Annotated in this window: 61 protein-coding genes and 3 pseudogenes (1 of these 64 running past the window's edge); 31 read left to right on the top strand and 33 right to left on the bottom strand. The window is 61.8% G+C overall.

All coding sequences use genetic code 11. From position 1 onward, the window contains the following. Positions 1–814, top strand: partial view of a TrbI/VirB10 family protein gene (locus LB552_RS15675; RefSeq protein ID WP_224607955.1) — the 3' portion only. The gene continues 323 nt to the left of window position 1, outside the view; the window shows 814 of its 1137 coding nt (coding positions 324–1137); the start codon falls outside the window, past its left edge; its stop codon occupies positions 812–814. A gap of 1 nt (position 815) precedes the next feature. After that, positions 816–1037 carry a DUF2274 domain-containing protein gene (locus LB552_RS15670; protein ID WP_224607953.1) on the top strand — a complete coding sequence of 74 codons (222 nt, stop codon included), beginning with the start codon at positions 816–818 and terminating at the stop codon, positions 1035–1037. Between the two features lie 80 nt (positions 1038–1117). Here the strand turns inward: LB552_RS15670 and LB552_RS29870 are convergent, their stop codons facing one another. Further along, a complete protein-coding gene (locus LB552_RS29870; protein WP_224607951.1) occupies positions 1118–1309 on the bottom strand; it encodes a transposase in 192 nt (63 codons plus the stop codon). Positions 1310–1591: 282 nt separating this feature from the next. Here LB552_RS29870 and LB552_RS15660 point away from each other — a divergent pair, with 282 nt between their 5' ends. Then, a complete protein-coding gene (locus tag LB552_RS15660) occupies positions 1592–4261 on the top strand; it encodes an EAL domain-containing protein (protein WP_224607948.1) in 2670 nt (889 codons plus the stop codon). A 166-nt stretch (positions 4262–4427) separates the two neighbouring features. Here LB552_RS15660 and LB552_RS15655 read toward each other — a convergent pair. Beyond that, positions 4428–4535 (bottom strand): annotated as a pseudogene (locus tag LB552_RS15655) (response regulator); the annotation flags it as partial. Positions 4536–4551: 16 nt separating this feature from the next. After that, positions 4552–4830 (bottom strand): hypothetical protein, encoded by a 279-nt coding sequence (locus LB552_RS15650; RefSeq protein ID WP_224608211.1) that lies wholly within the window; start codon positions 4828–4830, stop codon positions 4552–4554. 319 nt (positions 4831–5149) lie between these two features. Here LB552_RS15650 and LB552_RS29780 point away from each other — a divergent pair, with 319 nt between their 5' ends. Further along, a complete protein-coding gene (locus tag LB552_RS29780) occupies positions 5150–5257 on the top strand; it encodes an RES domain-containing protein (RefSeq protein ID WP_318012049.1) in 108 nt (35 codons plus the stop codon). A gap of 180 nt (positions 5258–5437) precedes the next feature. Here the strand turns inward: LB552_RS29780 and LB552_RS29775 are convergent, their stop codons facing one another. Further along, complete coding sequence (locus LB552_RS29775; protein ID WP_318012044.1) at positions 5438–5863, bottom strand: hypothetical protein; 426 nt, start codon at positions 5861–5863, stop codon at positions 5438–5440. Between the two features lie 193 nt (positions 5864–6056). Between LB552_RS29775 and LB552_RS15640 the strand changes: the two genes are divergently transcribed. Beyond that, a complete protein-coding gene (locus LB552_RS15640) occupies positions 6057–6248 on the top strand; it encodes a DUF6494 family protein (RefSeq protein ID WP_140541140.1) in 192 nt (63 codons plus the stop codon). A gap of 301 nt (positions 6249–6549) precedes the next feature. Here the strand turns inward: LB552_RS15640 and LB552_RS15635 are convergent, their stop codons facing one another. The 3 genes from LB552_RS15635 to LB552_RS15625 all read right to left on the bottom strand — a co-directional run bounded on the left by LB552_RS15635 (position 6550) and on the right by LB552_RS15625 (position 10394). After that, on the bottom strand, positions 6550–6726 hold the full coding sequence (locus tag LB552_RS15635; protein WP_224607945.1) for a DUF982 domain-containing protein: 177 nt from the start codon (positions 6724–6726) through the stop codon (positions 6550–6552). Positions 6727–6909: 183 nt separating this feature from the next. Next, positions 6910–9078, bottom strand: a complete 2169-nt coding sequence (locus LB552_RS15630; protein WP_224607942.1) for an amylo-alpha-1,6-glucosidase — start codon at positions 9076–9078, stop codon at positions 6910–6912. A 221-nt stretch (positions 9079–9299) separates the two neighbouring features. Beyond that, positions 9300–10394 carry a glycosyltransferase family 4 protein gene (locus LB552_RS15625; protein WP_224607940.1) on the bottom strand — a complete coding sequence of 365 codons (1095 nt, stop codon included), beginning with the start codon at positions 10392–10394 and terminating at the stop codon, positions 9300–9302. Between the two features lie 199 nt (positions 10395–10593). On the opposite strand from LB552_RS15625, the pseudogene LB552_RS15620 reads away from it, so the two are divergent. Next, positions 10594–10749, top strand: a pseudogene (locus LB552_RS15620) (polyamine ABC transporter ATP-binding protein); the annotation flags it as partial. Between the two features lie 149 nt (positions 10750–10898). Continuing rightward, positions 10899–11168 (top strand): hypothetical protein, encoded by a 270-nt coding sequence (locus LB552_RS15615; protein ID WP_224607937.1) that lies wholly within the window; start codon positions 10899–10901, stop codon positions 11166–11168. A gap of 443 nt (positions 11169–11611) precedes the next feature. Here the strand turns inward: LB552_RS15615 and dgoD are convergent, their stop codons facing one another. Further along, positions 11612–12760: a galactonate dehydratase gene (gene dgoD / locus LB552_RS15610; protein ID WP_224607934.1), complete on the bottom strand. Its 1149-nt coding sequence runs from the start codon at positions 12758–12760 to the stop codon at positions 11612–11614. A 14-nt stretch (positions 12761–12774) separates the two neighbouring features. Next, the gene (locus LB552_RS15605; protein WP_224608188.1) at positions 12775–13464 is read right to left on the bottom strand and encodes a FadR/GntR family transcriptional regulator; all 690 of its coding nucleotides are present in this window, start codon (positions 13462–13464) and stop codon (positions 12775–12777) included. A 271-nt stretch (positions 13465–13735) separates the two neighbouring features. Here LB552_RS15605 and LB552_RS15600 point away from each other — a divergent pair, with 271 nt between their 5' ends. From LB552_RS15600 to LB552_RS15560, 9 genes are all read left to right on the top strand, one after another. Continuing rightward, positions 13736–14728 (top strand): arabinose ABC transporter substrate-binding protein, encoded by a 993-nt coding sequence (locus LB552_RS15600; RefSeq protein ID WP_224607931.1) that lies wholly within the window; start codon positions 13736–13738, stop codon positions 14726–14728. A 72-nt stretch (positions 14729–14800) separates the two neighbouring features. After that, complete coding sequence (araG, locus tag LB552_RS15595; protein ID WP_224607929.1) at positions 14801–16312, top strand: L-arabinose ABC transporter ATP-binding protein AraG; 1512 nt, start codon at positions 14801–14803, stop codon at positions 16310–16312. An 8-nt stretch (positions 16313–16320) separates the two neighbouring features. After that, positions 16321–17271, top strand: a complete 951-nt coding sequence (araH, locus tag LB552_RS15590) for an L-arabinose ABC transporter permease AraH (RefSeq protein ID WP_224532726.1) — start codon at positions 16321–16323, stop codon at positions 17269–17271. Further along, positions 17268–18032 carry an SDR family oxidoreductase gene (locus tag LB552_RS15585; protein WP_224608184.1) on the top strand — a complete coding sequence of 255 codons (765 nt, stop codon included), beginning with the start codon at positions 17268–17270 and terminating at the stop codon, positions 18030–18032. Before araH ends, LB552_RS15585 begins: the two co-directional genes overlap by 4 nt. 26 nt (positions 18033–18058) lie before the next feature. Continuing rightward, positions 18059–19366, top strand: coding sequence for an ABC transporter substrate-binding protein (locus tag LB552_RS15580; protein WP_224607927.1), 1308 nt, complete (start codon positions 18059–18061; stop codon positions 19364–19366). After that, the gene (locus tag LB552_RS15575; protein ID WP_224607924.1) at positions 19366–20295 is read left to right on the top strand and encodes a carbohydrate ABC transporter permease; all 930 of its coding nucleotides are present in this window, start codon (positions 19366–19368) and stop codon (positions 20293–20295) included. The genes LB552_RS15580 and LB552_RS15575 overlap by 1 nt, the downstream gene beginning before the upstream one ends. After that, positions 20295–21149 (top strand): carbohydrate ABC transporter permease, encoded by an 855-nt coding sequence (locus LB552_RS15570; protein WP_224607922.1) that lies wholly within the window; start codon positions 20295–20297, stop codon positions 21147–21149. Before LB552_RS15575 ends, LB552_RS15570 begins: the two co-directional genes overlap by 1 nt. A 2-nt stretch (positions 21150–21151) precedes the next feature. Then, positions 21152–22051, top strand: coding sequence for an aldose 1-epimerase (locus LB552_RS15565; RefSeq protein ID WP_224607920.1), 900 nt, complete (start codon positions 21152–21154; stop codon positions 22049–22051). Continuing rightward, positions 22048–22920: an SMP-30/gluconolactonase/LRE family protein gene (locus LB552_RS15560; RefSeq protein ID WP_224607918.1), complete on the top strand. Its 873-nt coding sequence runs from the start codon at positions 22048–22050 to the stop codon at positions 22918–22920. The genes LB552_RS15565 and LB552_RS15560 overlap by 4 nt, the downstream gene beginning before the upstream one ends. Positions 22921–23628: 708 nt before the next feature. Here the strand turns inward: LB552_RS15560 and LB552_RS15555 are convergent. Continuing rightward, the gene (locus tag LB552_RS15555; protein ID WP_224607915.1) at positions 23629–24297 is read right to left on the bottom strand and encodes a DUF1236 domain-containing protein; all 669 of its coding nucleotides are present in this window, start codon (positions 24295–24297) and stop codon (positions 23629–23631) included. Positions 24298–24619: 322 nt separating this feature from the next. Between LB552_RS15555 and LB552_RS15550 the strand changes: the two genes are divergently transcribed. The 5 genes from LB552_RS15550 (at position 24620) to LB552_RS15530 (ending at position 28022) form a co-directional block, all read left to right on the top strand. Further along, a complete protein-coding gene (locus LB552_RS15550; protein WP_224532281.1) occupies positions 24620–24970 on the top strand; it encodes an antitoxin Xre/MbcA/ParS toxin-binding domain-containing protein in 351 nt (116 codons plus the stop codon). Positions 24971–24981: 11 nt separating this feature from the next. Further along, positions 24982–25476, top strand: a complete 495-nt coding sequence (locus LB552_RS15545; protein ID WP_224608181.1) for an RES family NAD+ phosphorylase — start codon at positions 24982–24984, stop codon at positions 25474–25476. 30 nt (positions 25477–25506) lie between these two features. Then, on the top strand, positions 25507–26058 hold the full coding sequence (locus LB552_RS29865) for a dienelactone hydrolase family protein (RefSeq protein ID WP_224607912.1): 552 nt from the start codon (positions 25507–25509) through the stop codon (positions 26056–26058). 500 nt (positions 26059–26558) lie between these two features. Next, a complete protein-coding gene (locus LB552_RS15535; protein WP_224607908.1) occupies positions 26559–27383 on the top strand; it encodes a Ku protein in 825 nt (274 codons plus the stop codon). 45 nt (positions 27384–27428) lie between these two features. Next, entirely contained in the window at positions 27429–28022 is a 594-nt protein-coding gene (locus LB552_RS15530; RefSeq protein WP_140843250.1) for an SOS response-associated peptidase, read from the top strand. 2 nt (positions 28023–28024) lie between these two features. Here the strand turns inward: LB552_RS15530 and LB552_RS15525 are convergent, their stop codons facing one another. Both LB552_RS15525 and LB552_RS15520 read right to left on the bottom strand, forming a co-directional pair. Next, positions 28025–28405 (bottom strand): hypothetical protein, encoded by a 381-nt coding sequence (locus LB552_RS15525; RefSeq protein WP_224607905.1) that lies wholly within the window; start codon positions 28403–28405, stop codon positions 28025–28027. Beyond that, a complete protein-coding gene (locus LB552_RS15520; RefSeq protein ID WP_224607902.1) occupies positions 28405–28692 on the bottom strand; it encodes a hypothetical protein in 288 nt (95 codons plus the stop codon). Before LB552_RS15520 ends, LB552_RS15525 begins: the two co-directional genes overlap by 1 nt. Positions 28693–28833: 141 nt before the next feature. On the opposite strand from LB552_RS15520, the gene LB552_RS15515 reads away from it, so the two are divergent. Further along, on the top strand, positions 28834–29103 hold the full coding sequence (locus LB552_RS15515) for a hypothetical protein (RefSeq protein ID WP_224607898.1): 270 nt from the start codon (positions 28834–28836) through the stop codon (positions 29101–29103). Between the two features lie 3 nt (positions 29104–29106). On the opposite strand, the gene LB552_RS15510 is transcribed toward LB552_RS15515, so the two are convergent. Both LB552_RS15510 and LB552_RS15505 read right to left on the bottom strand, forming a co-directional pair. Further along, positions 29107–29922 carry a plasmid partitioning protein RepB C-terminal domain-containing protein gene (locus LB552_RS15510; protein ID WP_224607895.1) on the bottom strand — a complete coding sequence of 272 codons (816 nt, stop codon included), beginning with the start codon at positions 29920–29922 and terminating at the stop codon, positions 29107–29109. Continuing rightward, a complete protein-coding gene (locus LB552_RS15505) occupies positions 29919–31481 on the bottom strand; it encodes a recombinase family protein (protein ID WP_224607892.1) in 1563 nt (520 codons plus the stop codon). Before LB552_RS15505 ends, LB552_RS15510 begins: the two co-directional genes overlap by 4 nt. Before the next feature lie 66 nt (positions 31482–31547). On the opposite strand from LB552_RS15505, the gene LB552_RS15500 reads away from it, so the two are divergent. Together LB552_RS15500 and LB552_RS15495 are read left to right on the top strand one after the other, a co-directional pair. Next, positions 31548–31808, top strand: a complete 261-nt coding sequence (locus tag LB552_RS15500; RefSeq protein ID WP_224547784.1) for a type II toxin-antitoxin system HicB family antitoxin — start codon at positions 31548–31550, stop codon at positions 31806–31808. Positions 31809–31991: 183 nt separating this feature from the next. Further along, positions 31992–32309, top strand: a complete 318-nt coding sequence (locus LB552_RS15495) for a YMGG-like glycine zipper-containing protein (RefSeq protein ID WP_095769050.1) — start codon at positions 31992–31994, stop codon at positions 32307–32309. 117 nt (positions 32310–32426) lie between these two features. On the opposite strand, the gene LB552_RS15490 is transcribed toward LB552_RS15495, so the two are convergent. From LB552_RS15490 to LB552_RS15480, 3 genes are all read right to left on the bottom strand, one after another. Next, positions 32427–33599 carry an acyltransferase family protein gene (locus LB552_RS15490; protein ID WP_224607890.1) on the bottom strand — a complete coding sequence of 391 codons (1173 nt, stop codon included), beginning with the start codon at positions 33597–33599 and terminating at the stop codon, positions 32427–32429. Between the two features lie 696 nt (positions 33600–34295). Further along, positions 34296–34577 (bottom strand): hypothetical protein, encoded by a 282-nt coding sequence (locus tag LB552_RS15485; protein ID WP_224607887.1) that lies wholly within the window; start codon positions 34575–34577, stop codon positions 34296–34298. Between the two features lie 400 nt (positions 34578–34977). Beyond that, complete coding sequence (locus LB552_RS15480) at positions 34978–36039, bottom strand: site-specific integrase (protein WP_224607884.1); 1062 nt, start codon at positions 36037–36039, stop codon at positions 34978–34980. A 115-nt stretch (positions 36040–36154) separates the two neighbouring features. On the opposite strand from LB552_RS15480, the gene dusA reads away from it, so the two are divergent. Beyond that, complete coding sequence (gene dusA, locus LB552_RS15475) at positions 36155–37153, top strand: tRNA dihydrouridine(20/20a) synthase DusA (protein WP_224607881.1); 999 nt, start codon at positions 36155–36157, stop codon at positions 37151–37153. A gap of 46 nt (positions 37154–37199) precedes the next feature. Here the strand turns inward: dusA and LB552_RS15470 are convergent, their stop codons facing one another. After that, positions 37200–37904, bottom strand: coding sequence for a TIGR02281 family clan AA aspartic protease (locus LB552_RS15470; protein WP_224607878.1), 705 nt, complete (start codon positions 37902–37904; stop codon positions 37200–37202). A 10-nt stretch (positions 37905–37914) separates the two neighbouring features. Beyond that, entirely contained in the window at positions 37915–38145 is a 231-nt protein-coding gene (locus LB552_RS15465) for a DUF1289 domain-containing protein (RefSeq protein WP_224607876.1), read from the bottom strand. A gap of 164 nt (positions 38146–38309) precedes the next feature. Between LB552_RS15465 and LB552_RS15460 the strand changes: the two genes are divergently transcribed. Next, on the top strand, positions 38310–39305 hold the full coding sequence (locus tag LB552_RS15460) for a nicotinate-nucleotide--dimethylbenzimidazole phosphoribosyltransferase (protein WP_263481642.1): 996 nt from the start codon (positions 38310–38312) through the stop codon (positions 39303–39305). 11 nt (positions 39306–39316) lie between these two features. On the opposite strand, the gene LB552_RS15455 is transcribed toward LB552_RS15460, so the two are convergent. Further along, positions 39317–40840 (bottom strand): sensor histidine kinase, encoded by a 1524-nt coding sequence (locus LB552_RS15455; RefSeq protein WP_224547767.1) that lies wholly within the window; start codon positions 40838–40840, stop codon positions 39317–39319. A gap of 76 nt (positions 40841–40916) precedes the next feature. Between LB552_RS15455 and LB552_RS15450 the strand changes: the two genes are divergently transcribed. The 4 genes from LB552_RS15450 (at position 40917) to LB552_RS15435 (ending at position 43444) form a co-directional block, all read left to right on the top strand. Further along, on the top strand, positions 40917–41540 hold the full coding sequence (locus tag LB552_RS15450) for a thermonuclease family protein (RefSeq protein WP_224607873.1): 624 nt from the start codon (positions 40917–40919) through the stop codon (positions 41538–41540). Positions 41541–41587: 47 nt separating this feature from the next. Further along, positions 41588–42199, top strand: a complete 612-nt coding sequence (locus tag LB552_RS15445; RefSeq protein WP_224607870.1) for a glutathione S-transferase — start codon at positions 41588–41590, stop codon at positions 42197–42199. A 10-nt stretch (positions 42200–42209) separates the two neighbouring features. After that, on the top strand, positions 42210–42845 hold the full coding sequence (locus tag LB552_RS15440) for a uracil-DNA glycosylase family protein (protein WP_224607866.1): 636 nt from the start codon (positions 42210–42212) through the stop codon (positions 42843–42845). 107 nt (positions 42846–42952) lie between these two features. Further along, positions 42953–43444 (top strand): Lrp/AsnC family transcriptional regulator, encoded by a 492-nt coding sequence (locus LB552_RS15435; protein ID WP_006205209.1) that lies wholly within the window; start codon positions 42953–42955, stop codon positions 43442–43444. A gap of 22 nt (positions 43445–43466) precedes the next feature. Here LB552_RS15435 and LB552_RS15430 read toward each other — a convergent pair whose 3' ends face one another. The 13 genes and pseudogenes from LB552_RS15430 to moaA form a co-directional block, all read right to left on the bottom strand. Beyond that, positions 43467–44039 (bottom strand): DUF3299 domain-containing protein, encoded by a 573-nt coding sequence (locus LB552_RS15430; RefSeq protein ID WP_224607863.1) that lies wholly within the window; start codon positions 44037–44039, stop codon positions 43467–43469. Between the two features lie 64 nt (positions 44040–44103). Next, positions 44104–44682, bottom strand: a complete 579-nt coding sequence (locus LB552_RS15425; RefSeq protein ID WP_224607861.1) for a GNAT family N-acetyltransferase — start codon at positions 44680–44682, stop codon at positions 44104–44106. Further along, positions 44642–45347: pseudogene (locus LB552_RS15420) on the bottom strand (DNA alkylation repair protein). Before LB552_RS15420 ends, LB552_RS15425 begins: the two are co-directional and overlap by 41 nt. 6 nt (positions 45348–45353) lie before the next feature. Then, complete coding sequence (locus tag LB552_RS15415) at positions 45354–46223, bottom strand: NAD(P)-dependent oxidoreductase (RefSeq protein WP_224607858.1); 870 nt, start codon at positions 46221–46223, stop codon at positions 45354–45356. 114 nt (positions 46224–46337) lie between these two features. Then, positions 46338–47162: an ABC transporter permease gene (locus tag LB552_RS15410; protein ID WP_224607855.1), complete on the bottom strand. Its 825-nt coding sequence runs from the start codon at positions 47160–47162 to the stop codon at positions 46338–46340. Beyond that, a complete protein-coding gene (locus tag LB552_RS15405) occupies positions 47159–47875 on the bottom strand; it encodes an ABC transporter permease (protein ID WP_224607852.1) in 717 nt (238 codons plus the stop codon). The genes LB552_RS15410 and LB552_RS15405 overlap by 4 nt, the downstream gene beginning before the upstream one ends. 78 nt (positions 47876–47953) lie before the next feature. Beyond that, positions 47954–48739 (bottom strand): ABC transporter substrate-binding protein, encoded by a 786-nt coding sequence (locus tag LB552_RS15400; RefSeq protein ID WP_095765397.1) that lies wholly within the window; start codon positions 48737–48739, stop codon positions 47954–47956. Between the two features lie 152 nt (positions 48740–48891). Beyond that, on the bottom strand, positions 48892–49407 hold the full coding sequence (gene mobB / locus LB552_RS15395; protein ID WP_224607849.1) for a molybdopterin-guanine dinucleotide biosynthesis protein B: 516 nt from the start codon (positions 49405–49407) through the stop codon (positions 48892–48894). After that, entirely contained in the window at positions 49404–50036 is a 633-nt protein-coding gene (gene mobA, locus LB552_RS15390) for a molybdenum cofactor guanylyltransferase MobA (protein WP_224607846.1), read from the bottom strand. Before mobA ends, mobB begins: the two co-directional genes overlap by 4 nt. Positions 50037–50041: 5 nt before the next feature. After that, complete coding sequence (locus tag LB552_RS15385; protein ID WP_224607843.1) at positions 50042–50962, bottom strand: DMT family transporter; 921 nt, start codon at positions 50960–50962, stop codon at positions 50042–50044. A 122-nt stretch (positions 50963–51084) separates the two neighbouring features. Then, positions 51085–51441, bottom strand: coding sequence for a hypothetical protein (locus LB552_RS15380; protein ID WP_140628062.1), 357 nt, complete (start codon positions 51439–51441; stop codon positions 51085–51087). 114 nt (positions 51442–51555) lie between these two features. Further along, positions 51556–52050, bottom strand: a complete 495-nt coding sequence (locus LB552_RS15375) for a hypothetical protein (RefSeq protein WP_224607840.1) — start codon at positions 52048–52050, stop codon at positions 51556–51558. Positions 52051–52105: 55 nt separating this feature from the next. Continuing rightward, positions 52106–53101, bottom strand: a complete 996-nt coding sequence (gene moaA / locus LB552_RS15370) for a GTP 3',8-cyclase MoaA (protein ID WP_224607837.1) — start codon at positions 53099–53101, stop codon at positions 52106–52108. A 376-nt stretch (positions 53102–53477) separates the two neighbouring features. On the opposite strand from moaA, the gene LB552_RS15365 reads away from it, so the two are divergent. Beyond that, a complete protein-coding gene (locus LB552_RS15365) occupies positions 53478–53831 on the top strand; it encodes a gamma-butyrobetaine hydroxylase-like domain-containing protein (protein ID WP_095765404.1) in 354 nt (117 codons plus the stop codon). Positions 53832–53880: the final 49 nt, after the last annotated feature.

The raw sequence follows: 53880 nt of genomic DNA, 5'->3' as shown, positions 1-53880 counted from the left end.
CTCAATCGCAAGCCCCGCGATTGACGAAGCCGAGCAGCGCCGGCGAGCCGATGAGGAAGCGGCCAGAACCTCGCGCGTCTTCTTCCAGGCAGCGCAAGGAGATCCCAGGCCCGCCGAAGCGTCCGCTCCTGCTGTTAACGACTTTGCCGGTCAGTACGGTCAGCCAAATGCGCAGGATCGCCAGCTTTCCTTCCTGTCCGCCGCCGCTGACCGGCGGACCGTGGCCCCCGATCACATCACGCCTCCCGCCTCACCCTATGTGCTTCAAGCCGGTGCCGTGATCCCGGCCGCGCTCATTACGGGTATCCGGTCGGACCTTCCCGGGCAGATCAGCGCTCAGGTGACCGAAAATGTCTATGACACTCCCACCGGCCGCTCGCTGCTCATCCCGCAAGGTACTCGTATCATTGGACAGTACGATAGCGGAATTGGTTCCGGGCAGCGCCGCGTGCTGCTTGTCTGGAACAGGCTGATCTTTCCCGACGGACGCTCCATCGTGCTGGAGCGGCAGCCTGGCACCGACGCTCAGGGCTATGCCGGCCTGGAGGATGCCGTCGACTATCACTGGGGCGAATTGTTCAAGGCTGCGGCGTTGTCGACCATTCTGAGCGTTGGCGCGCAGGCCGGTTCTTCTGACCAAGACAGCGATATCGTGCGTGCTGTGCGAAGCGGCGCTTCCGATAGCGCCAGCCAGATAGGCCAGCAGGTCGTTCAGCGGCAACTCGCTATCGCGCCGACGCTCACGATCCGGCCGGGGTTTCCCGTTCGCGTCTTCGTCACCCGCGACCTCGCCCTTGAACCATACGGAGGTTGACATGGCCAAGTTGAAACTCGCAGCGATCGCCGACGACAAGCCAGTGAAGATTACGCTGGAACTGCCGGCGCCCCTGCATCGCGAATTGGTGAAATACGCAGAGATCCTCGGGCGCGAGACCGGGCGGCCATCTGCCGATCCATCGCGCTTGATTGCGCCGATGCTTGAACGGTTCATCGCAACGGACCGCGGCTTTGCGAAAGCGAAGAAGGAGCAGGCTTAGAAGATCAGCAGGCGGCGGTGCCGCCCAACCGCGGCTGTTCTGGGGTTTCCCAGATGATCGCAACTCGGCTGCACCGCCGCTCAGACCCTGTCCCGCCAGTGATACAGCAACTTGTGTGCCCGCCACCCCAGCTCTCTGGTCAGGGCCGCCACATTCTCTCCCGCCAGCATTCGCTCAGCGGCTGCCAGCTTCACCTCCCGGCTAAATCTCCGTCTTGCATCAGTCCCTCTCTCGGGACTTCCCCTTATCCTTGTTCCAATTTTGGGGTGCACTCCAACAGACAATTATCCCATTGGCTGAGGACTGCGGCGATTCGACTTTGCTCAGACTTTTCGGTTTCAGGTTCTTTTCGCTTCCTATCCACCAGTAAAAGACTTGTTCAAAGTTGGTAATTACATGGAGTGCCGTTAGTCGTCACGTCAGGCTCCGGCTGGCGATCGGCTTCGCCGAGGACGTTCACAGACAATTAGTAGATCACAACTAACTTGTGCGGGATTTTTGCTCGCACGCGGCCAATTGTATTTGCAGCGCAGGCCGAAGCGGAGGAACTCTGTTTGGCCCCGAAATCACCCAGTCGCATTGCCGAGCCGGCGGACGAATCGGGCCTGGTTGTGCTGGCGAAACTGGCAGTCGTCTCATACGAGAACCTGGAGAGCGAGCTTCGGGCCACGAACGCGACGCTCCAAGCACAGACACGGTGTTTCGAGGCGGCGCTCGACAACATCTCGCAAGGCATTTGTTTCTTCGACGCCGACGAGCGGCTGATCATGTGCAACCGCCGCTACGCGGAAATCTATCGTGTCGCGCCCGAGAAACTGCATGCCGGCGCAATGCTCAGCGAAATCGTCGAGCTGAGGCTCGCTGCAGGAACATCGCCAATGACCGGCGAGGACTATCTCGCTTTCGTGCGCTCGATCAATGCGGGCAGCCGTTCGAAAACCTGGACTGCCGGCCTCAAGGACGGCCGCACGATCCGGGTCTGCCATCAGCCGATGCCCGACGGCGGATGGGTGGCGACACATGAAGATCTCACGGAACTCGCCGCCAGCCGCATGGTCGCCAATGAGCGCGTTTCACTGCAGGCGCTGATCGACTGGGTTCCCGACTATCTGTGGGTCAAGGATACCGAAAGCCGTTTCGTCGTGGTTAACCGGGCGCTTGCCGCGGACAGTGGCCGGCAGACGGGTGAAATGATCGGCCTGACCGATTTCGACCTGCATGCTCCAGAGCTCGCCCGGCAGTTTCGCGCCTGCGAGCTGGACCTCTTGCGCCGTGGCCAGCCGATGGTCGACGAGGAAGAATTCGTTGTCGATGCCGCCGGCGCTGGCAAGTGGCTGTCCTCGACCAAAGTGCCGTTGCGCAACGACCAGAATGAGATCTTCGGCCTGGTCGGCATCGCCCGCGACATCACACAGCGCAAGCGGGCGGACGATTTGCGAAACGGCCAGGCGAAAATTTTGGAAATGATCGCCGCAAGCGCCCCGCTCGAGGATGTGCTCGACCGACTGATGCGCCTCGTCGAGTCGCAGTTGAATGGCATATTCGGCTCCGTGCTTCTGCTCGACAAGGATAGCAGCCACTTGCGCCATGGCGCGGCGCCGAGCCTGGCAAAGGACTATGCAAGCGCCATTGACGGCGTCCGAATTGGCCCCAACGTGGGGTCTTGCGGCACCGCCGCTTATCGCCGCGAACCCGTCATCGTGACCGATGTGATGAGCGATCCACTCTGGGACGATTATCGCGACATCGCAGCCCCGTACGGCTACCGCTCGTGCTGGTCGACGCCGATCCTGTCGCATACCGGCGCGGTGCTGGGGGTCTTTGCCATGTATTCGATGACAGTGCGCGGGCCGGACGAGAGCGAGACCAGCCTCATCGACTTCACCACCCGTATCGCCGGCATCGCCATCGAGCGCAAGCTTGCCGAAGACCGCATCCACTTCATGGCCAACCATGACACGCTGACCGGGCTTCCCAATCGCGCCCTGCTTGGGGACCGGCTTTCGCAAGCGATCCTGTATGCGCAGCGCTATCACCGTTGGGTGAGCGTGGTGTTCATCGACCTCGACAATTTCAAGCTCGTTAATGACACGCTGGGCCACAATGCCGGAGACATGCTGCTGAAAACCGTTGCCGACCGGATGGTCGAATGCGTGGGGGCGACCGACACCGTCGTGCGGCTCGGCGGCGATGAGTTCGTCGTCGTGCTTTTCGACCAGGACCCGGATGGTGAGCTTGTTGCCGCGACGGTGCAGAAGATCCGTGCGGCGATCGCGGAGCCGGTTCAACTGGGCGAGCATCATCTCAGGACGACAGCCAGCATGGGCGTGGCGAACTACCCCAAGGACGGGGCGAATGCCGATGCGCTGCTGGCCAATGCCGATGTGGCCATGTACCGGGCCAAGGAACTCGGCCGCGACAATTTTCAGTTCTACGCGCCCGAATTCAACGCCAGCAGCCACGAAAAATTCCTGCTGCAGGAGGAGTTGCGCAACGCGTTGTTGCGTGCCGAATTCACGCTCCTGTACCAGCCGCAAGTCGATCTTCGCTCAGGTCGTGTATTCGCGGTCGAGGCGCTGATCCGCTGGAAGCATCCGGCGCTGGGCCTGATCTCGCCGATGAAGTTCATTCCGATGGCCGAGGAGACGGGCTTGATCGTGCCAATCGGCGACTGGGTGCTGCACGAGGCCTGCCGACAGAACAAGGCCTGGCAGGACGCGGGGCTGCCGCCGATGGTGATGTGCGTCAATGTGTCGGCGCGACAATTCAAGGAGAGCAACCTGATCAATGGTGTCGTTGCGGCGCTGGAAAATAGCAGCCTGGAGCCGAAATACCTTGAGCTCGAACTGACCGAGAGTCTGATCATGCAGAATGTCGAGACGGCGGTCGCCACGATGAACGCGCTGCAAAATCTGGGTGTCCAGATCTCGATCGACGATTTCGGAACGGGATATTCGAGCCTGAGCGCGCTCAAGACTTTCCCGGTGGCGCGCCTGAAGATCGACAAGTCATTCATCAACGACCTCGCCACCGATGCGAATGACCAGGCCGTGGCCAGCGCCATGATCTCGCTCGGCCAGAAACTGAACCTCAGAGTCATTGCCGAGGGCGTCGAAACGGACGAGCAGCTAGCGTTCCTGCGCAAGAACAATTGCGATGAAATACAAGGCTATCATTTCAGCAAGCCGGTCGCCGCCGAGGATATCGTCAAATTGCTCAACTGAGGTCGAGACGACCACACACTTCACCAGAAATGAGAGATCACCGCCAGTAACAAAAACGTCTTCGCTCCCGGCCGTGGACTTCCACACGCAAGCTATCTTCTAGCGAGAAAGGTTGCTGCACCTGGCTTCATTCGGTTTTTCAATCTGGCGATATCTGGCCAGCGGATCATGCCGCGATTTGCAGGGCGCGGAAGCGCTCGAGCATTTGCGGCCGGTTGAACGGCTTTAACAGGTCGCCATGGGCACCGGCCCACTTTGCCCGCATGATCGGAGCTTCTTTTGCATGCCCTTTAGGGAAGCGGCAAAGGCGGACTAGCGCACCGTGGCGAGTTGTCACCGTATCGAGCCAGCACGGCCTGAAGCGCTTCGATCGCTTCATCCGGCACCTTGCCATCCGGCAAGACGAAGAATTCATGGCTCTGCCGGCCGATGTAATCGGGCACGATTTGAAACCGGTAGGCAGGGAGCGCTGCGTGGAGATCCTTAGCCAGATCGTCAACAAGCTTGGGGGTGACCGCGCATATGCGAGGAGGCACAACGATCATGCCGGTGGCCGGCTTGGAAGTCATTGGTGCCTGATCCGTCAAAAGATACCGGCGGCCGACGCATACCTGGATTTGGGGTCCGCACATGAAAGCGCCGGCCGCCAGTTTTGGGCGGGGGTGCGTCTCAAATGACGCAAGGGGTAGACTAGGCGCGTTGGCGGCACCTTCAATCAGGTTGCCGCGATATGGTGAACAGGCGGTTACTATCCAGGCCGACCGACTGCGGAGTTCGGCCGCCAATGCTTCGAGCGCTTCCGCATCGTGTGCGTAGTTGGCTGCATCGCCCCGCCATCACCTATTCGGGCTCTATCGCGCTCTCAACCCGGTGTATGCCCGCAAGCCTATGTCGGGATGCGGTGCCGAGCTTTATGGAGGGCGCTTCAATCCCAAAGGCATGCCGGCGCTCTATGCATCGACCGCGGTCGTGACGGCTTTGCGCGAGGCCAACTAAGTGGGTGATCTGCAGCCGACGACACTGGTCGCTCGAGGCCGTCTTCGAGCGGGCGACGCCACTGCTCTTATAGCGTGGGTCTCCATACGCGGCCCTCGCGGACCCGACGTAGCGCGATCAGATGAGAGGCCATGGCGAGGCGCATACGCAGCGATTTGCCCGTGAGCTGGTCGCGCGAGGCTACAATGCCTGCTTGTGCCGAGCTTCGCCAAGGGCGCAGCAATCGGCGACCTGAAACTCATTGTGGGGCGATGGGTGACGCTGCCCCATCAGTCTCGAGCTGATCGACGACGAGCCCGGCTCGGTTGATCTAGCCGGCGGCTGCCGAAATGGCGAGCAAAACGCATCGAGTTCGGCGCGGGATTGGTCAATCTCCGGCCTCGGCGCGGGAGGCTCCCAAACAATCCAAAGGGAATTCCTCGACCCGGGCGCTGGTGCGGCGATGAATGGTTCGGCCGCCTGCCTGAATGCCGGCGCCTCGTAGGGTACCCGCCGAACCCGCCAGCGATCTGCGGCCACCTCCTTCATCGATGCCTTGCCGTTGGTGATGATGGGGCCGTTGGGAAGATGCACTGCGCGACCGTTTCGTGGCAAGGTCTTGCTCATGTCGATTCCAGTGGGATCGTTGAATAAACATCCCGAGCGTTTCTAGATTCCGATCGGTTCCATAGCTTCCACTCGCCGAACCAGGCTCCTTCGGGCTCCGGATCTAGTGCTATGGGGACACACGTCACCGTCCTGCTTCCTTGATGCATTGCCTTCCCTTAAAATCCCTATCGGACAAGAGAGGAGTTCCGCCGTGAGCGAAGATGCCTTCAACATGTCGATCCGTAAGTTCCTGAAGGAAGTCGGCGTCACCTCCCAGCGCAAGATCGAGGAGACGGTGCGCGAAGGGCAAATCGGCGGCAAGAAGTTGAAGGTCCGCATGACTCTGACGGCGGAAGGCACTGGCCTCACCCACGTGGTGGACGGCGAGATCGAACTTCCATGAGAGCGGCGAAGCCGTCCGGACGAACAGACAGCGTTCGCAGCGGCGCGGCCTCCATCAGTCAACCCCGGTTCTATGGGATAGGACGAGGCCGGCCGAGGTCGCACATAGGCGACCCTGACGCGGCGTTTCGCTCCGGCAGGTTTGATCGCAAGCCGCGTCTGACGAGGAGGCCTTTGGCCCTTCACAAGAGGTCTGCGTTGCTGATCTTTGGTCCAGTCATCCACTGCGGTGCTGTAGGCACGTCCTCGATCACGCCAACCTTGCGGGCCCAAGTCATAAAGGCCTTGTGTGCGGCCTCGACTCATTTTCGACCGTCATAAGCCGAGTAGCACGCTTCGCAGGCCGCCGCGTGAAGCAGACCACGTCTCTCCACAGGCCATTCTTCCAAAAACTCAATGGCATCCATTAGGCAGTCGATCTTTTCGATATAGCCATTCTCCCCTACGAAAACCGGCTGCTTGAAAACACCACCGTCCATAGTGACCTCCCGTCAACAACTGACCCCATTGGTCGTTTCCGCAGATGCAACGGCAATATTCGAACACCTGCACCCTCGGCTGGAGACCAAGAGAAAAGATTGGAAGGAGTTCTTTTCGGTTCAAGAGGAGCCGCGAGCCTCACCAGCAGCACCCATCGATGGCAGGCCCTACTGTGCCGGTTGCTAAGAGCGAACGACCAGCGGCACAAGGCCCTCGTGCCGTTCGCCGAGATAGCAGACGACCCGGTCACCGACACGCTGGAAATTGAGGTCGACCTTCGCCTCGCCCACAGCTAAGTGCCGGATGACGATGTTGTCGATGCCTATCGGCAACCGTGGGCGTTCGACATTGATCTCGCGCTTCCAACCATCGATGCGGATCCCCAAGCAGGCCTGCAGCATCATAAACGCGGAACCGGCCGACCATGCCTGCGGCAGACAGGCGACGGGATAGGCAATCGGCGCATCCCCGATCGCCCGCGTAAAGCCGCAGAACAGCTCCGGAAGCCGCATATTGAACCGGACCGCCGCCTCGAACATGCTGCTCATAAGCTTCACGACGCTGGTGCGCTCCTGGTAGCGGGCTAGGCCGGCGGCACAGATCGCCGTGTCATGCGGCCAGATCGAGCCGTTATGATAAGACATCGGATTGAACGGAATCTCATCGTCGGCCAAGGTGCGAACGCCCCAACCGCTGTGCAGATGCCCCGACAGCAACTGCTCGGCGATTGATTTCGCCCGTTCTGCCGAAGGCAGCCCAACATAGAGCAGGTGACCCGCGTTGGAGGCGCGCACCGCGCATTGCCTGCCTTCTCCATCGATTGCCAAAGCGTAGAAATTGCGGTCCGGCATCCAGAACCGGGCCTCCACTGCGCTGCGTATTTTTTCTGCCATGGCGCTCCAGTGCGCCGCCTTGGCGGCGTCTCCGCGCTTGGCTGCCAAGGCAGCCATGCCTTGATAGGCTGCGAAGACGTAGCCTTGCACCTCGACGAGTGCAATCGGACCTCGAGGTATTTTGCCGTCGGCATGGAAAATGGCGTCGGCGCTGTCCTTCCAGCCCTGGTTGAAGAGACCCGTGTCCGCTGCCCTGTTATAGGTCACGAAACCGTCGCTGTTGCGGGCGCCGACTTCCTCCATCCACCCGATTGCTGCGCACAGTGAATCCCACATGCGGTCGACGAACTCGTCATCGCCCGTGCGATCGGCATAGGACCAAGCCAGGTAGACATAGAGTGGAGTGGTGTCGACGCCGCCATAGTAGCGGCCGAACGGCAGCTCGCGCAGCACAGCCATTTCCCCTTTGCGCGTTTCATGCATGATCTTGCCGGGCTCGGCATCGTCGAACAAAGAGGTCTCCGTCGATTGATAGCGGGCAAGGAACGCCAGCACGCCGCGGGCAAGCTCGGGGTTGAGCCAAAGCATTTGTAAGGCGGAAATGACGCCGTCGCGGCCGAAGGCAGTCGAGAACCAGGGAATACCGGCGTACGGATATGGCCCGGTTTCCAGATCGGTGGTCAGCAGGGCGATGTCGGCACGTGTGCGCGTGAGCCAGTCATTGAACACGCGGCCGGAGCTGAAAACAGTGGCGCCTTGCCGACGCTTTGAGCGCATTGCAAATCGCGCTCGCGCCGCGGCGGCGCGGAACCGGTCACTGGACGGGACGTCTTCGTTCTGACCGACTTCCAGGTACAGCGCCTTTCTGCCATGCCTGCCAACTAGGATAAGAAACTCTGCATGATGGGGATGGATCTGGTCGGGCCTCATCGAAAACGCGATGACGGATTGGCGCGCCACATTGTCGAGGCCCTCGTAGCGAAATGTCACGCCTGACTCGCCGACCAAGGCGTCATGTGCACGACCGCGCCGGCTGCGCGTGGTGCCGCGCACCTCGAACATGTCACGGAAATCGGCATCGAAGTCGAACCGGACCGGCAGCAACACCTCACGCGCGGAGTAATTCGTGAAAGTGACACGCTCGTACATGCGGTCATGCCAGATGAATCTGGTCCGCTCGATGTGCACGACCCCAGGCAGCGTCTCACTACCGTCGGGCCCGATGGTGGCCAAATTCGTGAGATTGGCGGTGAATAGGATGTTGTCCTGCGACAGCGAGGCTCCGAGCAGCGACGGCATGCGGCCGCCTACGAACAGCCGAAAACGCGACAGCACTCGCGTATCGTCGCGGAAAAGCCCGTCGCCGCTGCCGCGTATGTCGCCATAGCTGTCCGCGACGACGAAGCAGTCTTCATGCTTCAGCGCAAATTGCCTATGCGGCTCGCGCGGTGCCGATTCATCAAGTGCGGGGAGAGCGACCGCTGGATTAAGCTTGCGTTCTTCGACTTCGATGCTCATCTCATCCCTCCTGTTCAGACGGCCGATGCTGGCGCCATCCCATATGCCTGCGCCCGACCATCTCCTATCAACAGTATCTCGCATCAATGCTGCGATGCCCATGATCTCGAAGAGCGTCATTGAAATCTTGGCGGATATTCGACGAAGCTTCCGCTGCTCGACCTGATCAATGCGGCGGGAACCCGGCGATTCTAATTGCCAACTCGTCTCAAGCGATGCTGTTAAAAAGTGCTGGCTATCCCAGCCGCGTTTTCGGCAAACCCGTTTCGCGAGCCGAGCGGAAATTGCTCGTCGCATGCCGGCAAGCGGTAGATCCTCAGATAGTCGCTGCACATGCGCCCGACGGTGAACCGCTTTTCAAAAGTATTCCGCACTCGTGCGCGATCGAGACTGCCTATCCGCCGCACAGCGTCAACGGCTTCGTCAATGCCTTCCACTATCAGTCCGGATACGCCGTGATCGATGACCTCCGGAACGGCTCCCCGGTTGAAGGCAACCACCGGGGTGCCGCAGGCCATCGCCTCGATCATCACGAGGCCGAACGGCTCCGGCCAATCGATCGGAAACAGCAGCGCTGTCGCATTGCCCAAAAACTCCGCCTTCTCACACTCATCAATCTCGCCAATGAACTTGACATTCGAATGCCGAAGCACCTGAGGTTCGACCCTGTCGCTCCAAAATGACCGGTCTACTGCGTCGATTTTCGCCGCGATCTTCAGCGGCATTCCAGCGCGCGCAGCGATTTCCATCGCGGCTTCCGGCCCCTTTTCGGGTGAGATGCGGCCGAGGAACGCGAGGTATCCAGAGGCTTTCGGCCGGAATGGCAGGATGTCGTTCGGCAGGCCGTGATAGACCGTTCCAAGCCAATTGACCGGCGGCATGGGCCGGCGCTGGTCATCTGAAATCGAGACCAGTGGAATATCGTTGAACATTGCGTATAGCTGCGCCAGGTCCGGGAGGTCGAGCCGGCCATGAAGCGTGGTAACGGTTCGCTGCGCGAACTGTCTAATTATCGGAAAATGGAGAACATCGACGTGGAAATGCAGCACGTCGAATTGGTCCGCTCGCCTGCGGACCTCTTCAAGCATCATGACGTGGTAAGGAATCGGATTCTTTGCTTTCGAATTGAAGCGTAGCGCAACCTCGCAACATGACACGAGTTCGGCCGATGTGCGTGAATCGCCGCTGGCGAACAGCGTCACGTCATGCCCCCTTCGAACCAGCTCTTCCGTTAAATATGAGACAATGCGCTCGGTCCCGCCATAGAGCTTGGGTGGCACGGACTCCATCAGGGGGGCGATCTGGGCAATTTTCATGTGCAGGGCATCCTGGAAAGTCGGCCTTCAACGAACCGGCTCGGCAGCGGTTAGTCCTTCTCCCGATTCGCTGTTATCGCGAACTTTCGAACTGCTAATTTGTTCCCGGTATCAATCACTTCGCCGTGGCATTACACAAATTGGGAAAGGGCGCGCCACATGGTCATAAACTGCCGGATGGGCAAGCCCGGCGCGCTGGCCGACGATCCTTCTGATGGACGAACCGCTGTCGGCTCTGGACAAGAAGCTGCGCGAGGAGATCCAGGCCGAGATCCGACGCATCCATCGCGAAACCGGCGTCACCATCCTTTACGTGACCCATGACCAGGAAGAAGCGCTGCACCTGTCGGACCGCAATCGCTCTCTTCAAGGATGCCGTCGGCCTTTGTCTCGGACTGGACGCGAAACACGCTGGAGCAGGGGGCCATCCACCGCCGCCTGGCGGGATTGGGAGTGGGTATCGTCCTTAACAGGACCGTCACGAATATCGCTTCAGGCGGCGTCGTGACAGCCTGCGTCTATACCGGCGCGAAACAGGAGCTGGCCGCCGATGCCGTCGTCCTGGTCACGTCGCGCAATCAGGACGATGCCGTTTGGCGCGCGCTGAAAGCCCGGGAAAACGAGTGGGCCGGCAACGGCATTCGTTCGATCAAGGTCATTGGCGATGCGGAAGCGCCGGGGCCGATCGCGTGGGCAACCTATGCAGGCCACGCTTTGCCCGTGAACTGGACGAGGCCGATATCGGTGACGCGCTGCCATTTCGACGCGAAGTGACGGCGCTGGCGGTGCAATAGGATAGAAGAGGGGAGTCGCAACTTCCCTTCCACTCTATTCTGCCCGCAAGCGGAGCGCGTATTTCTAGCAGGTATCAGCCAACAGATGCTGCCGACCAACAGGCGGGGGAGCTTCGCGTTGAGGAGCTCGATTGCCTCTTCCGGTGGCGACTTCTTCCGCCGACGTTCGCTTCAGTTAGAACATCGCTTGTAGCGGTACGAAGCGTGACGTGCCTCCGCGCCGTTCTGTTGATCCCGACCCACACTTCCGCGGCGTTGCCCTCGTTCCTCGATCGGCCGATCGAAGGCGACTGGCCATACCTGTGGATCGATCCCACCTAACTGAAGGTGCTCCGGCGCCACGCGCGCGCCGCTCGGGATCCTACTTGCACTTTCCTGCCGCACCGGTCGTCTCGCAAACCGATCCGTCGAATCTGGGCCCGCTTACCACTCGGCGAACGAACCATCCTTGTGGCGCCAGACCGGGTTGCGCCAGCGGTGTCCCTCCCGGGCGCGCTCCTTCACATACTCTTCGTCGATCTCGATGCCGAGGCCGGGGCTATCGGGAATGGCGACATAGCCATCCTGGTAGCGGAATACGTCCTTGTTGGCGGCGTAGTCGAGCAGGTCGTTGCCGGCATTGTAGTGGATGCCCAGGCTCTGCTCCTGGATGAAGCAATTGTAGCTCACGGCATCGAGCTGCAGGCATGCGGCGAGCGCGATCGGCCCGAGCGGACAGTGCGGCGCCACAGCCACGTCATAGGCCTCAGCCATCGCCGCGATCTTGCGGCATTCGGTGATGCCGCCGGCGTGCGAGAGATCCGGCTGGATGATGTCGACGACCGCATCCTCGAACACCGATTTGAAATCCCAGCGGCTGTAGAGCCGTTCGCCAAGCGCGATCGGCGTCGAGCCGAGTGCGGCGATCTCCTTCAGCGCCTCGCGGTTTTCGCTGAGCACCGGCTCTTCGATGAACATCAGCCGATAGGGCTCAAGCTCCTTGACCAGGATGCGCGCCATCGGGCGGTGCACGCGGCCGTGGAAATCGACGGCGATGCCGATATTCGGCCCGACCGCCTCGCGCACCATGGCGACGCGCTCTATAGCCGCGTCTATCTTGTCGTGGCTGTCGACGATCTGCAGTTCCTCGGTGCCGTTCATCTTGAGCGCTAGGAATCCGCGCGCCACCATGTCCCTGGCGCCGGCCGCCACTTCCGCCGGCCGGTCGCCGCCGATCCAGGAATAGACCTTGATCGTTTCGCGCAGCCTGCCGCCGAGCAATTCATGCACCGGCACGCCGAGCGCCTTGCCCTTGATGTCCCACAGCGCCTGGTCGATGCCGGCGATAGCGCTCATCAGGATCGGCCCGCCGCGATAGAAGCCGCCGCGATGCATCACCGTCCAATGATCCTCTATCAAACGCGGATCCTTGCCGATCAGATAATCGGCCAGTTCCCTGACCGCCGCTTCGACCGTCAGCGCCTTGCCTTCGACCACCGGCTCGCCCCAGCCGCTGATGCCGGCATCGGTCTCGATCTTGAGGAACAGCCAGCGCGGCGGAACGATATAGGTGGTCAGAGCGGTGATCTTCATGCGGCCGGCCGGTCTCAGTTGTTTTTCAGTTTCTTGGCGCTGACGAGGTCGCGCGCGGCAAGGTCGAGGATCTTGTTCGCCGCGTTGCGCGCGGCGACGGCGTCGCGCATGCGCAAGGCCTCGACCACTTCGCCATGCGCCGCCGCCGCTTCCCTGCGCCTGACCGGCGAGATCGTTGCGGTGGCTTCCAGCGAAAACAGCAGCGCCGTATCGATCAGCTTGCCGATCTGCCGGAAGATCGGGTTGTGGCTCGCGCCATAGACGATCTGGTGGAAGACGATGTCGGAACGCGAGAACTGCGTCAGGTCCTCGCCGGCGCCTGCCATGCCTTGCCAGGCCACCTCGAGATCGGCGATCTCCTGCAGCGTCGCGCGCGTTGCTGCAAGTTCGGCGACCAGCGGCTCGATGGCGCGGCGGGTTTCCAGGATCGCGTCGAACAGCTTGTCGTCCAGCGCATGCGGCGCATGCCAGGCCAGCACCTGCGGGTCGATGATGTTCCAGTTGTCCTGGTCGCACACCACCGTGCCGACGCGTGGCCGCGACAGCACCAGCCCCTTGGCTGCCAGCACCTTTAGCGCTTCGCGGATGACGGTGCGGCTGACGCCGTATTCGATGCCGAGATCGTTCTCGGTGGGCAGCGACGATCCGGCCGGATAGCGTCCGGAGAAAATGTCGGAGGCGATCGCCTTGGTCACGTCGGGCATGACGCGCGGACGGCGCGCCGTCTCGCGCGTTTGCGTGTCCTCGTCAGCCTTCTTCGGTGTTTCGTTCACCTCAGCCCCTCCTCCAAGGCAGCGAACCCTTCGGTTTACGCGCAATCGGTCCGGCCTTAGCGGATGCGAGTGATTTGCGCCAGCGACTACTTATCGGACTACCTATCTCATTTATCATACCAGATCAATTGACGGGTACGATAAAATTGACTACACACGACCAATCCGGGCTGAGCGCCCGGCCGTTTGCTGGGAGGTAATCATGCGAATTTTGAAAACCGCGCTTGTCGCGGGTGCTCTCGCCGTCTTGTCGGTCACCACGATCGCGTCGGCCTACGCTCAGGACACCAAGATCGGCTTCATAGTCAAGCAGCCGGAGGAGCCCTGGTTCCAGGACGAATGGAAGTTCGCCGACCAGGCCGCCAAGGAGAAGGGTTTCACTCTCGTCAAGATCGGCGCCGAGGACGGCGAGAAGCTGATGTCGGCGATCGACAATCTGGGCGCTCAAGGAGCGCAAGGCTTCGTCGTCTGCACGCCGGATGTGAAGCTCGGCCCCGGCATCGTCGCCAAGGCCGCCGCCAACAATCTCAAGCTGATGACGGTGGACGACCGCCTCGTCGGCGCCGACGGCAAGCCGCTGGAAGACGTCCCGCATATGGGCATTTCCGCCACCAAGATCGGCGAGGCCGTGGGTCAGGCCATCGTCGACGAGATGAAGGCGCGCGGCTGGAAGATGGACGAGGTCGGCGCGATCCGCGTTTCCTACGACCAGCTGCCGACCGCCGTCGACCGTGTCGAGGGCGCGATCTCGGTGCTGAAGACCGCCGGCTTCAAGGCGGAGAACATTTTCGACGCGCCGCAGGCCAAGACCGACACGGAAGCCGCGCTCAATGCCGCGACCGTGGTGCTCAACGCCCATGCCGACATCAAGAAGTGGATTGCCTTCGGCCTCAATGACGAGGCGGTGCTGGGCGCCGTGCGCGCTTCCGAAAGCGTCGGCATTCCGGCGGACGGCATGATCGGGGTCGGCATCGGCGGTGCGGAATCGGCGATCAACGAGTTCAAGAAGCCCGCCGCCACCGGCTTCGTCGGCACTGTGATCATCTCGCCCAAGCGCCACGGCTACGAGACGGCGCTCAACATGTATGACTGGATCGCCAACAACAAGGAGCCGGCGAAGCTGACGCTGACCGCCGGCGCGCTGGCCAAGCGCGACGACTACCAGAAGGTGCGCAAGGACCTCGGCATCGAATAGTCCTCCCCGTACAAACAGGCGGCGGCTTGATGCCGCCGCCTGTTTGGCGTGCCCAAGAAGGATCCAAGCCCCGTGTCCTTTCTCGAATTCTCCAACATCACCAAAACCTATCCGGGCGTCAGGGCTCTGTCCGATGTGTCGTTCGGCGTCGAAAAGGGCGCCGTGCACGGATTGATGGGCGAGAACGGCGCCGGCAAATCCACCCTGATCAAGATCCTGTCCGGCGACCAGCATGCCGATGCCGGCGAGATAAGCATCGACGGCAAGGTCCAGGCCTATGCCTCGACCAGAAATGCCTTCGACAATGGCGTCATCGTCATCCACCAGGAATTGCAGCTGGTGCCCGAGTTGAGCGTCGCCGAGAATCTCAGCCTCGGACGCTTTCCGGCAAGCGCCGGCGTCATCGCCCGCCGCCGCATGCTCGACGATGTCGGCGCCAAGTTGAAATCGGCCGGCATCGATATCGACATGCGCCGCAGGGTCAAGACGCTGTCGATCGGCGAACGCCAGATGGTCGAGATCGCCAAGGCCGTGATGCTCGACGCCCGGGTGATAGCGCTCGACGAGCCGACCTCGTCGCTGTCCTCGCGCGAAAGCGAGATCCTGTTTAAGCTGATCGGCCGGCTGCGCGGCGAGGGCAAGGTCATCATCTATGTCTCGCACCGCCTCGACGAGGTGTTCCGGCTCTGCGACAGCCTGACGGTGCTGCGCGACGGCAAGCTCGCCGCGCATCATCAATCGCTGAAGGATGTCACCCGCGATCAGGTCGTGGCCGAAATGGTCGGCCGCGAGATTTCTGACATCTGGGGTTTTCGGTCGCGCAAGGCGGGAGAGGTTCGCCTCAAGGTCGACAATCTGAGCGGCACCAGGCTGCGCACGCCGGCAAGCTTCGAAGCCCGCGCCTGCGAGATCGTCGGCTTCTTCGGCCTCATCGGCGCCGGCCGATCCGAACTGATGCGGCTGGTCTTCGGCGCCGATCCGCGTTCGGGCGGCACGATCATGGTCGACGGCAAGACGGTTGCCGCCGCCAGCCCGCATGACGCAATCAGGGCCGGCATCGTGCTGTGCTCGGAGGACCGCAAGCATGACGGCATCATCCAAGGTCGCTCGATCGAGGAGAACATCAACATATCGTCCAGGCGCCATCACACGCGCTTCGGCGTGCTGAACCGCGCCAGCGAGATCACGACGGCCGAAACCTTCATCAAGAAGCTCAAGGTGCGCACGCCGTCGCGCAAGCAGGACATCGTCAATCTCTCAGGCGGCAACCAGCAGAAAGTCATCCTCGGCCGCTGGCTGTCGGAGCAGGACATCCGCGTGCTGATCGTCGACGAGCCGACACGCGGCATCGATGTCGGCGCCAAATCGGAGATCTACGAGCTGCTCTATCAACTGGCCGAGGAGGGCATGGCGATCGTCGTCGTCTCCTCCGAGCTGCCGGAAGTGATGGGCATTTGCGACCGCATCCTGGTGATGTGCGGCGGGCGCATCAGCGCCGAGCTCGCGCGCGACCAGTTCGCCGAAAAGGCGACCCTGGCCGCGGCGCTCCCCGACAAGAAAACCCCCGACGCGATCGCATCCTGAGGCTTCCAATGACCAGTCGGCTGAAGAAGATCCTGCTCGGCGAACAAGGCCTCGTCGTCATCTTCATCGTCGCCTTCGCGCTGGTGTCGCTGCTCGTGCCGAACTTCCTCACCGACCGCAACATGCTCGGCCTGCTTCAGTCCGTGGTCACCGTCGGCATCGTTGCCTGCACGATGATGTTCTGCCTCGCTGCGCGCGACTTCGACCTGTCGGTCGGCTCCATCGTCGCCTTTGCCGGCATGGTCGCGGTGATGGCCTCGAACACAACCGGCTCGATCCTGCTTGGCCTCGTCGCAGCCATCGCCTGCGGCGCGGTCGTCGGCTGGGTCAATGGCGTCGTCATCGCCAAATTCCGCATCAACGCCCTGATCACCACTCTGGCCACCATGCAGATCGTACGCGGTTTCGCGCTGATCTCGTCGGACGGTCGCGCCGTGGGCATCAACAGCCCGGACTTCTACCAGCTGGCCCTCTCGAAGCTGCTCGGCATACCGACGCCGATCTGGGTGCTGGCGGTGCTCTTCGCCATTTTCGGATTTGTGCTCAACAGCACCGTCTTCGGCAAGAATACGCTGGCCATCGGCGGCAACCCGGAAGCTTCGCGCCTGGCCGGCGTCAACGTCGATCGAACGCGCATCTGGATTTTTACCCTGCAGGGCGTGGTGTGTGGCATCGCCGGCATCCTGCTTGCCTCGCGCATCACCTCCGGCCAGCCCAACGCCGCGGTGGGCTTGGAACTGTCGGTGATCTCGGCCTGCGTGCTCGGCGGCGTCTCGCTTGCCGGCGGCAGGGCGACGATGTCGGGCGTCATCGTCGGCGTGCTGATCATGGGCATCGCCGAAAACGCCATGAACCTGCTCAACATCCCGGCCTTCTACCAATACATCGTCAGAGGCGTGATCCTGCTCCTTGCCGTGCTCCTCGACAATCTGCGTTCTTCAGCATTGGGGCGGCGCTGATGGGACGCCTCTCCGGAAAACGCATCTTCCTCACCGGCGCCGCGCAAGGCATCGGCTACGCCATCGCCGAGGCCTGTCTGCGCGAGGAGGCCGAGCTGTTCCTGGTCGACCTCGACGCGAGCCTGCTCGCCGAAAGTGCCGGCCGTTTGGGCAACGTCGCGCATGCCGCAGCAGACATTGCCAATGCCAAGGCAATCGAGGCCGCCATGGCGGCGGCGACGAAAGCCATCGGTGCGGTCAATACCGTGATCAACAATGCCGGTATGAACGTCTTTTCGACGCCGCTCGAAGCCACCGAGGATGACTGGGCGCGCAATCTCGACGTCAATGTGAAAGGCGCTTGGCACTGCGCCAAGGCGGCGCTGTCGGGGATGATCGGGCAGGGCGGCGGCGTGATTCTCAACATCGCCTCGACGCACGCCTTCACCATCATCCCGCGCACCTTTCCCTATCCCGTCGCCAAGCATGCTCTGCTCGGCCTGACCAAATCGCTGGCGATCGAATATGCCGGCGGCAATATCCGCGTGAACGCGCTGGCGCCCGGTTATGTCGCCACCCAGAAGGTCATCGACTACTGGAACAGCTTCGACGATCCGGAGGCCGCGCGCGCCAAGACACTGGCGCTGCATCCGGGCGGGCGGATCGCCACGCCTGAGGAGATCGCCATGGCGGCGGTCTTTCTCGTCTCCGACGAATGCCCCTTCATCAACGCCGCCTGCCTTGTCGCGGATGGCGGCCTAAGCGTGCTTCACCACCCCTGACACACAAGCCATAATGGGAGGAAACCATGGCAAATGATGTCTTCGCGAAATCCCTGCTGACACGCCGGCAAGCGCTTGCGCTTGGTGCAAGTGCTGCGCTGGCGGGCGCGTTGCCGCGCGGCGCCTTCGCCGCGGACGAGAAGGTGACGCTCTGGCATGGCTGGACCGGCGCCGACAACACCACCGCGCTCAACGGCGTCATCGACACCTTCAACAAGGGCGGCAAGGGCGTCACCGTCGAGCCGACCGGCTATGACTGGGACACGTTATTTTCCAAATGGGTGGTCTCCTCGGCCGGCGGTCGTGCGCCGGACCTGGTGCTCTTCCACATCACCGAGCTGCCGGAATTCGCGACGCGCAAGGTCATCCGCCCGATCGACGACGTCGTCGCTTCGTCCGGTCTCGACCTGTCGCAGGTTCCGGATGCCGGCCGCACCGGCGTGACTTTCGACGGCAAGGTCTATGCCGCGCCGCTCGACGTGCATCCGCTCGGCTTCTATTACAACGTCGATATGGTGCAGGAGGCGGGGCTCGATCCGGCCAAGCCGCCGAAGACCGGCGAGGAATTCCTCGAATGGGCAAAGAAGCTGACGGTCAAGGACGGCAGCGGCAAGGTCACGCGTTACGGCTTCGAATTGCCGAACACCTGGGCGACAGCGCGCTGGATCTGGTTCAGCCTGATGTACCAGTTCGGCGGCACCTTCCTTGACGACAAGGGCCTGGCCGCGGTTGACAGCGAGGCCTCGCAGAAGGCGTTGCAATATCTCGTCGACCTGATCAACGTGCATGGCGTGACCAATCCCGAGGTCGGCGGCAACAAGGGTGAGGACGCCTTTGCTTCCAAGCAGGTCGCGATGAAGTTCATCGGCCCCTGGGAGGTCAATCTGCGCATGGCGCAGAAGATGAATTTCATGACCGCGCAATTGCCGGTGTTTGGCCAGAAGGCGGCCGTCTGGGCGAACTCGCATTGCATGGCGATGTCGAAGCAGAAAAGCGACGACAAGCTCGCCGCCGACGGCACTTTCATGAAGTGGTTCTTCGACAATTTCGCAGCACCCGCCACCACCGTCGGCATCATCCCGCAGAGCAAGGCGGTGCGTGAAAGCGCGGCCTTCACCGGCACCGAGCAGTACAAATATTTCAAGTCCTTCGTCGACGACTTGCCCAACATCGTCTACGAGCCCCTGATCCCGCAGTATCTCTCCGTTTTCTCCTTCGACAAGCCGACGCCGCTGGTCACCAATCTGCAGGCAGCGCTCAGCGGCTCGAAGCCGGTGCCCGATGCCTTGAAGGCGATGAAGGAAGGTCTCGATGCGCAGCTGAAGAAGGGCTGATGACATCGCCGGCATCACAACCGGCGGGCCGCTCCAGGGCCCGCCGCGCAACGGCGCAGGAAGGAGGGGCGGTGCGCAGCGGCATGACGCTTGCCGCCTATCTTTTCCTGTCGCCCTATCTGGCGCTGTTCATCGCCTTCATGCTTTTGCCGACGCTGGCCGCCATCGGCATCAGCTTCATGCGCTGGGATATCCTCGGCGCGCCCGAATTCATCGGACTTGACAATTACCGGCAGATCTTCGGCGATCCGCTGTTTTTGACCGCGATCAGGAACACCTTCTACTTCGTCTTCCTGACGGCGATCCCGATGGTCGTGCTCGGCCTAGGCCTAGCCATACTGCTCGATCAGAAGCTCAAGGGAACAGCCTTCGTGCGCACGGTGGTGTTCCTTCCCTATGTCGTCATGGTCTCGACGGTTGGCATCTTGTGGGGCTGGCTGTTCGACAAGGGCACCGGCCTCGTCAACTATTACCTCACCACCATCGACATCGAGCCGATCGCCTGGCTCAAGGACCCGCACTGGTCCATGCCGGCTTTGGCCATCACGACCATCTGGTGGACCGTCAACACCAACATGATCATCTTCCTGGCGGCGCTGCAGGACATTTCCGAGGAATTGCATGATGCCGCCACGCTCGACGGCGCCGGCCCCTGGCAGCGTTTCGTCTACATCACCTTGCCTTTGCTGCGGCCGGCCATGGCGCTGGTCACCGCGCTCACCATCATCAATGGCTGGCGCGTCTTCGGTCAGGCTTATGTAATGACGCAGGGCGGGCCGGAGGCGAGCACCTTCGTCATCGTGCAATATATCTACCTCACCGCCTTCCAGAATTTCGAGATGGGTCCGGCTGCCGCCGCCGGTGTGGTGCTGCTCCTGATCACGCTGGTCTTTTCGCTCGCCCAGATGAAGCTGATGAAGGCAATCTGATGCAGGACCAGCGCTCCAATCGTGCCGGAAAATCGCTTGGCGGGCGCTCGCTCGCCTATGGGCTGATGATCGTCGTGACAGCCCTCTGGGGCGCGCCGATCCTGTGGATGCTGGTCACGTCGATCAAGCCGGAAAGCGAGATCTACGACTATCCGCCCACCTGGATCCCGGATACGCCGACGCTGGAAGCCTATGGCGCGTTGTTTCAGCGCTTCCCCATGCTGACCTGGTTCCGCAATTCTGCCGTCGTCGGTATTCTGACGACCGTGCTGACCCTGGCCGTCGACGCCTTGGCGGCCTATCCGCTGGCACGCATGCAGTTCCCCGGCCGCCGCGTCATCATGGCCGTGATCTTCGCCACCTTCCTGCTGCCTTATGAACTCCTCTTCGTGCCGCTCTTCCTCGGCCTGAACAGCTACGGCCTGGTCGACAGCATCTTCAGCCTGACCGTGCCGGCATCGGCCAACGCCTTCGGCGTCTTCCTGCTGACTCAGTTCTTCCAGGCCGTGCCGAGGGAACTCGAAGACGCCGCCATCATGGATGGCTGTGGCCGTGTCGGCTTCTTCTGGCGCATCCTCTTGCCGCTCACCAAACCGGGACTTGCCACCGTCGCGATCTTCACCTTCGTCGCCAGTTGGAACAACTTCTTCTGGCCGCTGATCGCAACCAATTCCGACGACACGCGCACGCTTCCCGTCGGCCTGGCGACATTGGTCGGCGGCGCCGGCATGTCGATGAAGCAGAGCGTGTTGATGGCGTCCGCCGTCGTGGCGACGCTGCCGACGGCACTCTTCTTCCTCGCCTTGCAGCGGCACTTCGTGCGCGGCATCGCCGCGACCGGCATCAAGGGCTGACCATGGCCGATATCGAGATCGCCAGCGACCGTCTTCGTTGCGTGCTCTCGACGCAAGGCGGGTTGGTCTGGCGGCTGGAGGCCAAGTTTGGCGATGGCTGGCAAGCGCTGCTGCGCCCCCCACCAGAAGGTTCGGATCGCGATCCGTTGAAGGCCGGTTGTTTTCCGCTCGTACCGTTCGGCAACAGGGTCGAAGGCAATCGTTTTCTGTTCGATCGGACCGAATATCGTCTGAAACCCAACACACCCTGGGACAAGCACTACCTCCACGGCGATGGCTGGCTTGGCGACTGGACTGTCGAGGATCGCGGCGACGCCGAGGCATCGCTGTCGTTCGTACTTCAGGGAAAAACGTATCGCTATCGCGCAACGCAACGCTTCACATGCGAAGAGGCGAACTTCAGGGCGATCCTTGGCGTGACGAATCTCGGCGAGCGGCCGATGCCGTTCGGACTCGGCTGGCATCCCTATTTTCCGCTGACGCCGACAACCACGCTTGAAGCACCGGCGAAGGCTTATTGGACGGAAAAAGCGGGCTGGCTTCCGGACACCTGCACCTCAGTGCCCGAGGCACTTGATTTCAAGTACCCGAGAGCGCTGCCGCGCCGTTGGGTCAACAACGGTTTTGAAGGCTGGGACGGCGCGGCCTCCATCGTCTGGCCCGAACGGCATATGCGGGTAAGCATCGAGACCGCGCCAGCGCTGTCGCGCTATTTCCTATTCGTCTCCGACACGACGTTCGATCCGCATTACCGCGAGGACTTCTTCTGCTTCGAGCCGATGAGCCACTCGGCCAACGGCCACAACCTGTCGGATCTGGGTGGCCTGACGGTTTTGGCGCCGGGGCAGGGGACCGAGATTTCCATGGCACTGTCGTGCGGTGCGATAGAGGATGCGGCATGACCAGCGTCACGGAAGTCTTCCGCTCGCGCGACAGGCTTGGCGAGGTTCCGGTGTGGGATGTGGCCGAGCAGGCGCTCTATTGGGTCGATATCGAGAGCAAGCGGCTGCGCCGCTTCGACCACGCCACCGGTCAGGTCCGCGAATGGCAATTCCCCGAGCGCATTGGCTCTTTCGCGCTGCGCGAAAGAGGCGGGCTGGTCTGTGCCTTCGAAAGCGGACTGGCCTTCTTCGATCCAGCTACCGAAAAGATCGATTGGATCGCCAGGCCCGAAGCGCACATCCCCACCAACCGCTTCAACGACGGCAAATGCGACCGCAAGGGCCGATTCTGGGCCGGCACCATGGATGACAACCTCAAGGACCGCAGCGCGTCGCTTTATCGGCTCGATCCGGACTTGCAGGTGACGCGCCTGGCGGGTGGAATTTGCATCTCCAATTCGTTGGTCTGGAGCCTCGACAACAGCATTTTCTATTTCGCCGATACGCCCGATAACGCGATCTACGCGTACGATTACGATCACAACGCTGGGACCATCGCCAATCGCCGGCTTTTCGCCTCGACCGCCGAGCAGCCCGGAACGCCTGACGGCTCGACGATCGACGAACATGGCTATCTGTGGAACGCGCAATGGGACGGCTGGCGCCTGACACGTTATGCGCCGGACGGCTCGATCGACCGGGTCGTCGAACTGCCGGTGCAGCGTCCAACGAGCTGCATGTTCGGCGGCCCGGACCTTGCGACGCTCTATGTCACCACCGCCATCTGGGATTCCAACGAGGCCGACCTGCGGGCTCAGCCGCTGGCCGGATCGCTGCTGGCGCTTGATGTCGGCGTGCGCGGCGTGCCGGAGCCGCGCTTCGCCGGCTGACAGGAAGTAGGAATTCTCCGGCGAGATCATCTCGCTCCAGAGTCCAGGCCAAGGGCATGGTCGGTGGTCGACCGGCACACCGGGGAGCCCGCTGAGCCGGAGGGTCGCCCTGCTGTTGGCCTTGAGCTGACCTATGCGACCGACCTCGCGATCCTCCTCAACGCCTCCGACATGAAGCGCAGGATCATCCGAGATCACACCGTGTGAACCTCAACTGGTTCTTGGCTGATCGGACTAATGTCGTCCGACGTCCAATAGCCTGAGACAAGCAGTGTACCTGCATCGGCGACAATTGGCTTGGCGACTGAGTCGTTCGAGGGGGCGGCGCCGAGGCATCACTGCCGATCTCATTTCAGGCAGAGCGTCATCCCTATCGCGCACTACAAACTTCAAATGCGAGGGGATGAGCTTCGAGGCGATCCTCAGGTGGGCCAGCGGACGATGCCGCTCGGGCCCGTCTGGCACCGCTGTTTTCCGCTGAGACCGGCGACCACACCTGAGCGCCGGCGGCGTGGAGGCCGGCGCCTCCGGGCCCCGCAACTCGGGACCCGAAGCGCTTGATTCCAGGGGCGGAGAACGCGGCCGCGTCGTTGGGCCAACAAGCATCCTGAGACGGCGCGGCCTCCATCGTCTGGCCAACGGGCACATGCGGCTCGGCGTCGAGACCGCTCCTGTGCTGTCACACGACTTTCCTGCCGATTGGCACGTTCAGCCTTCCACATAGACGATGCGGCGCGTCGACGGCTCAACCAACACCGGTCGGTTGTTCACATAGACATACCGGTACCGGTAGTTCGGGATCTTCTGCAGGGCTACCGTCGCAGGCAGGGTCGCGCCTGTCACAACCTTGCCTTGAAGGTAAACAGGCTTGACCCGGTGCTCGGTGATGTAGGTGCGCACCTGTTCGGGGGGAGTGATCACGGTACCAGCCGCACCGCCGCCCACGATCCCCGCCGCGCCGCCCACGGCAGCGCCAACTGGACCACCGATGATAGCGCCGGCGATCGCTCCGGTAGCGCCGCCGGCGACGGCTCCGGCATTAGCCTGATCGCGAGGAGCTTTCACCACCGCGATGCCTGAATTGGCCGGCCGCTCGGTCAACACGACCCGATTGCCGCCGAATTCTGCGGTGACGTAATCGGAATAAACCCAGCCTTGACCACCGGCCTCGGCGATGGTGCACCATTTCGAGTTTTGCAAGCAGCCGTTCAGTGTGGCCGTCTGGCCCGCCCGCAGCACCCCGATCACCGGATACTGCGAGCCCGGACCAGCGCGAACGTTAAGGTTTGTAGTGGCGGATACGGGAGTATCGGCAAACGCTGCGCCAGACAAAGCGACAAGCGCGCCTGCCACTGCGGGTAACAAAAGCCTTCTCATGGTTCTGTCTCCGTTTCATGGTTCCCTTCAGAGCCAAAAACGAGGAAGAGCCACGTGCGTTCCGCTGGCGGATTGCTGAACGGATGTCATTGGGATCGCTCTGCCGCTCCTGCTTGGTCGAGATATGCCTATCATCGAAGCGGTCGATCTCGCCGATGCCATCGACATGGCTGCACGCACAGCCGCGCGGGAGCATAGGCTCGTTGAGGTCCGACCGCTGGAACAGCCATCGTCGCGAGGAGAAGTGGCGCAGCTCTTGAAATGCCGGCATTGCTGACGCTATATTGTGTCATAGTTTTTGGCGGTGTACGGAGGTGCTGCGATGGGCCTGGCACGATATGCCGATAACGGTTTGTTCGCACCGAAGAAGATTGCGGATGCTTTCCGCACCACGAGCGCGGAGATCGCGCGTACCGCTGGTCTGGGGAAAGATGCGGTCCAGCGCCGGGAGCGGGTGCGCTCAGACAAGACGCAGCGCCGCCTGCGCGAGATGGTGGAAATCGTGAACAAGGTCGAGCCGCGATTTGGCTCCGCGCTCATGGCCTATGCCTGGTATCGGTCCGAGCCGCTGCCGGGATTTTCGGGGCAGACGGCCATGCAGCTCGTGCGGGAAGGTCGAGCCGATGAGGTTCTCGACTTCATCGACGCGGTCGATGCGGGGATTTACGCCTGACCATCGCCGCCATCGCCTATTCGGGCCGGCTCTACCGCGCTCTCAATCCGATGTATGCCCGCGAGCCTATGTCGGGACGCGGTGCCGAGCTTTATGGAGGACGTTTCAACCCCAAAGGCATGCCGGCGCTCTATGCGTCGACCTCGGTGCTGACGGCTTTGCGCGAAGCCAACCAGGTAGGCGATCTGCAGCCGACGACGCTGGTCGCTTATCGTGCCGAGATCGAGGCCGTCTTCGATGCGGGCGACCCCACTGCTCTTGCAGCAATGGGCCTCGATGCGGCGGTCGTGGCCGATCCAACATGGCGCGACCAGATGAGAGACCATGGCGAGGCGCATACACAGCGATTTGCCCGTGAGCTGGTCGCGCAAGGCTATAATGGCCTGCTCGTGCCGAGCTTCGCCAAGGGCGCCGCACTCGGCGACTTGAATCTGGTTCTGTGGCGATGGGGTGACGCTGCCCCATCCAGACTCGAGCTAATCGACGACGAGCACCGGCTCGGTTGATCTAGCCGGCCGCTGCCCGCGTTGCCAACTATGCTGCCTTCGACAGGAGACGGGAACTCAAGTCTGACGGAAAGAGTGCTTGCAGTTTCAGCCCAGTACGGTACCGCTGTGCTTAAGCCATCCGGGTCATTTCGTCGCCACCTAGCGCGACCTTGTCGATCATCTACATCGGTGGGGAAGTGCCATCAGTTGGCGGTTGGAAGACGTGCCGGAGAGCGTAACGATTACGAAGCCGTTCGCCATGGTGCAAATCATCACTGCTTTATCGATTCTGATCCTCACGGTCTTCCAGAAATCCCGGATAATGTTGGCCGCGGACCCCGCGTGCAGGTGCACGTTGCTAGCCCTGATCCTTTCGCCCCCTCCGATCAGGTCTCCGAGTGGTCGAACGGCGCGGCCAGGTTGAGGGTGCCGGCGAGCGTTTATTCATATCCGGATGCGGGCCATTTTTTTACTGACAGCGAACTTGCCGACTATGACGCCAAGGCCGTGAGACGCTTGGAAGCGGGCCATCAGGTTCTTGGAGGTGGTCGTCGTCTCCTGCGTCTCCAATGTCTCGCGGCCGGCCCTGGCCTAAAATGACCACGATTTCGCGGTTGCCAGGCAACGGCTTCGAGTTCGAGTTCGTTGGCGTAGCCCAGGGCAGGAGATCGTCGATTTGGCTATTTGGGTGGCCGTTGACGAGCCGTGTTCATCACTCAACCGTGAGATGCGCGAACGACCTGGCAGCGCGTGCAGGAACACGCTGGCTCGGCGCCGAAGGGCCTGAAGCGACCCCCACGCAATAGGTTCGGCCGGGCTTAATAGGGCGACTGCAACACATGCGCGGCGAAGACGACCTGCGACACGCGTCATTGCAGGACTTACCCGAGGATGGAACGTAAGGCGCCTGGCAGCCTTAGTTGTCGGGTGACGCACCCTCGCCAGATGGCGCGTTATCCTCGGACTGCCCACTGTCCGAGAGCCTGCCATCCGTCCCTCGCGGGTGGCAGGCTCAAAAAGCTTATCGATTTCTGGGAAACTGAACGAAGTCGGAACCCCCGGCGGGCGCCGGTGTTTCTTCGTCTAACGGAGGATGAAACATGGCAGCGCCGCGCGCGGTTTGGAAGGGTTTCCTGAAATTTGGATCGGTCGCATGCAGCGTAAAGCTGGTGGGAGCAACCACTGAGGCCGGGAGGGTCCATTTCAAGATTCTTAACCGCGAAAACGGCTTGCCGGTTAAGAGCGCCTATATCGATGAAGGAACCGGCGACGTCGTTCCTTCAGAAGATCAGATCAAGGGCTACGAGGTTGAGAAGGGCGACTTCCTCGAAATCGAGCCGGACGAGATCAAAAAGCTGAAGCTCACGTCGCAGCACACGCTCGACATTGAGGGCTTCGTCGCGATCGATGAGATCGACACGAGGTATCTGGAAAAACCCTATTACGTCATCCCGGCCGACGGCGCCGCTGTCGAGACGTTTTCGGTGCTGCGAGAAGCAATGGCCAAGAAGCGGGTCGCGGCGCGATCTTGTGTTGTGCTGTACCAGCGGGGCAGGGAAGTCATTATCCAGCCCTTCGGCAAAGGAATGCTGTTGACCGAGTTGCGAACCCACAACGAGATGATTTCAGCAACGAGCGTCTTCGACGACGTGAAAAGCCCCAAATACGACAAGGATCTGCTCGAAATTGCCGGGCTGCTGATCGACAAGAAGGTAACAAAGTTCGACCCCTCGAAATTCGAAGATACCTATGAGGATGCGCTGATCGCCATGATCGAGGCCAAGCGCAAGGGCAAGAAGCCGCCCAAGCCGGCGCCGAAACCCAGGGAGAACGTGGTGGACCTGGCTGCAGTGCTGAAGAAGAGCCTCGCCGCGGAGGGCATCAAGGGGCGGCCAAACGCAAAGGCCGCGCGAAAATCCGCCTAGCATGGCAACGGACGGCCCCGTTCGGATTCCTTTTGTGGGGACAGCATGTGCAACGACTATGAGCAGCATGTCGCCTGGGCCGAATATTGCCGGATGATGGCTTCGCTGGCGCTGAAGATCCCGGCTCATCAAACTGAACTCGATCTTCCCCAAGCTGATGATATCCGCATCAATGATCCGGCGCCGATTATGCTCGCTGCCGGAGACGGAGTTGAACTTGCGTCGATGACGTTTGGGTTTCCGCCGGCCGGCCCGAAGGGAGGGCCAGTGTTCAACTTCAGATCGGAAGGACGTCGTTTCGCTGACAGCAAACGCTGTCTGGTCCCGGCCTCGGCGTTCTTCGAATTCACTGGCACCAAATACCCGAAGGCGAAACACCGCTTCACTCTGAACGGCGCTCCTTTCCTGGCTATCGCCGGGCTCTGGCGGGAAGCGGCCGGCAACAAGCCGCCCACCTTCACCATGTTGACGACCGATCCCGGGCCGGATGTCTCGCCATATCACAATCGCCAGGTGGTCGTTCTTCAGCCCGAAAACTGGTCAGCGTGGCTTGATTTGTCGAGACCGGAGAGGGAGTTGTTGCGACCCTTGCCGGCAGGATCGTTGTCCGTTGAAACGGTACGGCCAGAGCGCGCCTGAGTTCAGTTGCGGAGAGGCTCCGGCACACTGAGCGGTCCAATGTCGAAAATCCGCTGATAGAGGCCCTTGCGGCGCCAGGCGCCACGTGCGCGTCCATTCTCCCTGTCGCGCTTGGGATCGAACATGATCCCGCCGAAGTGGTCAAGGAATGCGGCGGCGGCATCGCGATCAGCGAAACAATGCAGTCGCCATTGCTCCTGCTTGCCGTCTTCCCAGATCGCGATCACGGATCGCGTCCGGCAAGATAGCCGTTGCTCCTCAAGAAACCGCCGGATCAGCGTGAAATTGTGTGCCGTGCAGATGTCGTCGGGCAGCGCCACCTGGTGCGGCATATCGCGATCGATCATCGTTGGCGGCGGAATGCTACGGCTGCGGGCAGCCATTAATTGCTCAATTTCCGTCGCCTGGTTTCGAAGGCTTGCTGCAAATCGATGTCGGTCTGGTCGCGCATCGCATCGGAAAGCGATATCGCTAGGTCAAGGCTGTCGGGATAGATCGCCATGATCCAAGCGGCCGTCAACTCTGTAATCGCCTGCTTCTGGCTGACATCTGACAATCCACGCAGGTGCTTTGCCATCTTTTGAGCTGCTCGGTGGATGGCAGGCAGTTCGCGCCTGACGGTCGCGTAGATTTCGGGCTGCTCGGCTTCGGTCGCACGTATCGGTTTCATGGTTCTGTCTCCTTTCGCAAACAGTGAACGAAAAGAGAACAAAGAGTCAAGACGCACCTTGACTGCATGGGAATATTTTCCTCATTTCAGCGGATGCCGGAACAACCCGAAAAGTGGCCACGAGGCCAGGCTTGGACGCTGATGCATGCCCATGAGGCAGGGCAGATCGCGCGCATCTCCTGCGGCCATTGCCACATCACACGCCATTACAAACCGATCGAACTGCGCGAGGTGATTGGCAATGTCACCATAAACCAGGTGCGAGAAAAGGTGCGTTGTCAGGCCTGCGGCAAGCGGGAGTGGATGTCGGCGGAACTCTTCCATCCCTACGGACAGGAGCTGGTGAGCATCCGTTTCCGGCGCCTGAAGGAAATACGATGGCAAAGGCATGTGATTTGGCGCGACGAGTAAAGTCTATTTGAGGACCGTCAAGTTATGAAACTCTTCAAAACGGCCAGGGAAATTGCGTGCGAGATACCGCACAACCTTGGAATTATCCATCAGCCGGTCAAAATAGCGGCGAGCGAAGACGAGTTCCAGGCTCACTGGTCCGCGCCGGTCGAGCGCATTCAAAAATGCTCGGCTAAGATTGGCCAAATCGCACTCCATTTCTGCCCTCCGGTCTTCGGAAAGGCTGGCTAGCTCAGGTTGCGGACGGAATTCTTCAACCAGGAGCGACCGTTGCGTGAGGGCGACGAGCATCTTCACATAGTTGAGACTGATCGGCCCCCTGGCAATCATCAATCGCGCAATCTCTATTTGCCGGACCGGAAGCACCGTCCGAAGCAATGCGAAAAGCCCTCCTGGCCCGGTGCAGTCCCTCAGCAGATCGAGGACCTCCGGGCAGATCTCGCCGGCGGAAATCGAATTCACTTCCCCGGACGTGGGTTCCGATGAACTCTGTGCGGGCGGCGAGTCGCTGATTCTCCGCGCCAAGGAACTTGGCATCGTAGCAAGACTTTCGGATGCCAACCGCTCGCGGAACTGCCCGTCGCCTGCTATCAGGCGTACCGCCATAGCGATCCTGTCCAAACGCTGCTCCAGTTCTTTCACCCCTTCGATGAAGACGCGCTTGCGCCTGCACTCGGCGTCGTAAATCCGGAGGAACTCGGGAGTAGAACGGCGCATCTTCGGGCGTAGCTGATCGGAGGCCAACGCGCCGGCATGTCGGCGGTCGTTGTTGAGGAGAACCTGGCAGGCAGCTTCCCGGCTCAGCCGCTTGGGCCTCATGTTGCGCTCTCGACAGCGACCCGCTCCGCCAAAGCAAGCAGCGGCATCAGTGTGGGGAAAACATAGGAATCCAGAACCGCTCCGTTGTTGGCGTGCAGATCACGTTTCCCGGCGATCTCACGGGCCGGTACAATCAGGTAGTCTCGAATGGTGAGGTCGCCGGGATTCATTCGGATCAGGACATAGATGTCCGGCAACGGTTGCCGATCAGCCTTCACAAACCATCGTGGATAACCGAAGTAGGAGGCTCTGCAGCGCGCTATTGCGATCGCCACGGTGATCTCCTCGTTGATCTGGACGACGCCTGTCCCTGCGTCATAGGCCGCAACCGCGCCCCGCGCTTCAACTGCGGCTAACAAATCATGAATCGCCTGCAGCCTCATAGTATCCAGTCGTCGGTTGACGTGGATGTAGCGGTAATTCTTGGGCGCCTGGTATCCGATCAGCTCATAGGCTTTGACGAGGGTCCCAAAGCGCCACGAGTATCGTTGGGCCGGCGGGCAATCGGGTGCGGCGTCGATGATGAAGGTGGATAGGGCACCGCGGCGTGCCAGCAGCGCCTCGAGGGCGTCCAACATCTCCTGATCGGACATGTGGCGGTGGATAGTCTTGAGCAAAATCTGCGCGCGTCTGAATAGCTTGCGATCGACGATCGGCTCCAGGACGTTCTCCACGCGAAGCCACTGTTCGGGAGGATTGTGGACCCGATGGCTCTTCAGCCTGGTCGAGCCCCTGTTCCAGACGCTGTTGCCAATGTAGTTCTCGTTGGTCAGCAGCGAGTGGACAGATTCTCGCGTCCAGGGGCGCTCCAGGTCGGTCAGCAGGCCGCGCTTGTTGAGCGTTCGGGCAATCTCCAGCTGTGACTTTTGTGTTCTGACAAAGTGGTTGAAGATCCATCGTACAGTCGCGACCTCGTCAGGCGGTCCGTGGATCAGAACGATGCGATCCGTCTGCAGGTTCTTGTACTCGTAGGACGAAAGGATGCCTTTGGGACGCCCATGTTGATCGACAAGCAGTCGCCGCAGGCCAAACCCTGCCTTGCCGCCTTGTCGAAAACCCATCCGGATTAGCCTCGCCTGGCCAATGAAGACTTTCTGCGACAGCATTCTACTGTGCTCAGCAGCCATGCTGCGCTTAATCGCCTTGAGCACATCGGATCCAATGCTGCCGTCATTTGCGAACTGTTCAGCGCAGAACTCGATCCGCACACCTGCCATCTGACATCGATACTCGTATGCGGCGCTCTCATCGATATTCTGGAATCGTCCCCATCGGCTTACGTCGTACACCACGACGGTCTCGAAATCGGCTCTCCCGATTTCGACATCGGCCAGCAACTGCTGAAGGCCGGGGCGGCCTTCGAGGTTGAGCCCACTGCGGCCCGCGTCCTCGTAGGTGGCGACGATGTCGTAGCCCATGAGGTCCGCATAGTCGCGGATGGCATCCCGCTGATTTTCGATCGAGTAGGCCTGATACTCAGTCGACATGCGCAGGTATTGCGCGGCGCGAACCCTTCGCCTCCCGGCAGGCGGATTGCCACCCTCTGCAAACTTGTCCATCGCCTTGCACCTTGGTGCCGGCAATTTAAACTAGCGGTCGATCGCCCTCCAGCAAGGGAAACTGAGATGCAGCAATATGTCGGGCTGATCCATCAGGAAGGCGCCAGCGACTACGGCGTGTCATTTCCCGACTTTCCCGGGCTGATCACGGCCGGCGCCACTGTTGACGAGGCGCGCGATCTCGCCGAGGAAGCGCTGGCCTTTCACGTCGCAGGAATGATCGAGGACGGCATAGCGGTTCCGCAACCTACGTCGCTCGAGCACATCGAGGCAGATCCGGACCATCACACCCAAGCTTCCATATTGGTGCGCTTGAAGATCGCCTGAACGCGCGGCTGGTTGCCATCGCCCGCCTAACTTTCCCATTTGGCAACCATGGCGTTCAACCGGCAGGAAACCGTGATTCACTTCGTGAGCGGGCTCTGCCGCCGTTCCGCCGCAATGCGACCGCACTCGGGCTCTGTTCGCCCCAGCCTGTCAGTCACCCGGGGCTTCAGAGGAGTTCTAGTGATGATCATCAAGAAGGCTATTCTGGCGGTGCTGATGACCGCGGCTCTTGCCGGCTGCGAGACACAGACCGAAGGCCAGCAGCGGGCCACCACCGGCGCGTTGATCGGCGGCGCCGGCGGCGCGCTGGTCGGTCAGGCGATCGGCGGCAACACCAAGAGCACGGTGATTGGTGCCGCGAGCGGCGCGCTTCTCGGCGCCGTGGTCGGCTCAGCCACCACACCGCAGCGCCGCGGCGAGCAGCTCTGCCGCTATCAGGACCGCTACGGGCGCATCTACACCGCGCCCTGCGATGACCGCTACTACAACGGCAATTATTGATCCTGCCGGGTCTTCCTTCTCCCCTTAACGGACCTCGTTGCGGGGAGAAGGTACCCTCCCGTTTCCGGGCCAGGGAGCCGGGGTGGACGCATACCAGTAGCTGCGCCGCAAAAGTTGCTACTCGGCGGGACTTGGCTTAAGCGCCAGTTTCTTCCGCGCGAACCGGCTCAATACCACGCGGCCGACTTGCTGGCCGGGCATCTCGATGAGCCTGTAGGTCACGAAGGACAGGGCACAGACCGTGGGCAGCACGATCGCCAGCACGACAGCGAAGCGCAGGGGCGCGTCCATCTCCTGGCCGTAGCGGGCAATCACGAATGCCGCGACTGGCTGCAGCACCAGCAGGTGGATGAGATAGATGCTGTAGGACAGCTCGCCCAGAACATGAAAGAGACCGCCGCCCAGCGCCACGGCGATCTTTCTCGACACGGCGCCCGCCAAGCCGGGCAGCATGCGGTAGAGGACAAGCGCAAAGAAGCCCAGCACCAGCGCTTCGCGTATCAGGAATTTCGAAAGCCCGTAGCCGTCGCCAAAGGGAATCGCAGCAAGCGCCATGGCCAGGGCCAGATGCAGCAGTGGCCTCGGTTGGCTTTGTGCCAGGACGCCCGCCAGCAGCATGCCGCAAAGAAACACCTGGATCTTCAGCGGCAGGAAGGACGGCATTGGGAAATGGATCGACATCGACTTGAGGATCATCACAGCCAGGCCGCCGAGCGCCGCCACGAGTATGGCGCTCCATATCCAGTCCAAGCGGCGCACCAAAAGCATCAGCGCCGGAAAAACGGCGTAGAACTGCATTTCCAGGCCAAGGCTCCAATCCGGCAGCGGCGTCCGGTAGGCAAAGTTCGGTGACAGGCCGAACAGGAATGTCAGGTGGGCGGCGATGTTCTTCAGGCTGCCGTCGAGAAACCGCTCGGGCGCCTGTGGCGCGCGCTGCAGGAAGGCATCGATGGCTATTCGCGATTCATAGAGATAAGGCCCCAGCGCCAGCGCGAAGAGCAACATGACGTAGAACAGCGGCGCGATACGAAAATAACGCCGCGTCCAGAATTTCAGCCAGGTCTCAGGCCGTTGCCAAGGCTCCTTGGCCTGGCGCAACTGATAGTGAAACACCATCAGAAATCCGGACAGCATGATGAAGAGATCGACGCCGAGCGCAGGGTCGCCAAGCACCGGAATATGCCAGCCGGTCAACAGCAGACAGTGACCGACCAGCACCCACAGCGCGGCGGCGGCGCGAAGGCCATCCAGGCACTCGATGCGTGATGACGCGGTAAGGCTATTATTCATGCTGCAATGCAGCATGGCGAGCGAGCCACGAATGTCAACCCGCGATGTGACCAGAACAAGCCGGCGGCAACCGCTGGGTTGGCGCTCTACAACAATCTCGTTGCGAGACGGGAATTGGCTGGACGCTCGCTCGGACGTTCGATGCTAAGGCCGAAGCGCTGCGGCTACACGCCGAGATAAGCCACTCGCTGCTGGATATCGTCCTGGATGCCGGACATATGGTGCATCAAAGCAAGCCGCAGGCGGTTCTAGCCATGATTAATAACATTGCGGCTCTCGCGAGCGTTGCCGACCCTGTCTTTGGAACCACTCGATGATGCGACAGCTCCAAGCGCGCACCGTCGGGTTTCGATCGGTGGCGGCTGCGAGCCCACAGGGGCGGCCGCCAAATAGGTAGTGAAGATATTTTTTTGCGTATTTTGTAATGACGTGCTCGCGACACCCAGAGTTGTGGCAGCGTGGGTTTTCGCTGCCACGAGATCAGTGTGGATTGCCGGCTTTTGGACGGTAGCAGCAGCACTGCTTTGCAAGGGGGTACTTCGGGCTGCTTATGGGCTGAGATCCCAAGGACCGCGCGTTGGCCAGCCGGGCGCACAGGCCGAGATAACGCTTCTAAAGACCTCCCGGGCGCTCGTTCCCATTGATCGTAAGATCAGCTCTGCGAGAGCTATTGCCAGTCCTCCAGGCCGCCTCGCGCTATGGCTGGAGAAGTGCGCCACCATATTGCGCCCAAAGGTGTTCGCAGTCCCATATCCTCAAGCTTGGCGCTCCTGGTTCCCCATATAAGACCATTGCACCGCGAACGTCGTATCCAAGCACCGAGGCATTGGCGACAAACTGGATGGCGCGCCCTAAGCTGATGGCGCCGATCCGGGCTTCAATTTTGCTGGTGAGGTCGATCACTCCGAAGATTTCCGCATCCGTGGCTCTGCCGGCCAAAACAGCCATCGAGATCGCATCGTCCAGGGCAAGGAGCATCGGGTGAGTCCCCGTAAGCAGCGCTTGCTAACTTCGATAAGCGAAATTGGTTCCGCGTCCTGCATGAATCTGAGATCAACCTTCAGTTTCCGTCGCCTGGTGGATATCCGTTAGGGGGAGCGAGTGATCTGGCGCTATGAGTAAATGAACAGTGTGAGCGACTGCGACACTCTGCTCGGTGGGCCAGGACGAGTCGGGGCCTAACAGTCAAGGACGCCGCTCAGCGTTATCGCGGAGAACGCTTTTTACCCGTGTCCTTCGCCGGCTTAACTCCCCGGCTTGCGGCCAAGATTTGCTAGCCGGGTATCATTTGACGCCGGCCTCGGAAACGGTCCTGGACGCCGACAGGCCTGCTTGCAACAACGTCCGAACACCATAAAAGGTGACCAGGTCTCGCGGGCTACGCCATCCTCGCTGTGGGAATATTGTGAAGCATTTCAGGCTTCAAATGGGTGTATCGTTTCAACATCTTCCAGTCCTTGTGCCCGGTAACCAGTGCTACTTGTTCAATCGTGAAACCCGCCTCGAAAAGGCGGCTTGTGCCCTCATGACGCAAGTCATGGAAATGGAGGTCGTGGATGCTCAGGACAGCGCATCCCCGACGGAAGGCGGTCCCGACTGATTTGTGATTGAATGGGAAAATTCGATCATCGTCATTGCTTCGCTTTGCGCGCTGTTCCTCAACGATGGCCCATGCGTCGTACCCAGTTGCCGCGAATAGCGGTATGCGCTGATTATTGCCATTCTTGTTGCGCGGGTCTTTCCGGTCGCGGATGAGAAGCATCCGCGTGCGAGAATCGACGTCAGACCAACGCGCTTTGCAGATCTCCTCCTGCCGCATGGCCGTAGCGACGGCAAAACGTATGATGCGACCGACGGGCGCTATCTGCAAAGGGTTTGAATTGAAGTGGGCGATGAGCCTGTCGAGTTCATCCTGGGTAGGCCGCCTGTCGCGCTCACATCCCTTGCCGACAAGGCCGAGGCGCTTAAGTGCGATGCGCGCGAGATCCACGGGTTCGACCTTGACCGGTAGGCCATGGACGGCCGCAGCATGAGACAGGACAAGCTTTATAAAGCCGATGTCAATGCCGAGAGTCATCGGTCCAGCACCTTGCGCGGCCCGGTCACGACCAAAACGAATGAGCCGTTCGCGATCGAGCGCCGCGACGTGGCACTTCCCCAGATCTCTTTTCAGCATCGCGAGGGCCGCAGCCTTGGAGCGGCGAGGGGACTTGCCTACATCGCACATGTCGTCGATATGAAGGTCAATGAGTTCGCCGAAAGTTTTCAGGCGCGCTATACGGGACTTGGTCGGCGTCTCACCGCGATCAACTTGGCGCTCGGTTTCGGTTGCCCAGCGCCGTGCGTCGTCACGGCGCAGGAATGTCTCGCTCGCGTAGCGACCTTTGCGACGGACTTGCACGCGCCAGGAACCGGACGAGAGCTTTGTGTAGGTGGCCATTTTTTCGTGTGCGCTCCCTGTGCACTGAGAGATCGAAACCTGGCGAAAAGGGTCGTATTCTGGCGTAAATTCGTGTGCACTCGGCACCATCTAACGGTTTGATACTAAAGAAAAAATGCTGAAAAATCAAGAGCATAGGATGGCCGTTGCGCCCATGATGGACTGGACGGACCGGCATTGCCGGTTCTTCCACCGTCAGCTGACGCGCCGCGCGCTGCTTTATACCGAGATGGTGGTGGCGGATGCGGTCATCCATGGCGCGCGCGAAAGACTGCTCGGCTTCGACAATGTCGAGCACCCGGTTGCGCTGCAACTTGGCGGATCGGATCCCGCAAAGCTCGCCGAGGCAGCGCGGATCGGCGAAGCCTTCGGCTATGACGAGATCAACCTCAATGTCGGCTGTCCGTCCGATCGCGTCCAGTCGGGGACGTTCGGTGCCTGCCTGATGAAGACGCCGGTTCTGGTCGCCGAGTGCGTCGCGGCGATGAAGGCCGCGGTGAAAATCCCCGTCACGGTCAAATGCCGCATCGGCGTCGACGATCAAGACCCAGAGCCTGCGCTCGACATGCTCGCCGACGGCGTGCTCGCCGCCGGCGCCGACGCGCTCTGGGTGCACGCCCGCAAGGCTTGGCTGGAAGGGCTGAGCCCTAAGGAAAACCGCGAGATCCCGCCGCTCGATTACCCGCGCGTCTATCGGCTGAAGGCCAGAAAGCCGGACGAATTCATCGGCATCAACGGCGGCATCCAGTCGCTCGCCGAGGCGTCGGCGCATCTTTCCCATGTCGACGGCGTGATGCTCGGCCGCGCGGCCTATCATACGCCGGGGATCCTGACCGGCATCGATGCCGCCTTCTATGGCGAGGCGCCCGCCGCCTTCGATTATTCGGCGCTGATCGATGCCATGGCCGGCTATGCCGCGCGCCATGTCGAGCGGGGCGGGCGACTGGGCCACATTACCCGCCATATGGTCGGACTGTTCCACGGCTTGCCCGGCGCGCGCCGCTTCCGGCAGATCCTCTCCACCGACGCGAACAAACCCGGCGCCGGGCCGGAGGTGCTGAAGACCGCGTTTTTGGCAATCGATTTCGCGGCGGCAGAAGCCGAGGCAGCCTGACTGTCGGCTGATGCATGTCGCGCCGCATACTGCTGCGCGACACGCATCAGTCCCGCAGGATCATGCGGTCGCCGCGCACGTCGAAGCCCGACAATGAGCCGATGAAGTTCATGCCGAGCAGGCTTTGGTCAAGCATGCCGGGCGCGGCGACCATCACCGACATGTCCTTGCGCACGATGCCGCCGATCGCTACCTCGTCGGTCCTGACCGTCGCAGCGCGCGCCCTGCCATTGGCCGTGGCGACATCCACGCTGTAGCTGAGCGCCGCCGGGTTGAACCCAGCGGCTTGAGCATCTTCGGACGTCAGCACCGTGCTGGTCGCGCCGGTGTCGACCACGGCGCGCACCGGCGTGCCGTTGACCAGGATGCGGGCTTCGAAATGGCCGTTGTCGGCTTTGTCGAGCGTGACGGTCGGGCGGCCATTCTCCACGCCTAAAGCCAACGGACTGCCCGGGACAAAGCCGGCGGTGACGCGGCTCGCCACATCCTGCAACTCGTAGCGATACTGGTAGCCGGCGATCAGCACGAGCACGAATGCCGCCCAGACGCCCAGATTGCGCGCCATGTCGCCCAGCGGTCGGCCGGAGCGGAGCAGGCTCGCACCGATCACCATCACCAGGACACCGACCCAGATAAGCCGGCCGAAATCATTGTTGTTCATGCCGAAAGTGCGGCCGGCCGAATTGTTGAGCATGAGCAGCACGACCGCGACGCCGATCACCGCCATGACGATCCAGAACAACCGATTCATCGGTTTCTTCTCACAGAACGCCGCGCTCGCGCGCCATGCGGGTGCGCCGGGTTTCGCGGCGCGGCCGCCGCTCGACCGTTTCGAGCCGCGCGGGCAGTTCGGCCATCACCACCCGGCGCGTTTCGGGGGTCATCGCGAGCCAGGCGGAAATCTCGTCGCGCGTGCGGCCGCAACCAAAGCAGAAGCCGGTTTTCATATCGATCGAACAGACCAGGATGCAGGGAGATTCGATGGCGGTCATGCTGTTCTCTTGCCTTTATTCCACATGGTGCAACCGCCGGAGCAATGCAAGCCCTCCGCATTGCGCCGCAAGGCGACGCGTTCGCGGCATCGCCAGGCAGTTGTGCCGGATGGAGAAGGCGGCTATGCCGCCTGCGACTTCCGCAACGAACTGCGACCGACATAATGCCTGCTAAGCCTTTCGACGATTTCCGAAACCTTCTGGCGGCCCTGCCGCCGGCCGACGATGCGGCGAGCGCCCGCGTCCGGGCGCTTTTCGCCAAAGCCGAAAAGCCGAAGGAATCGCTCGGCCGCGTCGAGGACGTCGCGGCCTGGCTTGCTGCCTGGAGCGGGCGCGCGCCGCCGGCGATCAATCGGCCTCTGGTGGCGATCTTCGCCGGCAATCACGGCGCCGTCAGGCACGGCATCTCGCCGCGACCGGTGGCGGCGACCGCAAATGAAGTCGAACTCTGCGCCGCTGGCGGGGCCGCGATCAACCAGGTCTGCATCGCCAACGATCTCGGCCTGAAAGTCTTCGACCTCGCCTTGGATATCCCCACGGGCGACATCACCGAGGAGGCCGCGCTCGATGAACGCGGCTGCGCCGCAACCATGGCCTTCGGCATGGAAGCGGTCGCCGGTGGCGCCGACCTCCTTTGCCTGGGCGATCTCGGGGTCGGCAATTCGACGATCGCCGCCACGCTTTGCGCCGCCCTGTTCGGCGGCGAGGGAGCCGACTGGGTCGGGTCGGGTTCGGGCGCCGATGCGGCGATGATCGCACGCAAGGCCGAGGTCGTCGATCGGGCGCTGGCATTCCACGGTCCGGGTCTGGGAGATCCGCTCGAGGTTTTGCGCAGGGTCGGGGGGCGCGAATTCGCGGCCATCTGCGGCGCCATTCTCGCGGCGCGCATGGAGAAGATTCCCGTCCTGCTCGACGGATTCGCGGCAACAGCGGCGGCCGCCGTCCTTTATGCCGCCAATCCAGGCTCGCTCGATCATTGCCTGCTTGCCGGCCTGACGCCGGAGCCAGGCCACGCCAAGGCCACCGAAAGGCTCGGATTGCGGCCGCTGCTCGATTTCGGGATCAGCCATGGCGAAGGGGTAGGGGCTGCTCTCGCCGCCGGTATCGTCAAGGCCGCGGCACTGACCAGCTCGGGCATGGCGCTGGCTGTGCGGCTTTAGCGCCCGGCGAATCAGCGGCGTCCGCGCGCGGCGACCGTCTTGGTCGGCAAGGCCGGCAATTCCTCCATCACCCGGCTCAACGGGAAGATGGCGATCGCCTCGGTGCCTTCGCGCAGCTTGGAATGAAGCTCGAACTCGCCGCCATGCATGGCAAGCAGCCCCTGCACGATCGGCAGGCCGAGGCCGGTTCCCTGCTCGGCGCTCTTGATGGCGATCGAGCCCTGGCCGAAGGCGGAAAGCACCACCGGGATTTCTTCTTCCGGTATGCCCGGGCCGTTGTCCTTGACCGAAATGTACTGGCCGCCGCCGGCGGTCCAGCCGACACGCACGCGCACTTCGCCGCCTGACGGGGTGAACTTGATCGAATTGGACAGAAGGTTGAGCGTGATCTGCCTGACGGCGCGCTCGTCGGCGAAGAGGCGCGGCAGGGTCTCCTCGAACTCCTGGATGATACGGATGTCCTTGTTGCGGGCGCGCAGCTCCATCATGTGGCAGCAGTCCTCGACGATGGTCACCAGCACGACCGGCTCCTCGTTGAGCTGGTAGCGGCCGGCCTCGATGCGCGACAGGTCGAGGATCTCGTTGATCAGGTCGAGCAGGTGCTGTCCGGACTCATGCACGTCATGGGCATAGTCGCGGTAGGTCGGATTGTTCATCGGCCCCAGCACTTCATTGGCCATCACTTCGGAGAAGCCAAGGATGGCGTTGAGCGGCGTCCTGAGCTCGTGGCTCATCGAGGCGAGGAAACGCGATTTCGCCAGATTGGCGTCCTCGGCGCGCCGTCTTGCTTCGTCCGACATCGATTTCGCCGTCTCCAGCTCGGCGATCAGCGCATCCTTCTCCGAGCGGAAGGACAGCACCATCAACGAAGCCTGGTTGAGATGACGCGCGACGTAACCGAAGAAGGGAAGCGCCGCGATGAGCAAGGCCGCCATCGTGGCCTCGATCGGCGTCCACAGGCGTATGACGGTGTAGACATAAACGGCAACGGGAATGGCAAAGGTCGCAAACAGCGCGCCGCCAAGCGATGAGGCCATCACGGCCGTCGTTGCCATGGCGATCAGCAGCACCATGGCCTTGGCAACATGGAATTGGTCGATCTGGCATGTGGCGCAGCCGACCCAGGCGAACCACGCCCAGCCGAGGCCGCAGAGGAAATGGCCGATCAGGAAGTCGCGACGCGTCTGCGCCGGGTCGAGTTCGGCCGCCTCGGTCCGCTCCACGCGACGCGCCATGAACGCGACGATCGTGTAGCAAAGCAACGTCGACAGCGCCCAGATGGTGATCTGGCTGTCCAGACCCGCCAGCCGGCCGATGGCCGCCACGGCGAGCACGAGCAAGGGGATCGCGACCGCGCTGACCACCATGGCGCGCGCATGCAGCTTCAGCAGTTCACGGTCGAAATCGAGGCTGCCCGCCTGCTGCGAAAGGCGGTCGCGCGTCTTGCGCACCGCGCGCGCCACATCGCTGTTGCGGTGCGGTTTACGGCGGTCCACAATAAACTTATCCGCTGTGTTCGAGCGTTGCAAAGGCATACAGACTTCAATTTCTGCGCGCAGCGACTTCCGGTTCGTTAAGCTACGTTCGAATGATTAAGAGACTGTTTGCCATATGAGCCGTTTCGGGCCGCGAGGACCGCGCCGACGCTATGTGGCGAGCCCGCCGCGGAGCCACTGGCGCAAGCTGCTGGACTACGGACTTGCCATTCTTCTGCTTGGTTTGCTCATCCTGGTGGCGGCACGCCTCGACCGCTTCGAGAGGCGCCAGGAGCAAGGCACGGCGATCGTCAATGACGGCGATTCGATCACGCTCGGGGCCGAGCGCATCCGCATGCGCGGCATCGACGCTCCGGAGTATCAGCAGACCTGCCAAAAGGCCGGCGCCGACTATCCCTGCGGCAAGCTGGCGCGGCAGTCGCTGGTGCGCCTGATCGCCGGCAGGCCTGTTCTCTGCAGCGGCTGGCGGCGCGATCGCTACGGCCGCCTGCTCGGCGATTGCAAGGCAGGTGATACCGACCTAAACCAGGCCCAGGTGCAGGCCGGATGGGCGGTTGCGTTCGGCGACTTCGAGACCGAGGAAGCAGTGGCGAGAGCGGCCAAGGCCGGCATCTGGGCAGGCACCTTCGCGGAGCCGCAGGACTGGCGCGACAGCCATCATGACGCGCCGTTCGAGAGAAAGCACGGCGTCCTGGCCTCGTTCGGCGACGCGTTGCGCGAATTTGTTCGCTTCTGGTGATGGGCAGGCCCGCGCCTTATTATCCGGTGGAGAAGCTGGAGGATGGAATGAAGCTGTTCGACGGTGGCCGCGCGCCCAATCCCCGGCGCGTGCGTGTTTTCCTTGCCGAGAAGGGGCTGACGGTGCCGCTGGTGCCCGTCGATATGGGCGCGCTGGAGCATCGCGGCGGGCAGGTGGCTGAGCGCAATCCGCTTCGGCGCCTGCCGGTGCTTGAGCTCGACGACGGCACCATCATAACCGAATCGATCGCCATCTGCCGCTATTTCGAGGAGTTGCATCCCGAACCCGCGCTGTTCGGCAAGGGCGCGCTCGGCAAGGCCGTGGTCGAGATGTGGCAAAGACGTATGGAACTGAACCTAATGGCCAGCGTCGCCGCCGCATTCCGGCATATCCATCCGGCGATGAAGGAATGGGAAGTGCCGCAAATTCCGGAATGGGGAGAGGCCAACAAGCCGAAAGCGATCGAATTCCTGCAGCTGCTCGACAACGAGCTGGCGAAGCATGAATTCGCCGCCGGCGATGTCTATTCGGTCGCCGACATCACCGGCATGATCGCCATCGACTTCATGAAACCAGCGCGTATCAAGGTGCCGGAAGAGTGCACGAACGTACTGCGCTGGTATGCGGCACTTGCAAGCCGGCCGAGCGCGACGGCCTGAGCGACAGAAATTGGATAATCTGCCCGATACGAGACAAGCGCTGCAGCGCCTCACCGAAAGGGTGCGGGCCTGCCGCATCTGCGTCGACCAGCCGCTTGGCCGGCCTTTGCCGCATGCGCCGCGGCCGGTGCTGCAGCCGTCCTCCACAGCGCGGATCCTGCTTGCCGGCCAGGCGCCGGGGACAAAAGTGCATGCGTCGGGCATGCCCTTCACCGATGCCTCCGGAGACCGGCTGCGAAACTGGCTCGGCGTCAGCAGCGATGAGTTCTACGACGCTGAAAAATTCGCTATCGTGCCGATGGGCTTTTGTTTTCCTGGACAGGACGCCAAGGGCAGCGACCTGCCGCCGCGTCGCGAATGCGCGCCGGCCTGGCGCCAGGAACTGATGGCGCTGATGCCGCAGATCGACCTGGTGCTGACCATCGGCGGTTATGCGCAGGCATGGCATATGGGCACGACACGCCTGCCGTCGCTGACCGAGACGGTCAGGAACTGGCGCGCCATATGGGATCGACCGTCCCTGCCGAAAGTGCTGCCGCTGCCGCATCCGTCGTGGCGGAACACCGGCTGGCTGAAGAAGAATCCCTGGTTTGAAATGGATTTGCTGCCCTTCCTGAGGGCGGAAATCCGCTATCGCATTGATTAGGCATTCTGCAAGAAATCACTCGCATTTACCGCCATCGGCAGAATTTCTTTCTTGTGAAAGGCTCCGGTAAAAGGGATTATAGCCAAACTATTCCCCTGGAGCCTCCCATGGATCGCCTCGATAGAAAAATTCTGCGCCTCTTGCAGGAGGACGCGACGCTCGCGGTCGCCGATGTCGCCAAGAAAGTCGGCTTGTCGACCACGCCATGCTGGCGGCGCATCCAGAAGCTCGAGGAGGAGGGCGTCATCAAGCGGCGCGTCGCCATCCTCGACCATGAGAAGGTCAATGTGCGCGTCACCGTCTTCGTGTCGATCCGCACCAATTCGCACAGCCATGAATGGCTGCGGCGCTTCTCCGAGGTCATCCAGGAATTCCCGGAAGTGGTCGAGTTCTACCGCATGAGCGGCGATGTCGATTACCTGCTGCGCGTCGTGGTTCCGGACATCGCCGCCTACGACGCTTTCTACAAGCGGCTGATCGCCAAGATCGAGATCCGTGACGTCTCGTCGTCCTTCGCTATGGAGCAGATCAAGTACACGACGGAAATTCCGCTCGATTATATGGTGCTGGACAAGGAATCAGGCGCGAACGCGGCGTGAGCGCCATGCCGGGTTGCAGACCTTAGTTCTTCTTTTTGTTGAGGAAATTCCACGGCGAGTTGACCGGTAGCGTCACGGTGTCCGGCACGCTGCCGACGCTCGTCACCTCGGCCTTGCGCACGGTGTAGCCGGACTGGACAATCGCGACGCCGTCGAGGATGAACAACTGGCTTTTCTCCATGCCGGGCCTCAGCACGCCGGTGACCGCGACCGGATCGTAAGCCTGCTTCATCTTGTAGGGATGCGCCGGCGTGACCAGCACGATCTGGTTCGGCGGCGGCGTCGGCATGTGGCTGCAGGCGCCCGTCCACGGCACCAGCAGGAACTGGTAGACGAGGTCGCCGTCACGATCGACCGGCAATGCATATCCGGCTAATTGTATCGTCTTGTCCTGCAAATTGAGCGACAAGGTCTCGCCATGGTCGGGCAGTTTTGCCGCGATCATCGGCAGGTTCGCGTCTTCGGCTATCGCTTGCGTCGCGGGGCGCAGATCCTTCCAGACAATATGCGCGACATCGGCCGCGGCATCGGCTCCAGTGGCTGCGAGGAGGAGCGCAGCCGCCAGCGCCGCGCATGACTTGAAACGCTTGCTCATGATCGCTCCATCCTCCGCCAGTCCATTTGCTGAATCGAGTAAAAGCGTCGTGACCGATCCGGGCTCACCGACCCAGCCGCATCACATGCCGTCGCGTACCGGCGGTGCCGGTCTCATGGACGCCCCTCGTAGCAAACATGTCGCGAAATCCCATGAAGCGATAGCTCGGGGCGGCCTCGTCGACGGGATAGGCCTCGATTGTATGTGCGCCTTTGCTGAAGGCATGGTCGATCGCAGCGTCAAGCAAAGCGGAGGCCAGCCCGCCGCCGCGCAGGGCCCTGGGCACATAGAAGCAGACGATCGACCAGATACCGGTTTCGGTATCGTCCTGTTGCTTTGAAAGTTTCCGGTAGGTCTCGCGCGGCGCGACCGAGCACCAGCCGACCGGTCTGCCGTCCAACTCGGCGAGAATCCCGACCGGGGCGCCTTTGTCGATGAGCGCCATCATCATACGCTTTTTCTCGTCGTTCTGAATGTGCTCGCGACTGGAATGGCGCCAGGCCATGCACCAGCAATATTTCGGTGCGCCGGGCTGCTCGAACAGGTTTTCGAAGTCGGCACGTGTCTCTGGCGTCACCCCGACGAACCGAATCCCGGCAAGGTCATGCTTTTGCGGCTGCGAGCCTTTCGAGCTGTCTGGCATCCGTCAGTTCCTTCACTGCATCCTTGCCGATCCAGCGCGCCGTCTTGTCGGACGATGCCGCTAATCTTTCCGCCAGCGCAAGGGCAGGGGCGTGCAGGCTCATCGACCGCTTGCCGATTTGCCGCAGCGCCCAATTGACCGCCTTGCGGACGAAATTGCGCGGATCGCCGGCACGCTTCTCGATCAGCGGCAGATAGGCGAGGAAGGTCGCGTCCGGCTCTTTCTTGAGATGCACCGCGCTCCAGGCCAACATGGCAAAGGCGGTGCGCCGAACGAATTCGCGGTCGTCTTCGGCGAACTCGTCTATCAATTCACGCCAGAATGGCGTTTCGGCAAAGAGGTCCGCTACGGTGTCGACGATCTCCCAGCTGTCGAAATCCGCGGCCCAGCGCCGGCATTGATCGATATCGACCTTCTTCGGCTCGCCGGTGAAGGCGGCCATCAGCCGCGCTTCGCGGATGCCGCTGTTCCAGAGCTGCAGCGACCGCTCGTGGTTCCCTCTTCAGCTTGCGCGCCAGCGGCCGCAATTGTGAGTTCCCGACGCCGAGCGCGCTGGCGGTGTTGATGCCGAAGCGCGCCATGCCCGCCCGATTGTCCTGGGTGCCGACCGAACGCAAATGAGCGACGATGTCATCGGCGCTCCAGCTCGGGTCGGGCAGGGGCATTCTCGCCTATCTTTCCAGGCGCGCCAGCAGCGAGGACGTGTCCCAGCGCTTGCCGCCCATGTCCTGCACATCCTTGTAGAACTGGTCGACCAATGCCGTCACCGGCAGCTTGGCGCCGTTGCGATTGGCCTCCGCCAGGCAGATGCCGAGATCCTTGCGCATCCAATCGACGGCGAAGCCGAAATCGTATTTGCCGGCATTCATTGTCTTGTGGCGGTTTTCCATCTGCCAGGAGCCGGCAGCACCCTTGGAGATCACCTCGATGACCTTCTCGATGTCGAGGCCAGCTTTCTTGCCGAAATGGATGCCCTCGGCCAGACCCTGGACGAGGCCCGCAATGGCGATCTGGTTGATCATCTTGGTCAGCTGGCCTGCGCCAGCCGATCCCATCAGGCCGACCATGCGGGCGTAGGCGTCGATGACGGGCCTGGCCTTGTCGAAGGCGGTCTCATCGCCGCCGACCATGACGGTCAGCACGCCGTTCTCGGCGCCGGCCTGGCCGCCTGACACCGGCGCGTCGAGGAAGGAGAAGCCCGCCTTGCGCGCGGCATCGTCAAGCTCGCGCGCGACCTCGGCCGACGCGGTGGTGTTGTCGATGAAGACGGCGCCCTTCTTCATGGCGGCGAAGGCGCCGTTCGCACCTGTGGTGACCGAGCGCAGATCATCGTCATTGCCGACGCAGGAAAAGACGAAGTCCTTGCCCGCGGCCGCATCGGCCGGCGTCAGCGCCAGTTTGCCGCCATGCTCGGCCACCCACTGCTCGGCCCTTGCCTTGGTGCGGTTGTAGACGGTGACGTCATGGCCGCCCTTGTTCCTGAGGTGCCCGGCCATCGGATAGCCCATGACGCCAAGACCGAGAAATGCAACCGATGCCATAGACCTGCCTTCCAACAAAACACAGTTTCCAGTGGCGGAAGGTCTAGGCCATGCGAAAAATTCGTCAAGGCACGCAGCGCCGCATCGACTGGTGCAGGCGGCCGGGGTAGCAGTCTATCGATGCAGATGGACGGTGATGCGCCGCTCGATCCACTCGACGCCGTGGCGCAGGATTTCGACCATCACCAGATAGACGATCGCCACCCAGATATAGGCCTGAATGTCGAAGGATTTCGCGTAGGCGAGCTTGGCGTTGCCCATCAGGTCGTAGACGGTGATGATGGCGACGATCGCGGAAGCCTTGATCATCAGGATGAGCTCATTGCCGTAGGGCCGGAGTGCGACGATGATCGCCTGCGGCAGGACGACTTTGCGCAGTGTCTGCAATTTGTGCAGGCCAAGCGAAGCGGCACCTTCCCATTGGCCGCGTGGCACGCTTTCGATGGCGCCGCGCAGGATTTCCGCCTGGTAGGCGGCGGTGTTGAGCGAGAAGGCAAAGACGCCGCAATAGAAGGCCTCGCGGAAGAACCACCACAATCCCACCGTCTCAAGCTCAGGGCGGAACGAGCCGATGCCGTAATAGACCAGGTAGGTCTGCACGAGCAGCGGCGTGCCGCGGAAGAAATAGACGTAGCAATAGGCGAGCCCGGACAGGAACGGGTTCTTCGACATGCGGCCATAGGCGACCGGAAGCGACAGGATGGCGCCAAGGACCATCGAAATGCTCACCAGCGACAGGGTGGTTCCTAAGCCCTGCAGATAGGCGGGAGCATATCGGGCGAAGAATTCAGCGTTCCAAGCATAGCCAAGGTAGGCGACGATGCCGAGGCCAAAAAGGCTCCAGATGCCGACCAGCGCGTAGCCGAGGATGCGGACCCGCGGCCAGCCGCGCGCTGGCGGCGGCGGCTTGTCGATGGCGATAGCCTGGCTGACGCTCATCGCGCTTCCCTCCGTCCGAGATAGCGCAGGATATAGCTCGTGGCGATCGACGACAGGACGGCCAGCGCCAGGAAGATCAGCGCCGCGATGCTGTAAAAGAGGAAGGAATGCTTGGTGACGCGCGCCGCCACGCCGGACTGGCGCAGGGTCTCCGCGAGATTGACGACCGAAACCAGCGAGGTGTCCTTGAGCAGGCTCAGCCAACAATTTTCGAGACCCGGAAAAGCGATGCGTATCAGCTGCGGTAGGATCACCAGCCGCATTGTCTGCCATTTCGACAGGCCAATGGCGTAGCCACCCTCATATTGGCCTTTCGGAATGGCGCGGAACGCGGAGAGGAACACCTCGCTGGCGTAAGAGGAGAAGATCAGCGCCAGCACGATCATGCCGGCGACGAAGCTGTTGACGTCGATAGTTGCTTCCGGATTGAACAGCCGGACGAGATATTGCAGCAGAAGCGGCATGCCGAAGAAGAACAGGAACAGCGTCACCAGTTCCGGCAGGCCGCGAAAGACCGTGGTGTAGATGTTGCCGGCAAGGCGCAGCGACGGCTCTTCATGCTGCTTGGCGAAGGCGACGAAAAAGCCGATCACCAGGCCGATCGGCAGTGTGGCGAGCGCCAGCGCGATGGTGACCAGAACGCCAGAGGCAATGTCGTCACTCCAGCCCTCCGGTCCCCAGCTGAGAAGTGTCCAAATGCTTTGGGCCGGCATTGACGGGTCGTGTCTCCGTGGCGATCCCGGAAGAATCTAAGGACGGCGAGGCATGCCTCACCGCCCTTGGCTTATCGATCAGGACTCGGCGCCGTAGACGTCGAACTTGAAGTATTTGTCGTTGATTTCCTTGTACTTTCCGTTCTTTCGGATGGTGTCGATCGCTTCATTCAGCTTGTTGACCAGATCGGTCTCGCCCTTGCGCACGGCGATGCCGGCGCCCGGTCCGAAGATTTCGACCGGCTGCGGCGAGGGCTGGCCGAGGATCTTGCAGCAGGCGCCGTCCGGCGAATCCAGCCACTGCTGCAACACAACGATGTCGTCCTCGATCGCATCGAGACGGCCATTGGCGAGGTCAGCCTGTTCCTCGGGGCTGCTCGGATAGCCCTTGATGGTGCTGTCCGTGTAGGTCTTCGAAGCATAGTTGTAGTGCGTGGTGGTGGTGGCGACGCCGATGGTCTTGCCGGCGAGGTCTTCCTTGGTCACGCCCTTGAGTGGTGAATCCTTCGGCACGGCGATGGCCGAGGGGGTGTTGTAGTATTTGTGGGTGAAGTCGACCTTTTCCTGGCGCTCGGGCGTGATCGACATCGAGGCGACGATGGCGTCGAACTTGCCGGCCTGGAGCGCGGGGATGATGCCGTCCCAATCCTGCGCGACGAAGGTGCATTTCACCTTCATCTCGTCACAGAGAGCCTTGGCGATATCGATGTCGAAGCCGACCAGCTGGCCGTCCGAGGTCAGGTTATTGAAGGGCGGGTACGCGCCTTCGGTGCCGATCCTCAGGGTCTTTTCCTGAGCCTGGGCGACGCCGAGTGTCAGCAGCGCGGCCGAAGCGGCGAGCGCGATACGCAGTGCAATACGCATGATAATCCTCTCATATTGTCATGGCCGCTGTCCCGTGCGGCTCTTGTGGGCGGTGCTTTCTTGACCGCCCGCTGAGGCGGATACTCCCACTCTTTGCGAGAAAAAAGCAACTGCAAATCAACGGCAAACGACAATCAGGATGTGCCGCTGCGTTAGTTGGTCTGAGCCACGAGACCTGTGCTGCGCTCGATGAAGTCGGCTATCGATTTCGTGTCGTCGAGGTCGAAAACCGGCAGGTCTCCGCCTTCGACCGTGAAGTCGGCGGCGACCGCGACAATGTTGGGATCGTTGGCCGAAAGCGGCGTCCGATCCTTGGCTTCAAGCCGCCTTGCCTCGATCTTCTTATGCGCCTCGCGCTTGTAGCCTTCGACCAGCACGATGTCCGCGGGCGACAGCCGCGCCAGAATGTCGTCCAGCGTCGGCTCGTTCTCCTCGCGCAATTCGTGCATCAGCGCCCAGCGCCGGCCGGAGACGATGGCGACTTCCGTCGCGCCCGCCTGGCGGTGGCGGAAGGAGTCGGCGCCCGGCTTGTCGATGTCGAAGTCATGGTGCGCGTGCTTCACCGTCGACACCGTCCAGCCGCGCGCCACCAGCTCTGTGACCAGCTTTTCCGTCAGGGTCGTCTTGCCGGAGTTCTTCCAGCCGGTGATGCCGAATACGCGTCTCATGGCCCGAGGCTTTGCAACAGACGCTCCGCCGCCGCAAGGTCGTCCGGTGTGTTGATGTTGAAGAACGGATCGATCTTTTGGCCGCGAGCCTCGATCATGGGAAACTCGACCTCGACATGGCCGTGCCGCTCCATGAAGGTAGAAACCCGCCGGTTGTCCTCATCGACCAGGAAATGGCGCAAGGCGTCGCGCAGGCCGAGCGGCCAGAGCGCGAAGGTCGGGTGCCATCTGCCGTCGGAGCTGGCGACGGCGATCGTGCCGGGCCGATCGAGCGCTGCCACCACCAGGCGCTCGACGAGGTTGTAGGGAAAGAACGGCGTGTCGCCGGCGGCGCTCACCAGCCACCGGCAGCCTGTTTGCGTTGCCGCCCATTCGAGGCCGGTGAGAATGCCTGCGAGCGGGCCGGCATGACCCGGCATCGTATCTTGGATCACCGGCAGGTCCATGCCGGCAAACCGCGCCGGATCGCCGTTCGCGTTGAGTCCCAGTGTGGCTACCTGCGGCCTTAGTCGCGTGGCGACATGGTCGATCAGCCTGGCTTTGCCCAATGAAAGGAGCGGCTTGTCGCCGCCGCCCATCCGGCGCGACTGGCCACCGGCCAGAATGATCCCCGCAACACTTCGGTCCATCGCGCCTATATGCCGTCCGGTGCCATGTCGGGTCCAGCGCTTTCGGCGGCAGGTTGCTGCCGGCCGACGACGCGCTCGCGGTAGAGGGCATAGAGGCCCGAGCCGATGATGATGGCGGCGCCGACGGTCATCGGCGCATCGGGGATATCACCGAAAATGACGAGGCCGAGCAGGATCGACCACAATAACGCGGTGTAGCGGAACGGCGCGATGAAGGAGATGTCGCCCGAGCGCATCGCCATGATGATGAACTGATAGCCGATGAGCACCAGCACAGCCGCCAGCGCCAGAAGCGTGGTCGCCCGGCCGCTCATCGGCGTCCAGCCGCCCATCGGCGACAAAAGCAGCGCGCCCAGCACCGTCATGGCAAGCGCGGTCGCCGTCGACACCAGCATGGTCGGGATCGCCTCGGGGATCCGCTTGGTGGCGAGATCGCGCACCGCATAGCAGGCGACGCTGGTCAATGCCAGCAGCGAGTAGACGCTGAAGCCCTCGAAGCCCGGCCGCACGATGATCAGCACGCCGGTGAAGCCGATGGCAATGGCAAGCCAGCGCCGCCAGCCGACGCCTTCGCCGAAGAACAGCGCCGCGCCCATGGTCACCGCCAGCGGGAGCGCCTGCAGCACGGCCGAGACGTTGGCGATCGGCAAATGCCCAAGCGCGATCAGAAACGATACCGTGGCGCCGGCTTCGCCCGCGACGCGCGTCGCCACCATCGGCTGCAGCATGGCCGCCGGATTGGCAAGCGCGCCGCGCCGCCAGGCGAGCAGGCCGACGAACAAGGACGCGAAGGCGCCCCGCACCAGCATGACCTGCGCCATGTTCATCGATTCCGACGAGAATTTGGTGATCGCGTCGTTCAAGGTGAAGCCGACCATGGCCACGATCATGAACAGCGCGCCGCGCAGATTTGGCGAGAGAGGCAAGGGCGTTTCCGGACTATTTTAATTCAGCCGTCTAGCAGGCAGCCGGAAAACAGCAACGGCAAAGAAATGGGCCACGAATTTCTGCGTGGCCCGTGAGATCGATTTGCCGAGCTTTGGAAGGCTTACTTCGGCGTCAGCACCTCGGTGCCGTTGCCGTTCTGGCCGGCGATGGTCCACAGCCCGTGCAGGGAGCCGTCCTTCTCGATCTTGTAGACGACGAGACCGATCTCCTTGCCCATCGCGTAGCCGGCGGAAAATGCATTGTCGTTACGCATGCAGATGCCGTCCGAGGTCGAACCGCCGGTTTCCCAGTGGATGGTGCAGGTCGTGTCGCTGGTCAGCGTGATGGTTGCCTCGCCGTCATATTTCGAGCCGTCGAAATTGGTGCCGGCGACGGTGTAGGTGCCGCCGATCGACTGAGCCGCGGCCGATACGGAAGCAACCCCAAGCATTGCCAGTGAAAGCATGAATGTGCGCATGTGCACTCCCCCTAGAGCGATAATCGCGCGCGAAGGCTAGGCTGGAAAAGGTCGGCGGTAAATCGGCCGGAAGGCGACGCCAGCGCTTTATTTTCAGTGCGGCTCAGGCTGACCTCAAGGGCCGCGCAGGGTCTTGGCGATGGAGCCGGCCAAAGGGCCGTATTTTGCCTTGAGCGCGGCAGGGTATTCGATCCAGACGGTGCGAATGACATCGTCCTTTCCGAACAGGCGTCGTTCGTAAAAAATGTTGCCGTCCTTGGTGCCGGAGAGCACCGCCCAGTTCTTGCCGGTCTTGCTGTAGGTGATCTTGTAACCCGGTTCGGTGCTGGCTTTCTCCTGGACGACGAAACCTTGCGGCGTGTCGTTGTCGATGTTGTAGATGCCGGAACAGGTCAGGCTGGCGCCGTCGGCGCTAAGCCATTGCTGTCCGTCGCCATTTTCCGGCTCGGGCATCGGCTTGTTGAAGATGTCGTCGGGAAAAGTGCAGGACTGGCCGAACCGCGCATTCACATAGGTGAAGGGCTTGGCCATCGCGGTCGCCGGCATGATTGTCGACAGGGACAAGATCGCCGCTACCGACGACCAACCGATGCGTTGCGAACGTTGCATGATCCGCCCTTTGGTCGATGACCGAAGGTGATCCTGCACCAAATCGCAGAAAAAATCAGCCGCCGGTGACGCTCATATGCCGAGATACCGATGGGCGGCTGGTGCGGCGGTCGATGACGAAATCATGGCCCTTGGGCTTGCGGCCGATGGCTTCGTCGATCGCCTCGCCGAGCAGCTCGTTGCCTTCGGTGGCGCGCAACGGCGCCCTGAGGTCCGCGGCGTCCTCCTGGCCAAGGCACATATAGAGCGTGCCGGTGCAGGTCAGCCGCACGCGGTTGCAGCTTTCGCAGAAATTATGCGTCATCGGCGTGATGAAGCCGAGCCGGCCGCCGGTCTCCGTGACATGGACATAGCGGGCCGGGCCGCCGGTCTTGTAAGGAATATCGGAGAGCGTGAACTGGCGCTCCAGCGCGGCGCGCAGCAGCGACAGCGGCAGATACTGGTCGGTGCGGTCGGCCTCGATCTCGCCCATCGGCATCGTCTCGATGAGGGTGAGGTCCATGCCGCGGCCATGCGCCCAGCGCATCAGCTCGGGGATTTCGGCGTCGTTGAAGTCGCGCAGTGCAACCGCATTGAGCTTGATCTTCAACCCGGCCTTCTGCGCGGCATCGATGCCCTCCATCACCTTGCCGAGATTGCCCCAGCGCGTGATCCGGTGGAATTTCTCGGCATCGAGCGTGTCGAGCGAGACGTTGATGCGCTTGACGCCGCAATCGGCGAGCTCGGCGGCGAAGCGCGACAGCTGCGAGCCGTTAGTGGTCAGCGTCAATTCGTCCAGAGCGCCGCTTTCGAGATGCCGCGACAGCTGGCGCACCAGATGCATGATGTTCTTGCGAACCAGCGGCTCGCCGCCCGTCAGCCTGAGCTTCTTCACGCCTTTCTCGATGAAAACAGTGCAGAGCCGGTCAAGCTCCTCGAGCGACAACAGATCCTTCTTCGGCAAGAAGGTCATGTCCTCGGCCATGCAATAGGTGCAGCGAAAATCGCAGCGGTCGGTGACCGACACGCGCAGATAGCTGATGGTGCGACCGAAGGGGTCGATCATGTCCATTTGCAAACGTTTCCCATGGCCTGAGCGGCACCGTTATATACAGCTATGTGATACGATCCAATGCCGCATTCAAGATAGACGGTCTTGATCTTTGGTAACATTCCCCGGCCGACATCCCGTGTCGGCTGGCTGAAAGTCTTGGTCGGATGCATGTCGTTTGTCTCAGAACCGCTGCCCACTTCCGGGCGACATGCATTGGCACCGGTCTTTCCGGATTGCGCGAAGCGGCGTAGGGAAGGGCGCTACCCAGAGCATGATGCCGAAAAGTGTGAAGCGGTTTTTCGGACGACATCATGCTCTATCTCTTTGACTTAGAGACGGATTCAGATTTCAGGTCGAACAAACCTGAAATAATCCGGCTCCAGACAGGACAGTCATGACCGCCCCAAAGGAACTCAGGGTCTCGAAGGACCGCAAGCTGCTGACGGTGACCTTCCCGGGCCATCAACCGTTCGAATTGCCGGCGGAGTTTTTGCGCGTGGCTTCGCCGTCGGCGGAGGTGCAGGGCCATTCGCCGGAGCAGCGCGTGACGGTGCCCGGCAAGCGCAATGTCGCGATCCTCAAGATCGAGCCGGTCGGCAATTATGCGGTGCGCATCACCTTCGACGATTTCCACGACACCGGTATCTTCACCTGGAACTATCTGCATACGCTTGGCCACGAAAAGGACGAGCGCTGGAACGCCTATCTTACCGAGTTGGCCGAGAAGGGACTGAGCCGGGATCGCTAGCCCGGCGCGTGGCAATCCAATGTCGGCTGTCGTCTAGACGTCATGGACA

Origin of the sequence: Mesorhizobium sp. CA7, from assembly GCF_020165015.1 — a bacterium.
Lineage (GTDB): Bacteria > Pseudomonadota > Alphaproteobacteria > Rhizobiales > Rhizobiaceae > Mesorhizobium.
The sequence above is the reverse complement of the archived record's forward strand: the minus strand, read 5'-3'. Positions and strand labels throughout refer to the sequence as shown.

What these genes read in the sequence shown, in the direction of transcription:
- dusA (WP_224607881.1), top strand. Translation starts at nt 36,155, where the DNA reads ATGCTGAAAAATCAAGAGCATAGGATGGCCGTTGCGCCCATGATGGAC.
- LB552_RS15625 (WP_224607940.1), bottom strand. Translation starts at nt 10,394, where the DNA reads ATGAAAATTGCCCAGATCGCCCCCCTGATGGAGTCCGTGCCACCCAAG.
- mobA (WP_224607846.1), bottom strand. Translation starts at nt 50,036, where the DNA reads ATGGACCGAAGTGTTGCGGGGATCATTCTGGCCGGTGGCCAGTCGCGC.
- LB552_RS15375 (WP_224607840.1), bottom strand. Translation starts at nt 52,050, where the DNA reads ATGCAACGTTCGCAACGCATCGGTTGGTCGTCGGTAGCGGCGATCTTG.
- LB552_RS15580 (WP_224607927.1), top strand. Translation starts at nt 18,059, where the DNA reads ATGGCAAATGATGTCTTCGCGAAATCCCTGCTGACACGCCGGCAAGCG.
- LB552_RS15415 (WP_224607858.1), bottom strand. Translation starts at nt 46,223, where the DNA reads ATGGCATCGGTTGCATTTCTCGGTCTTGGCGTCATGGGCTATCCGATG.
- LB552_RS15380 (WP_140628062.1), bottom strand. Translation starts at nt 51,441, where the DNA reads ATGCGCACATTCATGCTTTCACTGGCAATGCTTGGGGTTGCTTCCGTA.
- LB552_RS15605 (WP_224608188.1), bottom strand. Translation starts at nt 13,464, where the DNA reads ATGCCCGACGTGACCAAGGCGATCGCCTCCGACATTTTCTCCGGACGC.
- LB552_RS15575 (WP_224607924.1), top strand. Translation starts at nt 19,366, where the DNA reads ATGACATCGCCGGCATCACAACCGGCGGGCCGCTCCAGGGCCCGCCGC.
- LB552_RS15470 (WP_224607878.1), bottom strand. Translation starts at nt 37,904, where the DNA reads ATGAATCGGTTGTTCTGGATCGTCATGGCGGTGATCGGCGTCGCGGTC.
- LB552_RS15530 (WP_140843250.1), top strand. Translation starts at nt 27,429, where the DNA reads ATGTGCAACGACTATGAGCAGCATGTCGCCTGGGCCGAATATTGCCGG.
- LB552_RS15525 (WP_224607905.1), bottom strand. Translation starts at nt 28,405, where the DNA reads ATGGCTGCCCGCAGCCGTAGCATTCCGCCGCCAACGATGATCGATCGC.
- LB552_RS15435 (WP_006205209.1), top strand. Translation starts at nt 42,953, where the DNA reads ATGGATCGCCTCGATAGAAAAATTCTGCGCCTCTTGCAGGAGGACGCG.
- LB552_RS15365 (WP_095765404.1), top strand. Translation starts at nt 53,478, where the DNA reads ATGACCGCCCCAAAGGAACTCAGGGTCTCGAAGGACCGCAAGCTGCTG.
- LB552_RS15495 (WP_095769050.1), top strand. Translation starts at nt 31,992, where the DNA reads ATGATCATCAAGAAGGCTATTCTGGCGGTGCTGATGACCGCGGCTCTT.
- LB552_RS15630 (WP_224607942.1), bottom strand. Translation starts at nt 9,078, where the DNA reads ATGAGCATCGAAGTCGAAGAACGCAAGCTTAATCCAGCGGTCGCTCTC.
- LB552_RS15480 (WP_224607884.1), bottom strand. Translation starts at nt 36,039, where the DNA reads ATGGCCACCTACACAAAGCTCTCGTCCGGTTCCTGGCGCGTGCAAGTC.
- LB552_RS15520 (WP_224607902.1), bottom strand. Translation starts at nt 28,692, where the DNA reads ATGAAACCGATACGTGCGACCGAAGCCGAGCAGCCCGAAATCTACGCG.
- LB552_RS29865 (WP_224607912.1), top strand. Translation starts at nt 25,507, where the DNA reads ATGCTGCCTTCGACAGGAGACGGGAACTCAAGTCTGACGGAAAGAGTG.
- LB552_RS15400 (WP_095765397.1), bottom strand. Translation starts at nt 48,739, where the DNA reads ATGCGTATTGCACTGCGTATCGCGCTCGCCGCTTCGGCCGCGCTGCTG.
- LB552_RS15560 (WP_224607918.1), top strand. Translation starts at nt 22,048, where the DNA reads ATGACCAGCGTCACGGAAGTCTTCCGCTCGCGCGACAGGCTTGGCGAG.
- LB552_RS15455 (WP_224547767.1), bottom strand. Translation starts at nt 40,840, where the DNA reads ATGCCTTTGCAACGCTCGAACACAGCGGATAAGTTTATTGTGGACCGC.
- dgoD (WP_224607934.1), bottom strand. Translation starts at nt 12,760, where the DNA reads ATGAAGATCACCGCTCTGACCACCTATATCGTTCCGCCGCGCTGGCTG.
- LB552_RS15460 (WP_263481642.1), top strand. Translation starts at nt 38,310, where the DNA reads ATGCCTGCTAAGCCTTTCGACGATTTCCGAAACCTTCTGGCGGCCCTG.
- moaA (WP_224607837.1), bottom strand. Translation starts at nt 53,101, where the DNA reads ATGGACATGATCGACCCCTTCGGTCGCACCATCAGCTATCTGCGCGTG.
- LB552_RS15550 (WP_224532281.1), top strand. Translation starts at nt 24,620, where the DNA reads ATGGGCCTGGCACGATATGCCGATAACGGTTTGTTCGCACCGAAGAAG.
- LB552_RS15555 (WP_224607915.1), bottom strand. Translation starts at nt 24,297, where the DNA reads ATGAGAAGGCTTTTGTTACCCGCAGTGGCAGGCGCGCTTGTCGCTTTG.
- LB552_RS29775 (WP_318012044.1), bottom strand. Translation starts at nt 5,863, where the DNA reads ATGAGCAAGACCTTGCCACGAAACGGTCGCGCAGTGCATCTTCCCAAC.
- LB552_RS15490 (WP_224607890.1), bottom strand. Translation starts at nt 33,599, where the DNA reads ATGAATAATAGCCTTACCGCGTCATCACGCATCGAGTGCCTGGATGGC.
- LB552_RS29780 (WP_318012049.1), top strand. Translation starts at nt 5,150, where the DNA reads ATGTCGGGATGCGGTGCCGAGCTTTATGGAGGGCGCTTCAATCCCAAA.
- LB552_RS15635 (WP_224607945.1), bottom strand. Translation starts at nt 6,726, where the DNA reads ATGGACGGTGGTGTTTTCAAGCAGCCGGTTTTCGTAGGGGAGAATGGC.
- LB552_RS15405 (WP_224607852.1), bottom strand. Translation starts at nt 47,875, where the DNA reads ATGCCGGCCCAAAGCATTTGGACACTTCTCAGCTGGGGACCGGAGGGC.
- LB552_RS15500 (WP_224547784.1), top strand. Translation starts at nt 31,548, where the DNA reads ATGCAGCAATATGTCGGGCTGATCCATCAGGAAGGCGCCAGCGACTAC.
- LB552_RS15485 (WP_224607887.1), bottom strand. Translation starts at nt 34,577, where the DNA reads ATGCTCCTTGCCCTGGACGATGCGATCTCGATGGCTGTTTTGGCCGGC.
- LB552_RS15670 (WP_224607953.1), top strand. Translation starts at nt 816, where the DNA reads ATGGCCAAGTTGAAACTCGCAGCGATCGCCGACGACAAGCCAGTGAAG.
- LB552_RS15445 (WP_224607870.1), top strand. Translation starts at nt 41,588, where the DNA reads ATGAAGCTGTTCGACGGTGGCCGCGCGCCCAATCCCCGGCGCGTGCGT.
- LB552_RS15450 (WP_224607873.1), top strand. Translation starts at nt 40,917, where the DNA reads ATGAGCCGTTTCGGGCCGCGAGGACCGCGCCGACGCTATGTGGCGAGC.
- LB552_RS15510 (WP_224607895.1), bottom strand. Translation starts at nt 29,922, where the DNA reads ATGAGGCCCAAGCGGCTGAGCCGGGAAGCTGCCTGCCAGGTTCTCCTC.
- LB552_RS15465 (WP_224607876.1), bottom strand. Translation starts at nt 38,145, where the DNA reads ATGACCGCCATCGAATCTCCCTGCATCCTGGTCTGTTCGATCGATATG.
- LB552_RS15650 (WP_224608211.1), bottom strand. Translation starts at nt 4,830, where the DNA reads ATGACTTCCAAGCCGGCCACCGGCATGATCGTTGTGCCTCCTCGCATA.
- araH (WP_224532726.1), top strand. Translation starts at nt 16,321, where the DNA reads ATGACCAGTCGGCTGAAGAAGATCCTGCTCGGCGAACAAGGCCTCGTC.
- LB552_RS15600 (WP_224607931.1), top strand. Translation starts at nt 13,736, where the DNA reads ATGCGAATTTTGAAAACCGCGCTTGTCGCGGGTGCTCTCGCCGTCTTG.
- LB552_RS15535 (WP_224607908.1), top strand. Translation starts at nt 26,559, where the DNA reads ATGGCAGCGCCGCGCGCGGTTTGGAAGGGTTTCCTGAAATTTGGATCG.
- LB552_RS15410 (WP_224607855.1), bottom strand. Translation starts at nt 47,162, where the DNA reads ATGAGCGTCAGCCAGGCTATCGCCATCGACAAGCCGCCGCCGCCAGCG.
- LB552_RS15565 (WP_224607920.1), top strand. Translation starts at nt 21,152, where the DNA reads ATGGCCGATATCGAGATCGCCAGCGACCGTCTTCGTTGCGTGCTCTCG.
- LB552_RS15425 (WP_224607861.1), bottom strand. Translation starts at nt 44,682, where the DNA reads ATGCCAGACAGCTCGAAAGGCTCGCAGCCGCAAAAGCATGACCTTGCC.
- LB552_RS15430 (WP_224607863.1), bottom strand. Translation starts at nt 44,039, where the DNA reads ATGAGCAAGCGTTTCAAGTCATGCGCGGCGCTGGCGGCTGCGCTCCTC.
- LB552_RS15505 (WP_224607892.1), bottom strand. Translation starts at nt 31,481, where the DNA reads ATGGACAAGTTTGCAGAGGGTGGCAATCCGCCTGCCGGGAGGCGAAGG.
- LB552_RS15570 (WP_224607922.1), top strand. Translation starts at nt 20,295, where the DNA reads ATGCAGGACCAGCGCTCCAATCGTGCCGGAAAATCGCTTGGCGGGCGC.
- LB552_RS15515 (WP_224607898.1), top strand. Translation starts at nt 28,834, where the DNA reads ATGCATGCCCATGAGGCAGGGCAGATCGCGCGCATCTCCTGCGGCCAT.
- mobB (WP_224607849.1), bottom strand. Translation starts at nt 49,407, where the DNA reads ATGAGACGCGTATTCGGCATCACCGGCTGGAAGAACTCCGGCAAGACG.